This window comes from Streptomyces sp. NPDC057486 (genome assembly GCF_042802415.1).
GTDB lineage: Bacteria > Actinomycetota > Actinomycetes > Streptomycetales > Streptomycetaceae > Streptomyces > Streptomyces yanii.
Genome location: NZ_JBHVEE010000074.1, coordinates 1 through 48,503, shown reverse-complemented (window position 1 = coordinate 48,503; position 48,503 = coordinate 1). Strand labels below are relative to the sequence as shown.

At 71.0% G+C, this 48,503-nt stretch carries 50 protein-coding genes and 1 riboswitch; of the genes, 20 read left to right on the top strand and 30 right to left on the bottom strand.

The features are described from left to right. Window positions 1–41: 41 nt before the first annotated feature. The 3 genes from ACFU6I_RS29470 to ACFU6I_RS29460 all read right to left on the bottom strand — a co-directional run bounded on the left by ACFU6I_RS29470 (window position 42) and on the right by ACFU6I_RS29460 (window position 2,122). A complete protein-coding gene (locus ACFU6I_RS29470) occupies window positions 42–434 on the bottom strand; it encodes a DUF3040 domain-containing protein (RefSeq protein ID WP_327246885.1) in 393 nt (130 codons plus the stop codon). Window positions 435–685: 251 nt separating this feature from the next. Further along, window positions 686–1,465, bottom strand: a complete 780-nt coding sequence (locus ACFU6I_RS29465) for a class I SAM-dependent methyltransferase (RefSeq protein ID WP_384372147.1) — start codon at window positions 1,463–1,465, stop codon at window positions 686–688. A gap of 102 nt (window positions 1,466–1,567) precedes the next feature. Continuing rightward, the gene (locus ACFU6I_RS29460; RefSeq protein WP_384372145.1) at window positions 1,568–2,122 is read right to left on the bottom strand and encodes an SAV_6107 family HEPN domain-containing protein; all 555 of its coding nucleotides are present in this window, start codon (window positions 2,120–2,122) and stop codon (window positions 1,568–1,570) included. Between the two features lie 164 nt (window positions 2,123–2,286). On the opposite strand from ACFU6I_RS29460, the gene ACFU6I_RS29455 reads away from it, so the two are divergent. The 5 genes from ACFU6I_RS29455 (at window position 2,287) to ACFU6I_RS29435 (ending at window position 8,354) form a co-directional block, all read left to right on the top strand. After that, entirely contained in the window at window positions 2,287–3,087 is an 801-nt protein-coding gene (locus ACFU6I_RS29455; RefSeq protein ID WP_384372143.1) for an ATP-binding cassette domain-containing protein, read from the top strand. Next, window positions 3,059–5,146: a YhgE/Pip family protein gene (locus tag ACFU6I_RS29450; RefSeq protein ID WP_384372141.1), complete on the top strand. Its 2,088-nt coding sequence runs from the start codon at window positions 3,059–3,061 to the stop codon at window positions 5,144–5,146. Before ACFU6I_RS29455 ends, ACFU6I_RS29450 begins: the two co-directional genes overlap by 29 nt. 29 nt (window positions 5,147–5,175) lie before the next feature. Next, window positions 5,176–5,787, top strand: a complete 612-nt coding sequence (locus tag ACFU6I_RS29445) for a TetR/AcrR family transcriptional regulator (RefSeq protein ID WP_384372139.1) — start codon at window positions 5,176–5,178, stop codon at window positions 5,785–5,787. 376 nt (window positions 5,788–6,163) lie between these two features. Beyond that, complete coding sequence (locus ACFU6I_RS29440) at window positions 6,164–6,802, top strand: DUF4126 domain-containing protein (RefSeq protein WP_384372137.1); 639 nt, start codon at window positions 6,164–6,166, stop codon at window positions 6,800–6,802. A gap of 31 nt (window positions 6,803–6,833) precedes the next feature. Further along, window positions 6,834–8,354, top strand: coding sequence for a phytoene desaturase family protein (locus tag ACFU6I_RS29435; protein WP_384372135.1), 1,521 nt, complete (start codon window positions 6,834–6,836; stop codon window positions 8,352–8,354). Window positions 8,355–8,459: 105 nt separating this feature from the next. On the opposite strand, the gene ACFU6I_RS29430 is transcribed toward ACFU6I_RS29435, so the two are convergent. From ACFU6I_RS29430 to ACFU6I_RS29400, 7 genes are all read right to left on the bottom strand, one after another. Next, on the bottom strand, window positions 8,460–9,374 hold the full coding sequence (locus tag ACFU6I_RS29430) for a hypothetical protein (protein ID WP_384372133.1): 915 nt from the start codon (window positions 9,372–9,374) through the stop codon (window positions 8,460–8,462). A 51-nt stretch (window positions 9,375–9,425) separates the two neighbouring features. After that, on the bottom strand, window positions 9,426–10,343 hold the full coding sequence (metF, locus tag ACFU6I_RS29425; protein WP_384372155.1) for a methylenetetrahydrofolate reductase [NAD(P)H]: 918 nt from the start codon (window positions 10,341–10,343) through the stop codon (window positions 9,426–9,428). A gap of 155 nt (window positions 10,344–10,498) precedes the next feature. Beyond that, window positions 10,499–11,152, bottom strand: a complete 654-nt coding sequence (thiE, locus tag ACFU6I_RS29420; protein ID WP_384033720.1) for a thiamine phosphate synthase — start codon at window positions 11,150–11,152, stop codon at window positions 10,499–10,501. 126 nt (window positions 11,153–11,278) lie between these two features. Beyond that, window positions 11,279–11,644: an Rv2175c family DNA-binding protein gene (locus ACFU6I_RS29415; protein WP_345515685.1), complete on the bottom strand. Its 366-nt coding sequence runs from the start codon at window positions 11,642–11,644 to the stop codon at window positions 11,279–11,281. A gap of 50 nt (window positions 11,645–11,694) precedes the next feature. Further along, a complete protein-coding gene (locus tag ACFU6I_RS29410) occupies window positions 11,695–12,375 on the bottom strand; it encodes a peptide-N4-asparagine amidase (protein ID WP_384372131.1) in 681 nt (226 codons plus the stop codon). 15 nt (window positions 12,376–12,390) lie between these two features. Next, entirely contained in the window at window positions 12,391–13,575 is a 1,185-nt protein-coding gene (locus tag ACFU6I_RS29405) for an NAD(P)/FAD-dependent oxidoreductase (RefSeq protein ID WP_384372153.1), read from the bottom strand. Between the two features lie 97 nt (window positions 13,576–13,672). Beyond that, entirely contained in the window at window positions 13,673–14,014 is a 342-nt protein-coding gene (locus tag ACFU6I_RS29400; RefSeq protein WP_384372129.1) for a hypothetical protein, read from the bottom strand. 51 nt (window positions 14,015–14,065) lie between these two features. After that, a riboswitch (TPP riboswitch) is annotated at window positions 14,066–14,178 on the top strand. On the opposite strand from ACFU6I_RS29400, the gene thiO reads away from it, so the two are divergent. From thiO to ACFU6I_RS29370, 6 genes are all read left to right on the top strand, one after another. Further along, window positions 14,176–15,384, top strand: a complete 1,209-nt coding sequence (thiO, locus tag ACFU6I_RS29395) for a glycine oxidase ThiO (RefSeq protein WP_384372127.1) — start codon at window positions 14,176–14,178, stop codon at window positions 15,382–15,384. It overlaps the preceding riboswitch by 3 nt. Next, on the top strand, window positions 15,381–15,599 hold the full coding sequence (gene thiS / locus ACFU6I_RS29390; protein WP_384372125.1) for a sulfur carrier protein ThiS: 219 nt from the start codon (window positions 15,381–15,383) through the stop codon (window positions 15,597–15,599). Before thiO ends, thiS begins: the two co-directional genes overlap by 4 nt. Before the next feature lie 2 nt (window positions 15,600–15,601). After that, window positions 15,602–16,396: a thiazole synthase gene (locus ACFU6I_RS29385; RefSeq protein WP_384372123.1), complete on the top strand. Its 795-nt coding sequence runs from the start codon at window positions 15,602–15,604 to the stop codon at window positions 16,394–16,396. A gap of 123 nt (window positions 16,397–16,519) precedes the next feature. Next, entirely contained in the window at window positions 16,520–18,421 is a 1,902-nt protein-coding gene (pknB, locus tag ACFU6I_RS29380) for a Stk1 family PASTA domain-containing Ser/Thr kinase (protein ID WP_384372121.1), read from the top strand. 6 nt (window positions 18,422–18,427) lie between these two features. Then, the gene (locus ACFU6I_RS29375) at window positions 18,428–19,285 is read left to right on the top strand and encodes a deoxyribonuclease IV (protein ID WP_384372119.1); all 858 of its coding nucleotides are present in this window, start codon (window positions 18,428–18,430) and stop codon (window positions 19,283–19,285) included. An 84-nt stretch (window positions 19,286–19,369) separates the two neighbouring features. After that, window positions 19,370–19,936: a DUF4396 domain-containing protein gene (locus ACFU6I_RS29370; protein WP_384372117.1), complete on the top strand. Its 567-nt coding sequence runs from the start codon at window positions 19,370–19,372 to the stop codon at window positions 19,934–19,936. A gap of 27 nt (window positions 19,937–19,963) precedes the next feature. On the opposite strand, the gene ACFU6I_RS29365 is transcribed toward ACFU6I_RS29370, so the two are convergent. After that, window positions 19,964–20,596, bottom strand: a complete 633-nt coding sequence (locus ACFU6I_RS29365; protein WP_345515675.1) for a sulfite oxidase-like oxidoreductase — start codon at window positions 20,594–20,596, stop codon at window positions 19,964–19,966. 154 nt (window positions 20,597–20,750) lie between these two features. Here ACFU6I_RS29365 and bfr point away from each other — a divergent pair, with 154 nt between their 5' ends. After that, window positions 20,751–21,230, top strand: coding sequence for a bacterioferritin (gene bfr, locus ACFU6I_RS29360; protein ID WP_266986592.1), 480 nt, complete (start codon window positions 20,751–20,753; stop codon window positions 21,228–21,230). A gap of 32 nt (window positions 21,231–21,262) precedes the next feature. Here bfr and ACFU6I_RS29355 read toward each other — a convergent pair whose 3' ends face one another. Together ACFU6I_RS29355 and ACFU6I_RS29350 are read right to left on the bottom strand one after the other, a co-directional pair. Then, window positions 21,263–21,595 carry a bacterioferritin-associated ferredoxin gene (locus ACFU6I_RS29355; RefSeq protein WP_384372115.1) on the bottom strand — a complete coding sequence of 111 codons (333 nt, stop codon included), beginning with the start codon at window positions 21,593–21,595 and terminating at the stop codon, window positions 21,263–21,265. A 168-nt stretch (window positions 21,596–21,763) separates the two neighbouring features. Further along, window positions 21,764–23,110, bottom strand: coding sequence for a class II 3-deoxy-7-phosphoheptulonate synthase (locus ACFU6I_RS29350; RefSeq protein ID WP_384372113.1), 1,347 nt, complete (start codon window positions 23,108–23,110; stop codon window positions 21,764–21,766). Between the two features lie 102 nt (window positions 23,111–23,212). Between ACFU6I_RS29350 and ACFU6I_RS29345 the strand changes: the two genes are divergently transcribed. Beyond that, window positions 23,213–23,269, top strand: coding sequence for a trp operon leader peptide (locus tag ACFU6I_RS29345; protein ID WP_107063558.1), 57 nt, complete (start codon window positions 23,213–23,215; stop codon window positions 23,267–23,269). 94 nt (window positions 23,270–23,363) lie between these two features. Continuing rightward, window positions 23,364–25,250 carry an anthranilate synthase family protein gene (locus ACFU6I_RS29340; protein ID WP_384372112.1) on the top strand — a complete coding sequence of 629 codons (1,887 nt, stop codon included), beginning with the start codon at window positions 23,364–23,366 and terminating at the stop codon, window positions 25,248–25,250. Between the two features lie 43 nt (window positions 25,251–25,293). Here ACFU6I_RS29340 and ACFU6I_RS29335 read toward each other — a convergent pair whose 3' ends face one another. From ACFU6I_RS29335 to ACFU6I_RS29315, 5 genes are all read right to left on the bottom strand, one after another. Continuing rightward, window positions 25,294–26,346 (bottom strand): 2-hydroxyacid dehydrogenase, encoded by a 1,053-nt coding sequence (locus tag ACFU6I_RS29335; RefSeq protein WP_384372110.1) that lies wholly within the window; start codon window positions 26,344–26,346, stop codon window positions 25,294–25,296. A gap of 77 nt (window positions 26,347–26,423) precedes the next feature. Beyond that, window positions 26,424–27,452 carry a 6-phosphofructokinase gene (locus ACFU6I_RS29330; RefSeq protein WP_384372108.1) on the bottom strand — a complete coding sequence of 343 codons (1,029 nt, stop codon included), beginning with the start codon at window positions 27,450–27,452 and terminating at the stop codon, window positions 26,424–26,426. Window positions 27,453–27,627: 175 nt separating this feature from the next. Further along, window positions 27,628–28,338, bottom strand: coding sequence for a response regulator (locus ACFU6I_RS29325; RefSeq protein ID WP_384372106.1), 711 nt, complete (start codon window positions 28,336–28,338; stop codon window positions 27,628–27,630). Then, window positions 28,335–29,567, bottom strand: coding sequence for a MacS family sensor histidine kinase (macS, locus tag ACFU6I_RS29320; RefSeq protein ID WP_384372104.1), 1,233 nt, complete (start codon window positions 29,565–29,567; stop codon window positions 28,335–28,337). Before macS ends, ACFU6I_RS29325 begins: the two co-directional genes overlap by 4 nt. A 51-nt stretch (window positions 29,568–29,618) precedes the next feature. Further along, entirely contained in the window at window positions 29,619–30,362 is a 744-nt protein-coding gene (locus tag ACFU6I_RS29315) for a lysophospholipid acyltransferase family protein (RefSeq protein WP_384372102.1), read from the bottom strand. Window positions 30,363–30,557: 195 nt separating this feature from the next. Between ACFU6I_RS29315 and ACFU6I_RS29310 the strand changes: the two genes are divergently transcribed. Then, the gene (locus tag ACFU6I_RS29310; protein ID WP_384372100.1) at window positions 30,558–31,337 is read left to right on the top strand and encodes an alpha/beta hydrolase; all 780 of its coding nucleotides are present in this window, start codon (window positions 30,558–30,560) and stop codon (window positions 31,335–31,337) included. After that, window positions 31,330–31,977, top strand: a complete 648-nt coding sequence (locus ACFU6I_RS29305) for a hypothetical protein (protein WP_384372098.1) — start codon at window positions 31,330–31,332, stop codon at window positions 31,975–31,977. Before ACFU6I_RS29310 ends, ACFU6I_RS29305 begins: the two co-directional genes overlap by 8 nt. Before the next feature lie 42 nt (window positions 31,978–32,019). Here ACFU6I_RS29305 and ACFU6I_RS29300 read toward each other — a convergent pair whose 3' ends face one another. From ACFU6I_RS29300 to ACFU6I_RS29275, 6 genes are all read right to left on the bottom strand, one after another. Beyond that, window positions 32,020–32,784: an endonuclease/exonuclease/phosphatase family protein gene (locus ACFU6I_RS29300; protein ID WP_384372096.1), complete on the bottom strand. Its 765-nt coding sequence runs from the start codon at window positions 32,782–32,784 to the stop codon at window positions 32,020–32,022. 80 nt (window positions 32,785–32,864) lie between these two features. Beyond that, on the bottom strand, window positions 32,865–33,806 hold the full coding sequence (locus ACFU6I_RS29295; protein WP_384372094.1) for an ROK family glucokinase: 942 nt from the start codon (window positions 33,804–33,806) through the stop codon (window positions 32,865–32,867). A gap of 75 nt (window positions 33,807–33,881) precedes the next feature. Then, entirely contained in the window at window positions 33,882–34,340 is a 459-nt protein-coding gene (locus ACFU6I_RS29290; RefSeq protein WP_384372092.1) for a DUF5304 domain-containing protein, read from the bottom strand. Window positions 34,341–34,446: 106 nt separating this feature from the next. Then, entirely contained in the window at window positions 34,447–35,784 is a 1,338-nt protein-coding gene (locus ACFU6I_RS29285) for an ArsA family ATPase (protein ID WP_384372090.1), read from the bottom strand. 4 nt (window positions 35,785–35,788) lie between these two features. Then, window positions 35,789–36,238 (bottom strand): SRPBCC family protein, encoded by a 450-nt coding sequence (locus ACFU6I_RS29280; RefSeq protein ID WP_266986565.1) that lies wholly within the window; start codon window positions 36,236–36,238, stop codon window positions 35,789–35,791. 105 nt (window positions 36,239–36,343) lie between these two features. Further along, entirely contained in the window at window positions 36,344–37,150 is an 807-nt protein-coding gene (locus ACFU6I_RS29275; protein ID WP_384372088.1) for a metallophosphoesterase, read from the bottom strand. A gap of 282 nt (window positions 37,151–37,432) precedes the next feature. Here ACFU6I_RS29275 and ACFU6I_RS29270 point away from each other — a divergent pair, with 282 nt between their 5' ends. Next, window positions 37,433–39,229, top strand: coding sequence for an AMP-dependent synthetase/ligase (locus ACFU6I_RS29270; RefSeq protein ID WP_384372086.1), 1,797 nt, complete (start codon window positions 37,433–37,435; stop codon window positions 39,227–39,229). Between the two features lie 65 nt (window positions 39,230–39,294). Here the strand turns inward: ACFU6I_RS29270 and ACFU6I_RS29265 are convergent, their stop codons facing one another. Next, window positions 39,295–40,437 (bottom strand): glycosyltransferase family 4 protein, encoded by a 1,143-nt coding sequence (locus ACFU6I_RS29265; protein ID WP_384372084.1) that lies wholly within the window; start codon window positions 40,435–40,437, stop codon window positions 39,295–39,297. 86 nt (window positions 40,438–40,523) lie between these two features. Between ACFU6I_RS29265 and ACFU6I_RS29260 the strand changes: the two genes are divergently transcribed. After that, a complete protein-coding gene (locus ACFU6I_RS29260; protein ID WP_384372151.1) occupies window positions 40,524–41,822 on the top strand; it encodes a glycosyltransferase 87 family protein in 1,299 nt (432 codons plus the stop codon). On the opposite strand, the gene ACFU6I_RS29255 is transcribed toward ACFU6I_RS29260, so the two are convergent. The 5 genes from ACFU6I_RS29255 to ACFU6I_RS29235 all read right to left on the bottom strand — a co-directional run bounded on the left by ACFU6I_RS29255 (window position 41,779) and on the right by ACFU6I_RS29235 (window position 47,267). Further along, complete coding sequence (locus tag ACFU6I_RS29255; protein ID WP_384372082.1) at window positions 41,779–43,026, bottom strand: hypothetical protein; 1,248 nt, start codon at window positions 43,024–43,026, stop codon at window positions 41,779–41,781. The two genes, ACFU6I_RS29260 and ACFU6I_RS29255, sit on opposite strands and share 44 nt — an antisense overlap. Before the next feature lie 17 nt (window positions 43,027–43,043). Next, window positions 43,044–44,075: an NlpC/P60 family protein gene (locus ACFU6I_RS29250; RefSeq protein WP_384372080.1), complete on the bottom strand. Its 1,032-nt coding sequence runs from the start codon at window positions 44,073–44,075 to the stop codon at window positions 43,044–43,046. 240 nt (window positions 44,076–44,315) lie between these two features. Continuing rightward, window positions 44,316–45,341, bottom strand: coding sequence for an NlpC/P60 family protein (locus tag ACFU6I_RS29245; RefSeq protein ID WP_384372149.1), 1,026 nt, complete (start codon window positions 45,339–45,341; stop codon window positions 44,316–44,318). A 284-nt stretch (window positions 45,342–45,625) separates the two neighbouring features. After that, the gene (locus ACFU6I_RS29240; protein WP_384372078.1) at window positions 45,626–46,987 is read right to left on the bottom strand and encodes an NYN domain-containing protein; all 1,362 of its coding nucleotides are present in this window, start codon (window positions 46,985–46,987) and stop codon (window positions 45,626–45,628) included. A 37-nt stretch (window positions 46,988–47,024) separates the two neighbouring features. Next, window positions 47,025–47,267 (bottom strand): hypothetical protein, encoded by a 243-nt coding sequence (locus ACFU6I_RS29235; RefSeq protein ID WP_266986548.1) that lies wholly within the window; start codon window positions 47,265–47,267, stop codon window positions 47,025–47,027. A 163-nt stretch (window positions 47,268–47,430) separates the two neighbouring features. Here ACFU6I_RS29235 and ACFU6I_RS29230 point away from each other — a divergent pair, with 163 nt between their 5' ends. Together ACFU6I_RS29230 and ACFU6I_RS29225 are read left to right on the top strand one after the other, a co-directional pair. After that, window positions 47,431–48,180 carry a rhomboid family intramembrane serine protease gene (locus ACFU6I_RS29230; protein WP_384372076.1) on the top strand — a complete coding sequence of 250 codons (750 nt, stop codon included), beginning with the start codon at window positions 47,431–47,433 and terminating at the stop codon, window positions 48,178–48,180. Next, entirely contained in the window at window positions 48,177–48,458 is a 282-nt protein-coding gene (locus ACFU6I_RS29225; RefSeq protein ID WP_345515647.1) for an Lrp/AsnC ligand binding domain-containing protein, read from the top strand. Before ACFU6I_RS29230 ends, ACFU6I_RS29225 begins: the two co-directional genes overlap by 4 nt. Window positions 48,459–48,503: the final 45 nt, after the last annotated feature.

Below are 48,503 nucleotides of genomic sequence, written 5' to 3'. Positions count from 1 at the left end.
CATTTCTGCGGCCGCCCCTCACCCATCGTTTTTCCGAAGCGTTACTGGCCCTGCTCGTCGCGGCGTCGCTGCCACCGCTGCTCGATCCGGTTCATCACCGTTCGGCGTGGCTTGGACTGTCGGCGCTCGCTCCCGCCGCCGGCTGCCTGCTGCTCGCCGGGCTTGGGCGCCTTGCGCCAACCAGTGACCGCAAGGACCGCACAGCCCAGCATGACGAGGAATCCCACCACGCTGATCCAGATCTGCTGGGCGACCATTCCGGCCATGAGGAGCGCGATACCCACCAGGAAGCCTGCGACCGCCTGGTAGACCCGTCGTCGGGTGTACGTACGCAGCCCGCTTCCCTCGAGCGCTGTCGCGAACTTGGGATCTTCGGCGTACAGCGCTCGCTCCATCTGCTCGAGCATTCGCTGCTCGTGCTCCGAGAGCGGCACGGAGTCCTCCTCGTCGTCGGCCGCGGGGGGGCGGCCGGTATGCGGCCCTTCCAGGATAGGCAGGGATTCGCCCCCGTGAAACCCGCCCTCATCGCCAATCAGCCAGTCCGGGCCGCCACGACGGCTCAGCTGCTGAGGCGTAGATTCCCCAACCTCCGATCCGTCATGCCGGATGGTGTCCCCCGATCATACGTGGCGCGGCCCCCGATCGGGCGTCCTGGGGCGTACTCCGTCTGCTGCTTCGTTGCTGATCAGCCGCGCTGCGGCCGCCCCTCGGCGCCCTTGGTGCCCAGAACGTGCAGCTGGGTCGCGACCGAGTGGAAGGCCGGCAGTTCCGCGACGGCGCTCTCCAGCTTGAGCAGTGCGTCCATCGCACCGGGTTCGGTGTCCACCAGGACGCCCGGTACGAGGTCGGCGAAGACCCGTACCCCGTGGACCGCACCGACCTCGACGCCCGCTGCGGAGACCAGCTCGGTGAGCTGCTCCGCGGTGTAACGCCGGGGCACCGGATCGCCTTCGCCCCAGCGGCCCGCCGGGTCGGTGAGCGCCCGCCGGGCCTCGGTGAAGTGCCCGGCGAGCGCCCGGGCCAGGACGGCGCCGCCGAGTCCGGCGGCGAGCAGGCTGAGTTCACCGGACGGGCGGAGTGCGTCGACCGCGTTCCGTACGCCCTCGGCGGGGTCGTCGACGTACTCCAGGACGCCGTGGCAGAGCACCGCGTCGTACCCACCGCGGCCGACCACCTCGAACAGACCGAGGATGTCGCCCTGGACGCCTCGGACACGGTCGGCGACCCCGGCCTCGGCGGCGCGGCGCTCCAGCGCGAAGAGCGCGTTGGGGCTGGGGTCGACGACGGTGACCCTGTGGCCGAGCCGGGCGACCGGCACCGCGAAGTTGCCGGTGCCGCCACCGGTGTCCAGGACGTCCAGGGCGTCCCGGCCGGTCGCCTTGACCTGGCGGTCGAGGGCGTCCTTCAGGACGTCCCAGACCACGGCGGTACGGAGGGAGGCGCGGGGGCGCAGCTGGTCCGACACGGCAGATGACTCCTCGGCACGGTGCCGCCGCTGACGGCGGAGCGTGAACAGTGCAGGTGATGCGGGTACTGTCCACCCTATTGCCTCGGGCCACCGCCGCCGTCATCCCGCGTCGGGCCGCTCCTTCCGGGTCTGTGGAAGTGTCGGCTGGAGGACCAGCAGCCTCTCGACGAGGCGCAGGAACATGGCCACGTCGCGCAGCAGATCGTCGGCGTCACGACTGCTGGCCGCCCCCGGTATACCCGCTTCCGCGCGGGCCCGGCGGAGAGCTCCGGAGGCGAACAGGGCGCTCCATTCGGTGAGCTCCGGGGCGATCTCCGGAAGGACTTCCCAGGCGCTGCGGATCCTTTCCCGCCGCCGCCTGGTGGTCTCGGGCCGTCCGCGTGCGGCGAGCACGGCGGCGGCGGTGCGCAGGGCCGCGAGGTGGGCGGTGGCATAGCGCTCGTTCGGCACGGTGAGCACGGCGGCTTCGTCGAGGCCGATGCGGGCCTGAGCGAGCAGGTCGAGGGCTGCGGGCGGCGCCGTGGCGCGGCGCAGCACGGGGTGGACGTCGTTCGCCGGACCGCTCGACGGAGAGGACGGGGCGGGGCCGGTCGGTGAGGGGGCAGGGCCGCCTGCGCGGCGCCGAGAGGCGGCTGCTGCGGACGAGTTGGCCATGACGAACCTCCTGTCGTCGTGTGACGGCTCCGTGGCCGTATGTATCCATCGTGGGGGACACCACTGACAATCGGCGCCAATCAGCCGCTGACCTGCACTTTTGCTTCGATCGCGAGTTCGGGTTACCTTTTGCACTGACTGGTCAGTTCAAAAAGGGAGGACCTGTGGACAGCCCGCACGGGGCAGCTGTCACCGCCGAGGACTTCGGGCTCAAAGGACCGCGCGGCTGGGCCTTCCGGAGCGTGCGGATCGACGCCGGGCCCGGCGCACTGGTCGCGATCGAGGGCCCGTCCGGCTCCGGCCGCACCTGTCTGCTGCTCGCTCTGACCGGCCGGATGCGTCCCTCCGAGGGCCGTGCGGAGATCGGCGGTCTGCGCCTGCCGCGCCAGATGGCCGCCGTACGCAGGATCAGCGCCCTCGGCCCGGTCCCCGGCGTCAGCGAACTCGACCCGGCCCTCACCGTCTCCGAGCACCTGCGCGAGCGGGCCCTCCTGCAGCACCGCTTCGACGGCTCGCTGCGTGCCCTGCTCCGCCCGCGCGCGGAGCGCGCCGCCACGGCCCGGGCCCGGATCGACGCCGCACTGGACGCCGCCGGACTCGACCCCACGACCCTGCCCAAGGCCGAGCGGACCTCCGTACGCGATCTGGAACGGCTGGAGGCGCTGCGGCTGTCCGTCGCCCTCGCGCTGATCGGCCGCCCGCGGCTGCTCGCCGTGGACGACACCGATCTCAAGCTCTCCGACGCCGAGCGCGCCGAGGCCTGGGAGATGCTGCGCTCCGTCGCCGCCGACGGAACGACCGTGATCGCCGTCTGCAGCCAGGCCCCCGAGGGCGCGATCACCGTGCGTACGGGCAGCGCCGGAACCACGGACACCACCGACACCGCAGAGACCACCGACGCACCTGGGGCGACGGCGACCGAGGAGGGGACGGCCGATGCGATCGCCGAGACTGGCCGCGCTTGAGCTGAAGCGTTTCGGCAGGGGGAAGCTGCCCCGCGCCGCACTGGTCGCGCTCCTGCTGCTGCCCCTGCTCTACGGCGCCCTGTACCTGTGGTCCTTCTGGGACCCGTACAGCCGCCTCGACAAGATCCCCGTCGCGCTGGTCAACGACGACAAGGGCGCCACCGCGGCCGGCAAGCGCGTCGAGGCGGGTGACGAGATCACCGCCAAGCTGCTCGACTCCAAGGTCTTCGAGTGGCACGAGGTGAGCTCCGCCGAGGCCGGCCGGGGCGTCGAGGACGGTACCTACTACCTCTCGCTGACCATGCCGTCGGACTTCAGCAAGCAGATCGCGTCCAGTTCGGGCGACTCCCCCGAGACCGGCGCTCTCCAGGTCCGGACGAACGACGCCAACAACTACATCGTCGGGCAGATCTCCCGGACGGTGTTCTCCGAGGTCCGCACCGCCGCCTCGACCAACGCCTCGCGCGGCTTCCTGGACCGGATCTTCATCTCCTTCTCCGACCTCCACGACGCGACGGCCGAGGCGGCCAAGGGCGCCGACGACCTCAAGGACGGGATCGGCAAGGCCAAGAAGGGCTCGAAGGACCTCGCGGACGGCTTGAAGGACGCCAAGGCGGGCAGCGGGCGCCTGGAGAGCGGGATCACCAAGCTGAACAAGGGCGCGGGAGACCTCGAAACCGGCTCCCGGCAGGTCGCCGACGGCACCCAGCTCCTCGCCGACAAGGTCAACGGCGTGGCCGCCGACGTCCGCCCGTTCCTGAAGGACAACGGCAAGTCGATCGGTGACACCGCCCGGCTGGTCGCCGATTCCTCGCAGACCGTGCGGGACAACCTCGACGTGCTGGTGAAGGCGGCGCCCACCGCGGCGACCGCCGCCCACGGGGCCTCCGACGATCTGGCCGACGTCTACCGCACCCGCTGCACGGAGCAGCCGCTCCCCGACCCCGCCGTCTGTCCCCCGCTGAAGCGCGCCACGACCGCGGCCGCCGATGTCGCCAAGGTCGCCGACGATGTGAACGTCCTGGTGAAGGACCAGAACGGGGACCTGAAGAAGCTGCGCGGGCAGCTCACCACTCTGCAGAAGCAGGCCGACGCCCTCGCCGAGCACTCCCCGCACCTGGACGAGGACCTGAAGTCCGCCGTCGCGAAGATCAACGCGCTCAACACCGGTGCCCACAAGGTCGCCAGGGGCGCGGACGAACTGCACACGGGTCTCGCCACGGCCAAGACCGGATCCGCCGATCTGAACACCGGCGTCGGCAGGCTGAAGACGGGCGCAACCGACCTGGACGGCGGGCTGATCCGGCTGAACGACGGTTCCGTCACGCTCGCCCAGGGACTGAACGACGGCGTCGGCAAGATCCCGGACTACGACAAGGAGGCCCGCGACCGGCGCACCGATGTCATGGCCGATCCGGTCAAGCTCGCCTCCCAGTCGCTGCACCGGGCCCCCAACTACGGCACCGGATTCGCGCCCTACTTCATCCCGCTCTCCCTCTGGGTCGGCGCGATGGTGGCGTACATGCTGATCCAGCCGCTCAATCGGCGGGCGCTCGCCGCGGGGGCCTCCGCGTGGCGCATCGCCTTCGCCGGGTGGCTGCCGGTGGCCGCGATCGGTCTGCTCCAGGTGGCGGCCCTGATGTCCGTACTGCACTGGGGGCTGGGGCTGCAGATGGCCCATGCCGCCGGGACGATCGGCTTCCTCGCCCTCGTGACCTGCTGCTTCGGTGCGATCGTGCAGTGGCTGAACGCCCGGTTCGGTGCGGCGGGACGGATCCTCGTGCTCGCGGTGCTGATGCTGCAGCTGACCTCGGCCGGGGGCACATATCCCGTCCAGACCAGCCCCGGCTTCTTCGGTGCGATCCACCCGTACCTGCCGATGAGCTACATCGTCGAGAGCCTGCGCCGGCTGATCACGGGCGGCGGGCTGGGCCCGGTCTGGCAGGGCTGCGCGGTGCTGCTGGCGTTCACCGCGGGGGCGTTGGCCCTGACCGCGGTATCGGCCCGGCGCAAGCAGGTGTGGACGCTGGACCGGCTGCATCCGGAGCTGAGCCTGTGAGCGCGCCCGGACCTGTGAGAATCGAGCGCATGGAAAGCAGTAGCACCACGCGCCGCCAGGCCACCCGGCAGAAGCTCTACGAGGCGGCCGTCACTCTCATCGCCGAGAAGGGTTTCTCGGCGACCACGGTCGACGAGATCGCCGAGCGCGCCGGGGTCGCCAAGGGCACGGTCTACTACAACTTCAAGAGCAAGACCGAGCTCTTCGAGGAACTGCTGCGGCACGGTGTCGGGCTGCTGACCGCTTCGCTGCGGTCAGCGGCCGAGGAGACGGCGAAGCACGGCGGTACCCGGGTCGAGGCCCTGGACGCGATGATCAGGGCCGGTCTGGCCTTCATCGACCGCTATCCGGCCTTCACCCAGCTGTACGTCGCCGAGCTGTGGCGCACCAACCGCGCCTGGCAGTCGACCCTCCTGGTGGTACGTCAGGAGGCCGTCGCCGTGGTCGAGGACGTGTTGCGCGAGGGCGTCGGCAACGGTGAGCTCAGCGAGGAGATCGACATCCCGCTGACGGCGGCCGCGCTGGTCGGCATGGTCCTGGTGGCGGCCCTGGACTGGAAAGCGTTCCAGCCGGAGCGGTCCATGGACGATGTGCACTCGGCACTGTCCCTGCTGCTGCACGGCCGGGTCAGCGGGCACTGACACACCCGCCCCGGGGCGACGTCCGCACACGCGGAAGCGCCGGTCCTGCGAGGCTCGATCCCCCCGAGCCTCGCCCGACCGGCGCTTCCTGCACTGCCGGAAAGCCTTCCCCCGTGACCCCCGTGTGTTCCCCCGTGGTCCGCGGCTCTCCGTTGCGCACCCCCGTGCGCCCCCGTTCCGGAAGGAGTGCGGCACCCGTTCCGCCGCCCCGTGTCGGCGGTACCGGCGCTGCGCCCCTTCCGTGCCCTCCACTCTTCCGTCTGCGCAGGTGGGAACCCATCCGCGCACCTACTCATCTCGCCGACTAGGTACGGATACTCAGAGATGCGCACCGGACCCCACCCGGAGCGGCACGCTCCTGGTTACGATCGCGTCCGTGTCCGTACTCCCCCTGGTGTTCACAAGTGGCTGGGCGAGCGGGATCAACGCCTACGCGGTGGTCCTGTTGCTCGGCATCTTCGGCGCGACCGGAATCAGCGACGAGGTGCCCGCGTCGCTGCAGCGCACCGATGTGCTCGTGGTGGCCGCCGTTCTCTTCCTGTGCGAGACGGTCGCGGACAAGATCCCTTACGTGGACTCGGTCTGGGACTCGGTGCACACCGTCATCAGGCCGGTCGCCGGGGCTGTCGTGGCGGCGCTGCTGGCCGGAGAGAGCGGTTCGCTGCCGGAGCTCGCGGCCGGGGCCGTCGGCGGTTCCACGGCGCTGATGAGCCATCTGGTGAAGACGGGCACCAGGATGGCGGTGAACACCTCCCCCGAGCCGTTCAGCAACATCGCGGTGAGCGCGGCCGAGGACCTCGGCGTCGCCGGGATCATCACGTTCGCGATATTCCATCCGCTGGCGGCGGCGGTCATCGCCGCGACCCTGCTCCTCCTCGGCCTGGTGGTAGTGATCTTCCTGGCCTCCCGCATCCGCCGGTTCCTGCGCCGCAGAGCGCAGCGGCGGGGGGAGAAACACCTGGCCGGAGCGGGGTCGGGGCCTTCGGCGCCTCGTTCGCACTGGCCTTCCGGCTGAGCTGTCGGTGCCGGCCGCTAAGGTCACTGACATGGCACGTATTGCGGTGATCGGCGCCGGGATGGGCGCGATGGCAGCGGCCGCCCGGCTGGCCGTGGCAGGGCACCGGGTGACGGTGTACGAGCGGTCGGAGACCTTCGGCGGCTCGGTCGGCCGGTATGCCCGCGACGGCTTCGCCTTCGACACCGGCCCCTCGCTGCTGCATCTGCCCGCCGTCTACCGCGACCTGTTCGTGAAGACCGGCAAGGAGCCGCTGGAGCGGTGCGTCACGATGACGCAGGTCGACCCGGCGAGCCACCATATCTTCGCCGACGGCACGGCGGTCTCGCTGCCGAACGCCTCGCGCGCCGGGGTGGTCGCCGCCCTGGACAGTGCGCTGGGGGCCGGTGCGGGCGGCAGCTGGGGCGGGTTCCTGGACCGGGCCCGCGATGCCTGGGACCGGTCCCGGCGGCCACTGCTCGAGGAGCCGTTGCGCGCCGACTGGGAGGTGCTGGGCCGCGATCCGTACCCCGCTCTCCGGCAGCGCCGGCTGCTGCGCTCAGCACGCCTGGCGGGCACGGTCGCGGAGGTCGGCGCCTGGGAGCTGACGGACCCCCGGCTGGCCGCTCTCCTCGACGGATACGCGCTGGCGTACGGCCTCGATCCGCTGCGCGCACCGGCGAGCGCGGCCCTCCTGCCGTACATGGAGGAGACGTTCGGCAGCTGGTACGTGGCGGGCGGAATCCGGGCGCTGGCGCAGGCGGTGTACGAGCGCTGCCTGGCCCGGAAGGTGGAGTTCGTCTTCGGCGCCGAGGTGGCCCGGGTCGTGGAGAAGGACGGCCGGGCAGCGGGCGTCGAGCTCGCCGCGGGCACGGTCGCGGAGGCCGACCACGTGGTGCTGGGGGCCTGGCCGCACCCGGATCTGGTGCCGGGTCAGGGGCTCTGGCAGAGCGGTGATGTGACGGCCCAGCCGCGACCGGGCGGCGGGACGCCGGTGCCGGGCCGGTTCCAGGTCCTGCTGTCGCTGCGCGGCGCCCTGCCCGCGGACGCGGCGCACCGGACGGTGGTGCACGGCGCGGACGGCGCGGCGGAGCGCGAGGCGGTGTTCGGCGGTCGGCTCGCCGCAGGCCCCACGGTGACGGTGATCCGCCCCGACGATCCCGCAACCCGCCCCGACGACGCCCACGAGGCCGTGACGCTGACGGCGACGGTCGCCCCGCACGGCGCGGTGGACTGGACGGACGGTGCGCTGCGCGAGCGGTACGCAGCCACGCTGATCGAGGCGGCCGACGCGGCCGTTCCCGGGATACGGGAGCGGGTGCTCCACGCCGAGGTGCGGACGCCCCTGGAGAGCGCGGCCGACACCGGCGCCGAGGGCGGCTCGGTGCCCGCGCCCGCGCTCGCCGGGGCCGGGGGCGCGTATCTGCATCCGGGCAACCGCACCCGGCTGCCCGGGCTCTACCTCGCGGGTGGCTGGTCGCACCCGGGCGGCGGGCTCGCGCACGCCGGGATGTCGGGAGCGCTCGTCGCCGGGCTCATCGTGGAGGGGGACGGCTTCCGCGGCTCCCAGTGAGGGGCCCGGTGCCCCTGAGGGGCGGATGCCGGGCACGTCCGGTCACCGCTCCGTCGTCCGGCGGCCGACGAGCTCGGCCTTCGCCCGACGGCGCGGCCTGTCCCGTCAGTAGCGGTACTGGTCGTTGTGTCCGGTGTCGTAGCCGTTCGGGAACGGCGCGGGCTGTGCGGGCTGCTCCGGTGGCAGCGGCGCGTAATGCTCGCCCTCGCGCTGCTGCGGCACCCAGACGCCGCCCGGCGGCGTCTCGGAGGCGTACTGCTGGGCGTAGGGGTCTGCTGTGAACTGCTGCTGACCGCCGTAGCTGTCATGGCTCGCGTACGGGTCCTGCGCCCCGTACTGCGGGGAGCCGGTGGTGGTGCCGATGTACGGGTCGGAGTACGCGGCGTACTGCTGCCGGTCCGTGCCGTAGTCGTACTGCCCGGCGTAGGAGTCCTGGCCCGCGTACGTGCCCTGCCCGCCGTAGCTGTCCTGGCCGGCGTACGAGTCCTGGGCGGGCGCGGTGTACGTGGAGTAGTCCGGGTACGGGTCGTAGGAGGCGTACGGGGACTGCTGCGCGCGCTGGGGGTCGGTGTAGATGCCGTACTGCCCGGTGTCGTCGGGCAGCGGCTCCGGCTCGTAGACCGCGGCCCCGCTCGCGGGAGCGGGCTTCTTCGCCTCGTCCTGGTCCGAGTGGTCGTACTCCATCTCCAGGTCCGACACCTCCAGCGTGGGCTCCCGGTGGATGTCCCGGGCGCCCCCCGACCGGCGGCGACGGCTCTCGCCCGGACTGCCGCCGATGGCCCAGCCGGTCGAGAAACCGCGCCGGAACGAGAGCGTGACGTACGTCTGGCCGGTGGCGAACGCGATCGCGCCGACGGCGATGACGAACACGGACGGCATCAGCACGCCGACGACCACACAGGCGAAGCCGGCGAAGGCGAGCAGTCGCCAGCGAAGGCGCGCCTTGTACTGCAGCAGTACCTCGCCGAGCAGCCACAACGCCACGATGCCGAACGCGATGTAGAGGACCGTCCAGCCCATGCCCGCCCCCTTCTACGGCCACCGCCCCCGGATCGTGGCGGGTACGGCCGGTCACGACTGCTTGTGCAGTCCGAGATTCTCGTAGATTTCGAGCGTCGCCGTCGAGTTGTTGAGCGTGATGAAGTGCAGTCCGGGTACACCCTCGGAACGCAGCCTCGCGCAGAACTCCGTCGCGAACTCAATCCCAATGGAGCGTACAGCGGCGGGATCGTCCTTGACGGCGAGGATGCGTTCTTTCAGCGACGACGGCAGCGACGCGTTGCTGAGCTGCGGAAACCGCTCCAACTGCTTGACACTGGTGAGCGGCATGACCTCGGGGATGATCGGCGTGTCGCAACCCGCAGCAACCACTCGGTCACGCATACGCAAATAGTCGTCCGGATTGAAGAACATCTGCGTGATCGCATAGTCGGCGCCGGCACGGCACTTGTCCACGAAATGCTGGATGTCGGTGTCCCAGTCGGTCGAGCGCGGGTGCATCTCGGGAAATGCGGCGACGCCGACACAGAAATCGCCGGATTCCTTGATGAGCCGGACGAGATCGGCCGCGTACCGCACACCCTGCGGGTGCTCGACCCACTCACCCATCGGGTCGCCCGGCGGGTCGCCGCGCACGGCGAGGATGTTCCTGATTCCGGCGTCCGCGTACTGCCCGATCATGTTGCGGAGTTCGGCGACGGAGTGGTTGACGGCGGTCAGATGGGCGACCGGGGTGAGCGTGGAATCGGCCGCGATCTGCTGGGTGGCCCGCACCGTTCCGGCCCGGGTGGAGCCGCCGGCACCGTACGTGACGGAGACGAAGCTCGGCCTCACCGCCTCGACACGGCGCAGCGCATTCCAGAGATTCCGCTCGCCCTTCTCGGTTTTGGGCGCCCAGAACTCGAACGAATACGACGTCTTGCCGGTCGCCAGAAGGTCACGCACGGTGCGTGCGTGATCTGTCCTGGTAGAAGGAGTGCCAAGGGCCATACTGAAGGTTAACCAGGGCTCGACGGTGCCCCAACCAGACCAGCGGCAATTGCCCGAATTGACTGGTGGTTTGTCCACCCCTCGGACACCCTTCGCGCAGCCCCGGGGCGGACCCGGTCGTTCATGGCTGCTCCGCGTCTTTCCCGACGTGTTTGTCAGACGTCGGCGCGTGCCCTGATCCGCTTCGCGAGCCCGGCGGCGGCCGCAGCCGGATCGTCGGCCTCGGTGATGGCCCGTACGACCACGATCCTGCGCGCCCCCGCGTCCAGCACCTCGTCGAGGTTGTCCGCGTCGATCCCGCCGATGGCGAACCACGGGCGCGTCCGGCCGAGCGAGGCGGCGTACCGCACGAGGTCGAGGCCCGGGGCGTGCCGGCCGGGCTTGGTCGGGGTGGGCCAGCAGGGTCCGGTGCAGAAGTAGTCCACGCCGGGCTCGGCGACGGCCGCGTCGACCTCGGACTCGGCGTGTGTGGAGCGGCCGATCACCACGTCCTCGCCGATGATGGCCCGGGCCGCGGGCACGGGCAGGTCCCCCTGGCCGAGGTGGAGCACATCGGAGCCGATGGCATGAGCGACATCGGCCCGGTCGTTCACCGCGAGCAGCGCGCCGTGGCGCCTGCAGGCGTCGGCGAAGACCGCGAGGTGCTCGAGCTCCTCGGCCGCTTCCATGCCCTTGTCGCGCAGCTGGACGATGTCGACGCCGGAGGAGAGCACGGCGTCGAGGAACTCGGGGAGGTCGCCCTCGCGCCTGCGGGCGTCCGTGCACAGATAGAGCCGGGCGTCGGACAGCAGCGCGCGAGGCGTGGGCATGGTGCGGTTCCCCCTTGGGACGGAGCGGTGCGGCCGGTGGTGCGGAGCGGTACGACGGGGCGGCTCGACGCGGCGGTGCGGGCCGTGCGCAGGCGCACGGCCCGTACCCTCGTGCGGTCGTCCCGGTCAGACGGCGAGCGCCTGGGCGCGGCGCTTCACCTCCGTGCCGCGATTCTCGCTCAGTGCCTGTGCGGGGGTACCCGGCAGGGTCGGGTCAGGGGTGAAGAGCCATTCCAGCATCTCTTCGTCGGAGAAGCCGTCGTCCCTCAGGAGCGTCAGGGTGCCGGAGAGGCCCTTGACCACCTTGTTGCCGTCGATGAAGGCAGCAGGCACCTGGAGCGCCCGGTTCTCACCACGTCGTACGGCGATGAGCTGGCCTTCCTTGACCAGCTGCCGCACCCGTGTCACCTCGACATCGAACATTTCTGCGATGTCGGGGAGGTGGAGCCAGGCAGGGACGAGAGCATCGATCTTTGCGTCAATCTCGGTCACAGGACAAGCCTGCCATCCCGCACCGACAGCCGATACCCGGACTCATCCCTTCAGGGCCCCGCGAACCACCTCCGCGACGCGGCAACGGGACTGCTTGTCGCCGGTGACCCAGCCGTGGGCCGACTCCAGGAGAGGCGAGCAACAGGCTCCGGTGTCGGTGGTGCCCCGGTACTTCTCGGCCGAGGCTCCGTCCGCGGCGGTGACCACGCCGCCCGTGCGGGCCAGGTCGCACGGGCAGCGTGGTGTCGTCCGTGCACCACGGGCCCGCGGAGCCCGTCCGGGAGGTGTCGATCAGCACACGGCGCAGGGTGACGGAGGCCCTCAGGTCGTAGTTGTCGTAGTCGCCGTAGAACGGGATGTCCATGTCGGCGTCGACGGGGTAGGACCAGGCGTACCGCTGTGCGCTGGTACGCCCGCCCGTCATGGTTCGGCACGATGCCGCCGGAGTGGACGACCGGATACGGCTGGGCGAGGCTCGCAGGGCGCCCGTCCGCCGTGATCTGCACCTCTCGGCAGGGGCCGCCGCCGCAGAGGCAGTCGGGGGCGGTGGCCGAGAGGTCGCTGGGGACCGCGTCGAACCACTGCTCGTCGCAGCCGCCGCGTGCGCAGACCTGCAGGCGCCCGCCGGTCGGACTGCGCGGGAAGGTGACGTCGGTGCTGGTGGAGCCCCCCTGCCGACGCCCAGCCAAGAGGCGTCCGCACGAAGGGGATTGGACACCGGCACCCGTCACGGATCCGTCGGCTTCCTACTGACGCACCGTCGATTTCAGCGGTACGGAGGGATCGGCCGCCCGCACCGGATCGAGCCGCGCCCCCGCCTCGATGAGCTTGCGCCCCTGGGCCAGGTCGCGTGGCCGGCCGACGGCGAGGACGGCGACCAGCGCGCCGTCCCGCAGCCACAGCACCGACCAGGCGGCACCGTCCGGGTCGCCGCGCCACAGCAGCGTGTCGGCACCCCCGTGATGGCCCGCGTACTGCACGAACCGGTCGAACTGCTCGGACCAGAAGTACGGCACGGGGTCGTACGTGAGCGGCTGCGGCGCCCCGCCGGATCCGGCGCCGATGATGTTGGCGGCGGCGGTCCGCGGCCCCTGGACGGCGTTGTCCCAGTGGTGGACGAGGAGGCGCGCGCCGTACCGCGCGGAGGGGAAGGAGGCGCAGTCCCCGACGGCGTACACATCGGGCAGCGAGGTGCGCAGCGCTTCGTCGGCGGTCACCGATCCGTCCGGTCCGAGCGCGATGCCGGAGCCGGCCAGCCAGGCGGTGGCGGGCCGGGCACCGATCCCGACGACCACCGCTCCGGCCTCGAGTGCGCGGCCGTCGGCGAGGACCACGCGGCCGGGCTCGATGCGGGCCACCGGGGCACCGGTGAGGAGTTCGGCGCCGCTCTCCCCGTACCAGCGGGCCATCGGGGCGGCGACCTCGGCGGGCAGGACGCCCGCGAGCGGCCGGTCGGCGGCCTCGACGACGGTGACCTCGCAGCCCGCGGCGCGGGCCGCGGTGGCGAACTCCGCGCCGATCCATCCGGCACCGACCACCACGACGGTGTGCTGCTCACCGAGGACCGGCCGCAGCCGTGCGGCGTCGTCGAGAGTGCGCAGCAGATGGACGCCGCGCACACCCTCCGAGCCCGGGAGCTCGACCGGTTCGGCGCCGGTGGCGATGACCAGGACGTCGTACGGGACGGGGCCCGTCGGGGTGTCCAGTTCGTGCGCCGCGGACCGCACGCCGGTCACGTCGCGGCCCAGTTGCAGCTCGATGTCGAGCGCCTCGAAGTCGATGTCGAAGGCGGAGTCCTCGGCCTTGCCGAGCAGCACCGCCTTGGACAGCGGCGGCCGGTCGTAGGGCTGGTGGGGTTCGGCTCCGATCAGGGTGACCGGGCCGGTGAAGCCCTGTTCCCGCAGGGCCACGGCGGTCTGCACACCGGCCATGCCCGCACCGACGATGACGATGCGGCGCTCGGTCCGCCGGTCCGGCTGCTCAGTCTGCTGCTCGCTCACCTGTCCACCTTAAGCATCTGACGATCCGTCAGCCAGACAGTTCCTCGACCACACTCGTCCCGCTGCCCTCCTGCGACTCCCACTCCCACCGCTCGTCCAGCCGCACCCGGCCGTCCGCGAGGTCGACGACGGTGGAGATGCAGTGTCCGGAAGATGTCGTTCCGTCCTGCTTCAACTGGACGTACCGGAAGTCGAGTCGATCGGCGGTCCTGGTGCCGACGAGATGGCCCCGGACCACGTCGCCGCCCGCGTACTCGGCCCAGATCCGGCCGTCCGCCTCGTGGTACGTGAAGCGGGTACGGGTGCCGACCTGGCCCGGCGCCTGGTCGGCGACCGGCGAGAGGACGAGTCCGTCGAGCGAACGGGCCACGGTGACTGCTCCCTTACAGGGTCCGGGGAACGGGGTCTAGGGTGGCCACCGTAAGGCACTCGCGGGAGCCCGGACGCACCGGGCTGAGAGGGAGGCTGGGCGGCCTCCGACCGTACGAACCTGATCCGGGTCATGCCGGCGAAGGGAGGGGCTGGACGCCCATGCGTTCTTCCGGGAACACATCCGTATCCGCACAAGGATCCGACGTCCTCGTCATCGGGGGCGGGATCATCGGTCTGGTGACCGCCTGGCGGGCTGCGCAGCACGGTCTGCGCACCGCGGTCGTCGACCCCGAACCGGGCGGCGGGGCCGCCCAGGTCGCGGCCGGGATGCTCGCCGCCGTCACCGAACTCCACTACGGCGAGCAGATGCTGCTCGGCCTCAATGTCGCGTCCGCCGCGCGCTACCCGGCCTTCGCGGCCGAACTGGAGGCGGCGAGCGGCCAGGGCATCGGCTTCCGCACCTGTGGCACCCTGGCGGTCGCCCTGGACTCCGACGACCGCGCCCATCTGCGGGAGCTGCACGCGCTGCAGCAGCGTTCGGGGCTGGAGTCGGAGTGGCTCACCGGCCGTGAGTGCCGCCGACTGGAGCCCATGCTGGCGCCGGGCGTACGCGGCGGTCTGCGGGTCGACGGCGACCACCAGGTCGATCCCCGCCGGCTGGCCGCCGCACTGCTGACGGCCTGCGAGCGGGCCGGTGTGGTCTTCCACCGCGACTGGGTGGAACGCCTCGGCGTGAGACGGGGCCGGGCCGCCGGAGCCGTACTCGCGGCCGGTACGGAGCTGGTCGCCGACCAGGTCGTACTCGCCGCGGGCAGCCGCAGCGGGCGGCTCGCCGGGCTGCCGGACGAGGTCGTCCCCCCGGTGCGGCCCGTAAAGGGACAGGTGCTCCGGCTGACGGTGCCCGCCGCGTACGCGCCGTTCCTCACCCGCACCGTGCGGGCCGTGGTCCGGGGCAGCCACGTCTATCTCGTCCCGCGCGAGAACGGCGAGCTCGTCGTCGGCGCGACCAGCGAGGAGATGGGCTGGGACACCACCGTCACGGCGGGCGGGGTGTACGAGCTGCTGCGCGACGCCCACGAGCTGGTGCCCGGCATCACCGAACTGCCGCTCACCGAGACCCGGGCCGGCCTTCGCCCCGCCTCCCCCGACAACGCCCCGCTGCTCGGCCCCACCGCCCTGCCCGGCCTCCACCTCGCCACCGGCCACCACCGCAACGGCGTCCTGCTGACCCCCGTCACCGGTGACGCCATGGCCGAGCTGTTGACCACCGGCGAGCTGCCGGCCGTGGCCCGCCCCTTCGCCCCCGGACGGTTCGCACCCGCCCCGGTACCGCCTTCCTCCTCCGTACGTCAGGAGCAGCCCGCATGACCGACTCCCTTCCGCTCACCGTCTCCGTGAACGGCGATCCCCGTTCGATCGCCGCGGGCACCACCCTGGAGACCCTTGTCGCGACTCTGACGGCGGCGCCCTCCGGGGTTGCCGCGGCTCTCAACGAGACCGTCGTCCCGCGCAGCCGCTGGGCGGACGCCGCCCTCGCCGACGGCGACCGGATCGAAGTCCTCACCGCCGTCCAGGGAGGCTGACCATGTCCGACGATCTCTTCGCCCTCGGCGGCACCACGTTCGGCTCCCGCCTGATCATGGGAACGGGCGGGGCGCCCAGCCTCGACGTACTCGAACGCTCCCTGACAGCATCCGGCACCGAGCTGACCACCGTCGCGATGCGCCGCCTCGACCCGACCGTGCAGGGCTCGGTCCTCTCCGTCCTCGAACGTCTCTCGATCCGCGTCCTGCCGAACACGGCGGGCTGCTTCACCGCGGGCGAGGCCGTGCTGACCGCCCGGCTGGCCCGCGAGGCGCTGGGCACCGACTGGATCAAGCTGGAGGTCGTGGCCGACGAGCGGACTCTGCTGCCCGACCCGATCGAGCTGCTGGACGCCGCGGAGACCCTGGTGGACGACGGGTTCACCGTCCTGCCGTACACCAGCGACGACCCGGTGCTCGCCCGGAAGCTGGAGGACGTGGGATGCGCGGCGATCATGCCCCTCGGCTCCCCCATCGGCTCCGGGCTCGGCATCCGCAACCCGCACAACTTCCGGCTGATCGTCGAGCAGGCCCGGGTTCCGGTCATTCTCGACGCGGGCGCCGGGACCGCCTCGGACGCGGCGCTCGCGATGGAGCTGGGGTGCGCGGCGGTGATGCTGGCGTCGGCTGTGACCCGGGCGCAGGAGCCCGAGCTGATGGCGGCCGCGATGCGGCACGCGGTGGACGGCGGGCGCCTGGCGTACCGCGCGGGCCGGATCCCGCGGCGCCACTTCGCCGAGGCCTCCTCACCGGTGGAGGGGCGGGCGGTGCTGGACCCGGAGCGGCCGGCGTTCTGAGCGCGCGCTCCCGGGTCCGTACGGTACTGAAGTGCATGTCCCTGTCACGGCTCGGCTGCAGTACGGCCCCGGGATCGCCCCGGCCCGCCAGTCGTGTCCGCGCCGGCTCGTAGACTCGACTGCGTGGATATGACCCTCCAGGACCCGCTTGTCGGGCAGCTGCTCGACGGCCGTTACCGCGTCGATGCCCGCATCGCCGTGGGCGGGATGGCCACGGTCTACCGGGCCATGGACACCCGGCTCGACCGGGTGCTCGCCCTCAAGGTGATGCATCCGGCGCTCGCGACCGACGTCTCGTTCGTCGAGCGTTTCATCCGCGAGGCCAAGTCGGTGGCCAGGCTCGCGCACCCCAATGTGGTCGCCGTCTTCGACCAGGGCGCCCAGGGGGCGTACGTCTACCTGGCGATGGAGTACGTCGCGGGCTGCACGCTGCGCGACGTCCTGCGCGAGCGCGGCGCCCTGCAGCCGCGCGCCGCCCTGGACATCCTGGAGCCGGTCCTCGCAGCGCTCGGAGCCGCACACCGGGCGGGGTTCGTGCACCGCGACATGAAGCCGGAGAACGTCCTGATAGGGGACGACGGCCGGGTGAAGGTCGCGGATTTCGGCCTCGTGCGGGCTGTGGGCTCCGACACCAACACCACCGGATCCGTCCTGGGCACCGTCTCCTACCTCGCCCCCGAGCAGATCGAGCACGGCACGGCGGACACCCGCGCCGATGTGTACGCCTGCGGTGTCGTGCTGTACGAGATGCTGACGGGTGCCAAGCCGCACACCGGGGACTCCCCCGCCCAGGTCATCTACCAGCACCTCAACGAGGACGTCCCGGCCCCCTCGGCAGTCGTCCCCGGGCTCCCGGTCGAGCTGGACCACCTGGTCGCGAGCGCCACCGCCCGTGACCCCGAGGTCCGCCCGCTCGACGCGGTGGCCCTGCTGGCCGAGGCCCGCACCGCGCGCGCCGCGCTCACCGACGAACAACTGGACGCCGTACCGCCGCAGGCCCTCGCCGAGGTGCACGACGCCGCCGAGGACCGCACGAGCGTGATCCCACGGGTGCTCCCGGCCGGTCAGGGCACCGCCCACCACACCAGCCGGCTGGAGATGCCCCCGCCGCTGCCGCCCGAGCAGGCCCGACGCGGGCCGCGGCGCGGAATGCTCGCCGCGATCGTCGCCGTGCTGCTGGTGCTCGGGGTCGGTTCCGGCGTCTGGTACATCAACTCGGGGCAGTTCACCCGGGTCCCCTCCCTGCTCGGCCAGACCGAGAAGGCGGCCGAGCAGCGGCTCTCGGCCTCCGGGCTGGAGCTGAAGGGCGTCAAGCGGGCCTACAGCGACAGCGTCGAGCGTGGCAAGGTCATCGGCAGCGATCCGAAGTCCGGCGCCCGGATCCGGGGCAACGGCTCGGTGACGATCACCGTCTCCCGCGGCCCGGAGATCGTGAAGGTGCCCCACGTCGAGGGCATCGCGCTGGCCGAGGCCCGGCAGACGCTGAAGAAGAGCGGGCTGGTGCCCGGCATGGTCACCAGGGAGTTCAGCGGGGAATTCGACCGGGGCGACGTGATCCGTACGGATCCCGGAGCGGGCACCGAGCGCCACCCCGACTCCGCGGTCGCCCTGGTCGTCAGCAAGGGCAGCCCGGTCGATGTCCCCGATGTCACCGGACTGTCGGTCCAGGACGCCACCGCCGCACTGGACGAGGAGGGGCTGAAGGCCGAGGTGCTGCCCGGCCGCGTCAACTCTCCCGAGGCCGAGGGCGACATCGCGCGCCAGTCCCCGGGTCAGGGTGCCCAGGTCGCCGAGGGCGACACCATCACGCTCACGGTCTCCAAGGGCCCGCGGATGATCGACGTACCGGACGTCACCGGCAAGGACGTCGACCAGGCGACGAGCCTGCTGAAGGCGGCGGGCTTCGAGGTCAAGGTCGACCGTCCGTTCCTCTCCTTCAGCGACAAGATCGCCAGCCAGTCCGTGGACGGCGGCGAACAGGCCCCCGAGGGCAGCACCATCACCATCAAGACCAAGGGGCTCTAGATCCATATGCGCAACCCCGTCGGCGGCCACATCCCCGTGGCCGGCGGCCTCGCCAGAGTCGGCCTGCCCTACGCCCGCGAGATGGGGGCGGAGGCCGTCCAGGTCTTCGTCGCCAATCCACGCGGCTGGGCCACGCCCACCGGGAACCCCGCGCAGGACGAACAGTTCCGCGCCGAATGTGCAGCCGAGTCGATACCGGCGTACGTCCACGCCCCGTACCTGATCAATTTCGGCTCGCACACCGAGGCCACCGTGGAGAAGTCCGTGGACTCGCTGCGCCACTCCCTGCGCCGGGCCCGCGAGATCGGCGCCCTGGGCGTCGTGGTGCACACCGGCTCGGCGACCGGCGGCCGGCCGCGCGCGGAGGCCCTGGCGCAGGTACGGGCGCACATGAGGCCGCTCCTCGACGAGCTGACCCATGACGACGACCCGTATCTGCTGCTGGAGTCGACGGCCGGACAGGGGTTCTCGCTCTGCTCCCGGACCTGGGACTTCGGCCCGTATTTCGACGCACTCGACGCCCACCCCAAGCTCGGTGTCTGTCTCGACACCTGCCACATCTACGCGGCGGGCCACGATCTGGCGGGTCCCGCGGGCATGAAGCAGACGCTGGACCTGCTGGTGGACACGGTCGGCGAGGGGCGGCTGAAGCTGATCCACGCCAATGACTCCAAGGACGTGGTGGGAGCCCACAAGGACCGGCACGAGAACATCGGCGCCGGGCACATCGGCGAGGAGCCGTTCCGGGAGCTGTTCTCGCATCCGGCGACGGCGGGGGTGCCGCTGATCATCGAGACGCCGGGCGGCAAGGAAGGTCATGCGGCCGATGTGGCACGACTGAAGGGGCTGCGCGACTGCGGCTGACCGCGAAACCCATTGAGGAATACCCCTAGGGGGTATACGGTTCCTGTTGTCGACAGGAACCGCTACCGGCACTGGGGGACCGCCATGCAGCACGACACGCGCGACGAAGAGCACCAGCAGCACCAGCAGCACGAGCACCACGGGCAGGGTCACGGCGGCAGCAGTCACGCCGACCACTCGGCTCACGCCGGCCACGCGGCACACTCCCCCGGCCGGGTCGGCTGGGCCATGGCCGCGCGCGCCACACTGCACTGCCTCACCGGATGCGCCATCGGCGAGATCCTCGGCATGGTGATCGGCACGGCTCTCGGCTGGGGCAACGCGGAGACGATGGTCCTCGCGATCGTCCTGGCGTTCTTCTTCGGCTACACGCTGACGCTGCGCTCGATCCTGAAGGCCGGCGTCGACTTCCGTACGGCGTTCCGGGTCGCCCTGGCTGCCGACACCCTCTCCATCGCGGTGATGGAACTGATCGACAACGGCGTGATCGTCCTGTGGCCGGGCGCCATGGACGCACAGCTCGCCGACGCGCTGTTCTGGGGGGCGCTCGCACTGTCGCTGGCCGTGGCCTTCGTCGTCACCACACCGGTCAACAAGTGGATGATCGGCCGCGGCAAGGGCCACGCGGTGGTGCACCAGTACCACCACTGAGGACGGTCCCGCACCGGGACCATCAGGTCAGAGCTCGGGGCCTTCCCCGGGCTCCTCCTGGTAGGAGTAGCGCTGCTCGCGCCACGGGTCGCCGATGTTGTGGTAGCCGCGCTCCTCCCAGAACCCGCGGCGATCGGCCGTCATGTACTCGACGCCCCGGACCCACTTGGGCCCCTTCCAGGCGTACAGGTGCGGCACGACAAGGCGCAGCGGGAAGCCGTGCTCCGCCGTGAGCAGCTCACCGCCCTTGTGGGTGGCGAAAAGCGTGCGTTCCGAGGTGAAGTCGGCGAGCCGCAGGTTCGAGCTGAATCCGTACTCGGCCCAGACCATCACATGCGTGACCTGGGGCGCGGGTGGTGCGAGTTCCAGGATCGTACGGGCGAGGACCCCGCCCCATTCGGCCCCGAGCATGCTGAATTTCGTGACGCAGTGCAGATCGGCGACGACCGAGGAGAACGGCAGGGCCGAGAACTCCTGGTGGTTCCAGCAGTGCTTCTCGCCGTCCGCGGTGGCTCCGAAGACCCGGAACTCCCAGCGGTCGGGCTTGAACTTGGGAACCGGCCCATAGTGGGTAACCGGCCAACCGCGCTGCAGTCGCTGACCCGGCGGAAGCTCGGACTGCTCTGATTCGCGGTATTCCCGGCTTTCCGGCTGACCCATGCCTCCATGGTGACAGACAGGCAGGGGTGGTCATGACCAGGGCAGCGACCATTCGGGCAACTCGTACTAAGCATGTACTTACTGGACGGCCGAGGGGTGCGGTGCGAGGATGCGGCCAACCTGCCCAGTTCACCGGTTGGAAGGAGCCTCTGCGATGCAGGGCGACCCCGAGGTCCTCGAGTTCCTGAACGAACAGCTGACCGCCGAATTGACTGCCATCAATCAGTACTTCCTGCATGCAAAGATGCAGGACAACTTCGGCTGGACGAAGCTCGCGAAGTACACCCGGTCCGAGTCGTTCGACGAGATGAAGCACGCGGAGACCCTGACGGACCGCATCCTTTTCCTCGATGGACTCCCCAACTACCAGCGGCTCTTCCACGTACGCGTGGGGCAGACGGTCACCGAGATGTTCCAGGCCGACCGCCAGGTCGAGGTGGAGGCGATCGACCGGCTCAAGCGTGGCATCGAGTTGATGCGGGGGAAGGGCGACATCACGTCCGCAAATATCTTTGAATCGATCCTGGAGGACGAGGAGCACCACATCGACTACCTCGACACTCAGCTGGAACTGATCGAGAAGCTCGGCGAGCCGCTCTACATCGCGCAGCAGATCGAGCAGCCGGACAGCTGAGTCCGTGACGGCTGAGTCCGGGACAGCCCGGTTCAGGCCGCGTCGGGGAGCCGGATGCCCGGGACCGGGCCGGGACCGATGCCCGGGGTCCGTCCGTGGGCGATGCCCGGGCCGATGAGGGGCGCCGCACCTGGTGTGGTCGAGGGGGCCCGCTCGGGGACGTCACCGGTGACCTGCTTCTGGTCGAGCAGCTCCCGGCGCGCGCACGCGCCGCGGCCGAGCATCGCCTGGATCCGGCGGACACAGCCACCGCAGTCGGTGCCCGCCTTGCAGGCATTGGCTATCTGGCGGGGGGTGCACGCCCCGGCGTCCGCATGCTCCTTGACCTGCTGCTCCGTAATGCCGAAACACGAGCAGACGTACATGCGGTTCACCTCCCGGCAGGATGGTCATGGATGCCACCCCGTTCAACGGTGAGGCTAACCTAACCTTACCCGGCACCCGGGGCCGGCAAAAGTCCCGGAACGCCCTGTGGGGCACGGATCACATCGATCCGTGCCCCACAGTCGTACGTGCGCTACCTGCGGTGATGGCTACTGGTCCCGGTACATCTCGGCAACCAGGAACGCCAGGTCCAGCGACTGGCTGCGGTTGAGCCGCGGGTCGCAGGCCGTCTCGTAACGCTGGTGCAGGTCGTCCACGAAGATCTCGTGGCCGCCGCCGACGCACTCGGTGACGTCGTCACCGGTGAGCTCGACGTGGATGCCGCCCGGGTGCGTACCGAGGCCCTTGTGCACCTCGAAGAAGCCCTTGACCTCGTCCAGGACGTCGTCGAAGCGACGGGTCTTGTGGCCGGAGGCCGCCTCGAAGGTGTTGCCGTGCATCGGGTCGGTGACCCAGGCGACGACCGCACCGGATGCGGTGACCTTCTCGACCAGCGCGGGAAGCTTGTCACGGACCTTGTCGGCGCCCATCCGGACGATGAAGGTCAGCCGGCCGGGCTCGCGGGCCGGGTCGAGGCGGTCGATGTAGCCGAGTGCCTCGTCGACGGTGGTCGTCGGGCCGAGCTTGATGCCGATGGGGTTACGGATCTTCGAGGCGAACTCGATGTGCGCGCCGTCCATCTGGCGGGTGCGCTCACCGATCCAGACCATGTGACCGGAGGTGTCGTACAGCTCACCGGTGCGCGAGTCGGTGCGGGTCAGCGCCGACTCGTAGTCCAGCAGCAGCCCCTCGTGCGAGGAGTAGAACTCGACGGCCTTGAACTCGGCCGGGTCCGTGCCGCACGCCTTCATGAAGTTCAGCGCGTTGTCGATCTCGCGGGCCAGCGCCTCGTAACGCTGCCCGGACGGGGACGACTTCACGAAGTCCTGGTTCCAGGCGTGGACCTGGCGCAGGTCGGCGTAACCGCCGGTGGTGAAGGCGCGGACCAGGTTCAGCGTGGAAGCGGATGCGTGGTACATCTGCTTCAGCCGGTCCGGGTCCGGGACGCGGGCCTTCTCGGTGAAGGCGAAGCCGTTGACGGAGTCGCCGCGGTAGGTCGGCAGGGTCACGCCGTCGCGGGTCTCGGTCGACTTGGAGCGCGGCTTGGAGTACTGGCCTGCGATCCGGCCCACCTTGACGACGGGCACGGAGGCCGCGTAGGTCAGGACGGCGCTCATCTGGAGCAGCGTCTTCAGCTTGGCCCGGATGTGGTCGGCCGACACGGCGTCGAAGGCCTCGGCGCAGTCGCCGCCCTGCAGCAGGAACGCCTCGCCCTTGGCGACGGCTCCCATGCGGGCGCGCAGCTGGTCGCACTCGCCCGCGAAGACGAGCGGCGGATACGACGCGAGGTCCGCGAGTACATCGCGCAGAGCCTCGGCATCGGGGTACTCGGGCTGCTGCGCCGCGGGAAGGTCTCGCCAGGTGTTGCCACCGGCGACGGAGGTATTGGCGTTCACGGTCACAACCACAACATTACGGGGTCCAGGGGGGCGTCCATCCGAACGCTCAACAGTTGAGACGCGCGCTCGGATGAACCGGGCGTCCGATAAGGTTCGGACATGTTCGCGCAGACGCACCAGAACTGGTGGTGGACCGCTCATCCGGCGGCCCACTGATTCATCGCGCGCGACAGACCACGCGAAGGCCGCCCGAGGGGCGGCCTTCTCTGCGTTTCGGGGCCGTTCCTCCATCCGGAAGGAACATCACCCCATGCCTCATCGCACCGCATCCGTCCTCGCCCGACTGGTCCGGGAGGACTGCCCGCCGTTCGCGCTGCTGCGCAGGCGCACCCCCGGCCACGACCACGACCTCGTCGAGGTGCTGATCGGCCGGGTCCGGCAGGCGGACCGGCTCGCCGGTCTCCCGGTCGGACCGCAGCCCTCGCTCGCCCTGGTGCCGTTCCGGCAGATCGCCGAGCGCGGATTCGATGTGCGCGACGACGGGACGCCGCTGTCCGTACTGGTCGCGGAGGAGACGTACGGGCTTCCGCTGGACGAGGTGCTCGCCGAGCTGCCCACCCATGACGTACGGGTCGAGGGCGGCGCCTTCGACGTCCCCGACGAGGACTACGCCGACATCGTCCGGCGGGTCGTCGAGGACGAGATCGGGCAGGGCGAAGGCGCGAACTTCGTCATCCGACGGACCTTCCAGGGCGACATCCCGGGGTTCGGGCGGACCGACGCGCTGGCCCTGTTCCGTCGGCTGCTGGCCGGTGAGCGGGGTGCGTACTGGACGTTCGTCGTGCACACCGGGGAGAGGACGCTGGTCGGCGCCAGCCCGGAGGTGCATGTGCGGATGTCCGGGGGAACGGTCGTGATGAACCCGATCAGCGGAACGTACCGCTACCCCGCCGAAGGACCGACCGCCGAGAGCCTGCTGGCCTTCCTCGGCGACCGCAAGGAGACCGAGGAGCTCTCCATGGTGGTCGACGAGGAACTGAAGATGATGTGCACCGTCGGCGACATGGGCGGCGTGGTGATCGGCCCGCGGCTCAAGGAGATGGCGCATCTCGCGCACACCGAGTACGAGCTGCGCGGGCGCTCCTCGCTGGATGTGCGGGAGGTGCTGAGGGAGACCATGTTCGCCGCGACCGTCACCGGCTCGCCCGTGCAGAACGCGTGCCGGGTGATCGAGCGGTACGAGCCCGGCGGCCGCGGCTACTACGCGGGCGCGCTGGCCCTGCTGCGGCAGGAGCCGTGCGGGGCACAGACCCTGGACTCGCCGATCCTGATCCGGACCGCCGACATCGCGGCCGACGGACGGCTGCGGGTGCCGGTCGGGGCCACGCTCGTACGCCACTCCGATCCGGACAGCGAGGTCGCCGAGACCCACGCGAAGGCGGCGGGGGTACTGACCGCACTCGGCGTGCGGCCGGGACGGCCTCGGGCGGAGGAGGCGCGTCCGCAACTGGCCGACGACCCCCGGGTGCGGGCCGCCCTGGACGCCCGGCGGGACGGTCTCGCGCCGTTCTGGCTGCGGATGCAGGAGCGCACGCAGGAGCTCTCCGGCCATGCGCTGGTGATCGACGGGGAGGACACCTTCACCGCGATGCTGGCGCATCTGCTGCGCGCCTCGGGTCTTGAGGTGTCGGTGCACCGCTACGACGAGCCGGAGCTGCGCGAAACCGTGCGGGCGCACACGGGCCCGGTCGTGCTGGGTCCCGGGCCCGGGGATCCGGCCGACACCGGCGATCGGAAGATGCGGCTGCTGCGCGAGTTCGCCGCGGAGCTGGTGCGGGAGCACCGGCACGGGCTGCTGGGAGTGTGTCTGGGCCATGAACTGATCGCGGCGGAGCTGGGTCTGGAAATCGTCCGCAAGATCGTGCCGTACCAGGGCGCGCAGACCAGGATCGAGCTGTTCGGGCGCCCGGAGACGGTCGGCTTCTACAACAGCTTCACCGCACGCTGCGACGACGAGACGGCCGCCGAGCTGGCCGCGCACTCCATCGAGGTGAGCCGGGACGCGGCCACCGGGGAGCTGCACGCGCTGCGCGGGGGCGGGTTCGCGTCGGTGCAGTTCCACCCGGAGTCGGTGCTGACGCTGCGCGGCGCGTCGATCGTCGCCGAGCTGCTGGCGGGGCTGCCCGTGCCCGGCTGACCGCGGACGGGGGCTCCGGAATCCGCCGAGGCGGTCCGGGGCCTCAGGGCTTTTCCTTCGGATCATGCCGGGCTGATCCGAAGGAAGGGCCCGGGTTCCGGGGAGGCCTGGGGACGAGGACGTTGTCGCTGCGGCGGCGGGCCAGGTAGTCGGCGACGTTCTGCACGGTGGCGTCGATGATCTGCGCCACCGCGTCCTCCGTGTAGTACGCCTGGTGCGAGGTGACGATGACGTTCGGGAAGGTGACGAGCCGGGCCAGGGTGTCGTCGTCGACGACCTCCAGGGACTTGTCGAGGAAGAACAGCCCGGCCTCCGCCTCGTACACATCGAGTCCGACGCCGGTGAAGCGACCCGCCCGCAATGCGGTGACCAGGGCCGAGGTGTCCACCAGCCCGCCACGGCTGGAGTTGATCAGGATCGCGTCGTCCTTCATCACGGCCAGGGCCTCCTCGCCGATGATGTGATGGGTCGCCGGCAGCAGCGGGACATGGAGGCTGATCAGGTCGGACTCGGCGAGGAGCCGTTCCTTCTCGACGTAGGTCATGCCGAGTTCGGTGCAGGCGGGGTTCTCGGCCACGTCCCAGCCGAGCAGCTTCATCCCGAAGCCATGGGCGATACGGGTGAAGGCCTCGCCGATCTTGCCCGTGCCGATCACACCGACCGTGCGGCCGCGCATGTCCCGGCCGAGGAGACCGTCGAGCCGGAAGTCGAAATCGCGGGTGCGGCTCGCGGCGCGGATGATGCGGCGGTTGACCGCCATGGCGAGCGTCCAGGCGAATTCGGCGACCGAGTACGGCGAGTAGTACGAGACCCGGGCGACCCGCAGGGCGAGACGTTCGGCGACATCGAGGTCGATGTTGTTGAAGCCCGTGGAGCGCTGGGCGATCATCTGCGTGCCGCCCGCGGCGAGTGTCTGCAGAACGCCGCTGCCCAGGTCGGCGTTGACACTGGTGGAGATGATCTCGTAGCCCGCCGCGATGGGTGCGGTGTCCTTGTTGAGGAATACGTCCAGGCAGCGGACCTCGTGCTGTCCGGCGAAGGCTTTCTCGATCAGCGGCTTCTCGTCGGACTGCACACCGAACGCCAGGATCTCCACGATTTCTCCAGACAAGCAGAGTTACGGGCCGGACAGCCGCGAATATACGGCCCGTATCCCTGGTGCGCCGCTCACCGTCAGCCGAAGAAGACGCCGACCTCCGCGTAGAGCGTCGGATCGACCGTCTTGAGCCTGGCGGTCGCATCGGCGATCGGCACCCGCACGATGTCCGTGCCGCGCAGGGCGACCATCACGCCGTAGTCGCCGTCCCGGACGGCTTCGATGGCGTGCAGCCCGAAGCGGGTGGCCAGCCACCGGTCGAAGGCGCTGGGCGTGCCGCCGCGCTGGACATGCCCCAGGACCGTGGTCCTGGCCTCCTTCCCGGTCCGCCGCTCGATCTCCTTGGCCAACCATTCGCCGACCCCGGAGAGCCGGACATGGCCGAAGGAGTCGTGCGATTCGTCCTTGAGGATCATCTTCCCCTCGGCGGGCATGGCGCCCTCGGCGACCACGACGATCGGGGCATAGCTGGCTCTGAAGCGGGAGGTGACCCAGGCGCAGACCTGGTCGATGTCGAAGCGCTGCTCCGGGATGAGGATGACGTTCGCGCCGCCGGCCAGCCCGGAATGGAGCGCGATCCAGCCCGCGTGGCGGCCCATCACCTCGACGACGAGGACCCGCATATGGGATTCGGCGGTGGTGTGCAGCCGGTCGATGGCCTCGGTGGCGATGCCGACCGCCGTGTCGAAGCCGAAGGTGTAGTCGGTGGCGGAGAGGTCGTTGTCGATGGTCTTGGGCACGCCGACGCATGGGATGCCGTACTCGTCGGACAGGGTCGCCGCCACACCGAGGGTGTCCTCGCCGCCGATGGTGACGAGCGCGTCGACCTCGTACTTGGCGAGGTTGTCCTTGATCCGGCGGACGCCGTGCTCGGCGGCGAGGGGGTTGGTCCGCGAGGAACCGAGGATCGTGCCGCCGCGCGGCAGGATGCCGCGCACCGCCGGAATGGAGAGCGGAACGGTCTCGCCCTCCAGCGGGCCGCGCCAGCCGTCCCGGAAGCCGATGAAGTCGTAGCCGTACTCCTGCACGCCCTTGCGGACGATGGCGCGGATGACCGCGTTGAGTCCGGGGCAGTCGCCGCCCCCGGTCAGTACTCCGACCCGCATGGAAGCATCCCTTCGCCGAAGTGAGCTCGCTGGCGACCACGCTAATGGTGATCCAGGTCACTCCGGGATGGGCCGGATGGTCAATTCCCCTGCAACAAAGCGCAGTTGATCACAGTCGTCGTCCATCTCGGGCGTCGTTGAGACCGGGCGTCGCTGAGATCGGACTCCGTTGAGATCACGCGTCGTCGAGGCCACGCTCGATCGCATACCGCACGAGCTCCACCCGGTTGTGCAACTGGAGCTTGCCCAGGGTGTTCTGGACGTGGTTCTGGACGGTGCGGTGCGAGATGACCAGCCGCTCGGCGATCTGCTTGTACGAGAGTCCCTTGGCGACCAGCCGCAGCACCTCGGTCTCCCGGTCCGTCAGTTGCGGTGCCTTCGGCTCGTCCGGCGCGACGGACGCGGGCTCGGATGCCAGCCTGCGGTACTCGCCGAGCACCAGTCCGGCGAGGCCCGGGGTGAAGACCGGGTCGCCGACAGCGGTGCTCCGCACGGCCTCGGTCAACTCCTGCGTACTGGCCGACTTGAGCAGATAGCCGGTGGCGCCGGACTTCACCGCTTCCAGTACGTCGGCGTGCTCACCGCTCGCCGAGAGCACCAGGACCCGCAGGCTCGGGTGGGAGCCGACGAGTTCCTTGCAGACCTGGACGCCGGGCATCCCCGGCAGGTTCAGGTCGAGGACCAGGACGTCGGGGGTGACGGCCCTCGCCCGGCGCACGGCCTGCGGTCCGTCACCCGCGGTCGCCACCACGTCGAAGCCGGACTCGGCGAGGTCGCGGGCGACGGCGTCGCGCCACATCGGATGGTCGTCGACGACCATCACCCTGATGGTCCGCTGCTCGGTGTCCTGCGCGCTCTCGGCGCTCGCGGTGTTCTCCGTACTCATCGGCCGGATCCTGCCTTCCCCCGTGAAACCTTCGGAACCTTCAACTCGACCTCGGTGCCCTGGCCGGGCACCGAGATCAACTCTGCTGTGCCACCCAGGTCGCGCAGCCGCCCCCGGATCGACAGGGCGACCCCCATCCGGCCTTCCCCCTCGGCCTGGGCCAGCCGCCCCTCCGGGATGCCGGGACCGTCGTCCCGGACCGTGACGATCACCTCGTCCGGCCAGTCCTCGACGAGTATCCACGCCTGGGCGTCCTGGCCGGCGTGCACCCTGACATTGTCCAGGGCAGCACTGACAGCGGCCGCGAGTTCCTTCGCCGCCGCCGGGGCGAGCAGGACCGGAGCGCCGGGCTCCGCGAAGCTGACCCGGGAGCCGGCGTGCGGGGCCAGCAGGGCGCGCAGATCGCAGTCGGCCGGACCGGAAGGGCCGTCCTCCCGGTCGTCGACCTCGACGCTGCGGACCACGGCGCCCTCGGCGGCGTCCTCGGAGACCCGGGTGGTGGGCACCAGGCCGCTGGAGACCAGGGTGCGCAGGGCGACTTCCTGCTCCCCTGCCATCCGGCCCAGCTCGGCGGCCTCGCCGCCCAGTGCCGTGCCGCGGCGCTGCACCATGGCGAGGACCTGGAGCACGCTGTCGTGGATGTCGCGGGCCAGCCGCTCCCTCTCCCGGGTCGCCGCCTCGATCTCCAGGGCGCGGGCGAGGGTGCGCTCACTGGCGCGGGCGACCTCGACGACGTACCCGATGGCGATGGAGGCGACCCAGACCAGCAGCACGTTGTGGAAGGTGTCCCGGCTGGGTTCGCCGCGCTCGATGATGTTGGCGACGGCGACGAAGGTGGAGGCCAGCGCCGCCCACCGCCAGCCACCCTTGATCGCGAAGGCCAGCACGGAGCCCGCGGTCCAGATGGACGGCAGCGTCGGACCGTCGACGTGCTGGGCCTCGAAGTCGGCGAGAGGGGTGAGGAGGATGCCGACGAGGGCGATGGCCAGGTCGGCGCCGAGGAAACGCTTGGTGCAGGCGACGGCGCCCGCGACCTTCGGGAGGGTGCCGAGCGTCCAGGCCGCCATCACCACCAGGAAGGCGATGGCCACCCACGGCCGGTCGTACCGCGCCCGGCCGAAGACTGCGAGCAGGATCGCGTAGACCATCGTCAGAAGCCGGTACGCGGTCAGCGCGCGCCACAGCGGCTGTTCGACCGACATCCGTACGACCCGCTCGCGCCTGGCCATGTCCCCCACCCCCCGGACGGACACCGACGCGGTGACGCGCCGGCTGTTCCGTCACCCTTCCGTGCCGGTCTTTCTGCCCGCGTGCTTCTCTTCCTCCGCGCGGCGCTTCGCCTCGTCCGCGATCTGGCGCTTGGCCGCGGTCGCGTAGATGTCGACGTACTCCTGCCCGGAGAGCTTCATGATCTCGTACATCACCTCGTCGGTGACCGAGCGGAGGATGAAGCGGTCTCCCTCCATGCCGTGGTAGCGGCTGAAGTCGAGCGGCTTGCCGATCCTGATGCCCGGGCGCATCAGCTTGGGAATCACCTGACCGGGCGGCTGGATCTTCTCCGTGTCGATCATCGCCACGGGGATGACGGGTGCGCCGGTGGCCAGCGCCACCCGGGCCAGACCGCCGGGCTTGCCGCGGTAGAGGCGGCCGTCGGGCGACCGGGTGCCCTCCGGGTAGATCCCGAAGAGCCCGCCGCTCTCGATGACCTCGATGCCGGCCTTGATCGCCGCCTCACCGGCACCGCGGGCACCGGACCGGTCCACCGGGAGCTGGCCGACGCCCTTGAAGAAGGCGGCGGTCAGCTTGCCCTTCACGCCGGGCGCGGTGAAGTACTCCGACTTGGCGATGAAGGTGACCTTGCGGTCCAGCACGGCCGGCAGGAAGAAGGAGTCGGAGAACGAGAGATGGTTGCTCGCGAGGATCGCCGGCCCCTGAGCGGGGATGTTCTCCAGGCCCTCCACCCACGGCCTGAAGGCGAGCTTCAATGACCCGCCGATGGAGAACTTCATCGCGCCGTAGATCAACTCGGGTGCCTCCTGTGTGCTGTCGCCTTGACCTTAACCCGTGGTGGTGCCGCCGTTCCTGCCCGGCACCGGACCGAAGCACGGCTGTGACCGGTGACGGCCCTGGTCGGTGTCAGTCCGGTCGCGTACGGTGAAGTAATCCTTCTTGCACTCCCCCTTTCGCTCCCTTTCGAGCCTCACGAACAGGAGACCCCGGTGCCGGTCCTTCCTGGAGCCGAGCCGTTCCGCCACGAGGGCGGAGAGGTCGGCGTCCTCCTCTGTCACGGATTCACCGGTTCCCCTCAGTCGCTGCGCCCCTGGGCCGAATATCTCGCGGAGCGCGGACTCACGGTCGCGCTGCCGCTGCTGCCCGGGCACGGCACCCGCTGGGAGGACATGCAGGTCACGGGCTGGCAGGACTGGTACGCGGAGGTGGACCGGGAGCTGCGGGCCCTGTCGGAGCGGTGCCGTCAGGTCTTCGTCTTCGGGCTGTCCATGGGCGGCGCGCTGTCGCTGCGGCTGGCGGCGAAGCACGGGGACGCGATCAGCGGTCTGGTGCTCGTCAATCCGGGCAACAAGGTGCACGGCCTGGCGGCGTACGCACTGCCGGTCGTCCGCCATCTGCTGCCGTCCACGAAGGGCGTGGCGAACGACATCGCCCGGGAAGGCTCCGTCGAGATCGGGTACGACCGGGTGCCGCTGCACGCGGCGCACTCCCTGCGGAACTTCTTCCGGCTGGTCGACGCGGAGCTGCCGCAGGTCACCCAGCCGCTCCTGCTGTTGCACAGCCCGCAGGACCATGTGGTGCCGCCGGCGGACTCGGCGCGGATCCTCAGCCGGGTGTCGTCCACGGACGTCGAGGAGATCCTGCTGGAACAGAGCTACCACGTGGCGACGTTGGACCACGATGCGGAGCGGATCTTCGACGAGAGCTACTCGTTCATCGGCCGCCTCGCTCCGAGCGTCGGGAAGAAGGGGAGCACGTCAGGTGGCTGAGCACGACGCGGAGCGCGCGGGCAGCGAGGAGGAGCGCGAACCGCGCCCCACCGAGGGAACAGCCGTGCCCGAGAAGGGCGCGGGTGCGCCACACGTCCCCGGGGATCCCGGCCAGGGTGACGCCCTCGACGAGGACGCCGCCTGGGAGGCGATCGTCGCGGGCTACGGCGAGGAGCCGCCGGACCCGCCGGGCGCCAAGCCGTTCAAGTCGATCGACGACCTCGCGCTCCTGGAGGACGGCGAGCGCAACGTCCTGGAGCCGGACAAGGGCATCAAGAAGAAACCGCCGGAGAAGCCGCTCGGCAGCTCGGTCGTCTTCGCCCCCGGTGTCGGTGGTCCCCGCGACTACGAGTTGGCGGAGCCGACGGACGACGACGCGGACGACAGCGACGAGGGACACTTCGTCCCGCCGGAGCCGCCTCCGCTGCCGGAGGCCGATGTCACGGCGAAGTTCGCCTGGCTCGCGGTCGTCGGCGGACCGGTGCTGATGCTGCTCGCCGTCCTGTTGCAGTGGGAGATGACGTGGTGGCTCACCACGGTCTGCATCGGCGGTTTCCTGGGGGGCTTCGTCGCCCTGGTCGCGCGGATGCAGCACGACGACGAGGATGACGACGACCCCGGGCGCGGCGCGGTGGTCTGAGCCGGCTCCCCCGGATCAGGCCGGCTGGGGGACGAGCAGCCCTCAGGCGAGCGAGGACAGGGCGGGAACCCTGAGCGCGGCCAGTACCGGCAGATGGTCGGTGGCCGCGCGCAGGTCCTGCTCCGTGACGCCGGGCAGTCCCGACGGGACTCCGCAGCCGAGGACCTCGATGCCTCTGCTCGCGAAGACCGCGTCGATGCGCAGCCGCGGATCGTGTGCCGGGAAGGTGAGCTCGCCACCCCACGGCCGGACGGACCTGCTGTCCTGGAGCCTCCCGGCAAGCATCTGGAAGGCTTTCCCCTCCGGTGCGTCGTTGAGGTCGCCGGCCACGATGACATGCTCGACCTGCATGGCGTCCAGCCGGTCGAGCAGCAGGTCCGCCTGGACCACGCGCTCCTCGTGGCGCAGGCTCAGATGGCAGCTCAGCAGGCCGATCCGGGTGCCCGCGATCCGTACCACCGCCGTGGCGAAGCCTCTGCGGTGCAGCCCGGGGGTACGCGGCAGCAGCAGGTCCTCCGTGCGTTCCACGGTGGCGCGCAGCGAGCACAGGAGCAGCGGCCCGGCGGCGGTGGCGCCGCCGGAGAGGACCACCAGGTCGGTGTGGGCGGCGAGCCAGGCGGCGCGCTTGCGCCAGCGGAAGAAGCGCGGGGCCTCCTGGATGAAGACCAGATCGGGTGCGCAGGCGCGGATGACGCGGGCCAGCGCCTCACGGTCGTCGCGCATCGACCGGATGTTGTAGCTGAGCACTCTGATGACGGCCGAACCGTCCGGCTCGGTACGGGAGTCGGGCAGCTCCGTCATGACCATACGACTCACCATACGCCGGACGCCCGCCGCTCCCGGTGAGGGCGCGACGGGCGTCCGGCGTTGTCCGTGACGGGGCGGGCTCAGCCCTGGCGGGCCAGGTCCGCCGCGCCCACCAGGCCTGCCTTGCCACCCAGTTGGGCCGCGAGCACCTGTGCGTGCGGCCGCCACTCGCCGCCGATCAGCCAGCGCCGGAACGACTTGCGGATCGGGTCGAGGACGAGTTCGCCCTCGTCCGAGACGCCGCCGCCGACGATGAACGCGGACGGGTCGAAGAGGGAGGCGAGGTCGGCGAGTCCGGCGCCGGCCCAACGGGCCAGCTCGCGGAACGAGTCGATCGCCACCGGGTCGCCCTGCCGGGCGGCCGCGCTGATGTGCTTGCCCTCGATGCCGTCCACCGTGCCGTCGCCCAGGGCGAGAAGGACCGCGGCGTTCTCCGGGGTGGCGTTGGCACGCTGCTTCGCGTACCGGACGAGCGCGCGCCCTGATGCGTACTGCTCCCAGCAGCCCTGGCTGCCGCAACCGCAGAGCAGTCCGTCCGGGACGACCCGGATGTGACCGAACTCGGCGGCCACACCGAAGCGTCCGCGGCGCAGTTTGTTGCCGATGATGATGCCGCCGCCGAGGCCGGTGCCGAGCGTGATGCAGATGACGTCGTCGTGGCCCTGGCCCGCGCCGAAGCGGTATTCGCCCCAGGCCGCCGCGTTGGCGTCGTTCTCGACGACGACGGGGAGGCCGACGCGCTGCTCGACCTTGTCCTTCAGCGGCTCGTGCCGCCAGTTGATGTTCGGCGCGAACAGCACCGTGGCGCGCTTGTCGTCGACATATCCGGCAGCGCCGATGCCGACCGCTTCGATCTCGTGGCCCTCGCTGGCGCCGGACACTGCCGCCGCGATCGCGTCCACGATGCCTTCAGCCGTCGGCGGGGTCGGCACCTTGAACATCGAGAGGATCCGGCCCTCTTCGTCGACCACTCCAGCCGCGATCTTCGTGCCGCCGATATCGACGCCGATGGTGAGTCCCATGAATCCCTCAGTTTCGGTCGAGCCCCGCTATGGCCAACCGTACCCGAGCGCCGCTCCCCGCCCTATCGGTGCCGGTCAGTCCAGGTCGATGTGTTCGCCCGGCCCGCTGTCGTCGTCGCGCGGGTCGGTGGGGTCACCGGCCTTCTTCGAGGCACCACCGGGGTCGGTGGCGTCCCGGGTCCAGCGGCGTTCCTGGCCCTCGACGGCGGAGCGGTAGGCCGCGAGGAGTTCGCTGCCGGCCGCGGCGATGTGGTCGAAGACGTCCGGATTGCGTTCGATGACCGGCTCGACGGCGGCCTTCGCCTGCTTGATCACCTGCTGTACGGCACCCTGGGCGGCGACGCCGAACAGCGGTGACTGGAGGGAGGCGACCTTGTCGGCCACGGCGTCGACCAGCTTGCGCAGCTCCTCGGCCGCGGAACCGGCGGGCGGCCCGTACTCGGCGCGGCGACGCGCCTTCTCTGCTTCCAGGTCCTCGGCGCAGGCCTTGGCCCACGCGTCGTCGTCGACGGGACGATCGGTGGCTTCGCTCATGGCGGACTCCTGCGACGTGGTTGCGGACGTCACGCGTGCGGGGGTGTGGTCCACCGCCGCATACGGGACGCGTACTACCGACGTTACCCGAACGGTGGTACGCCGTTCAGGAGCTCCGCGGCCACAGTGCGGGGTCCGGCGTGAACCGGACCCGCAGCACCCCGTCCGTCAGTGCGGCGCCGGAGACGGTGCAGCGGCGCAGCCCGGACTCCAGCGGCACGATCCGGCGGAACGGGCCGACGGTCAGGAGCAGTTCGTCGCCGCGCCGGACCAGCTGCAGGTCCTCCTTGACGGCTCCGGGCAGTGGCAGGCACCAGACCAGGACCCCGTCGCCGTCCTCACCGGCGGCCGGCCGCGGCGAGACGGTGGCGTCCGGTCCGCCACGGAGCAGTTCCCGCAGCTCGTCGTGGCCGTCCGGGGCGTTCGGGTCCTCGATCCACCAGGGGTCCTGGGCGCGTCCGGCCGACCGGTCGTCCAGCTCGACGGCGAGACCGTCCCCCGCGAAGAGCCCGCCACCGGTGCCCGCCGCCTCGAAGGTGGTGCAGTTCGACGAAGTGTCGAGGAGGCCGAGGTCGTCGAGCCCCTGCGGGTCCCGGCCGAGATGGGGCACCTCGCACAGGGACGCGGCCGGCACCCACTCCTCGTACCAGTGGTCGATGCACTTCTCCTGCTGGGCGGCGAGATCGGCGAACCAGGGGTCGGAGGAGTGCCTGGGCAGGACCCGGTTGACGGTGAGCGTGTCGACGCGCAGTCCGTGCAGGGCGAGTCCGGTGCGCGCGGTGCGCAGGGCGTCCTCGGCGGCGGGTCCCGGTTCGGCGACGAGGCGGACCGTGGTGCTGCGGTCCTCGACCAGGGCCTGGACGGAGGCGAGCTCGGCGTCCCGGCGGGCCGCGGTCTCGTACAGCCACTGGGCGGGCATCGGGACGCCGGCGAGCTGGGCGAGCATCGGGCGCAGGGCACGGGCGGCCTGACGCTCCGGGGGCAGCAGGCGGCGCAGATAGCGGCGCAGCTGTTCGGGCAGGGCGAGCACGGCGAGGGCTTCGCGCAGCGGGGGCAGGTCGACGACGAGGGTGTCGTAGCCGTCGCGCGACCAGTCGCCCCGGGCCGCCCGGCGCAGGGTGTGCAGCAGGGCGAGCTGGGCGCTGCCGGGGAGTTCGGTCAGCTCCTCGCCGTCGAGCCGGTTCCCGCCGAGCAGGTCGAGTACGGAGGACGCCTGGTCCTGGAGGGAGAGAAGTTCGGTACGGAAGTGCTCGCCGGAGTCGATGCGGGCGAACCGGAGTCCCTCGGTGACCTCGGTGGGTTCCGTGCCGGTGGGGAAACCGGGTATGGCGTCGGCGGAGAGCAGCAGCGTGCGGCGGCCGCGGCGGGCCGCGGCCAGTGCGGTCGCCGCCGCGACGGTGGTACGGCCGGCGCCGCCGGGGCCGGTGACGAGGACCGTACGCATCCGGTCAGCCCCGCGGGACGGACTCGACGCGCTTCTTCAGACCGGCCAGCGCGCGGTCGATGATGACCTTCTCCGCCTTGCGCTTGATCATGCCGAGCATCGGGATCTTGACGTCGACGGTCAGCCGGTAGGTGACCTCGGTGCGGCTGCCGTCGCCGAGCGGGGCCAGCGCGTAGGAGCCGTCGATGGCACGCAGCATCTGGGACTTGACCAGGGTCCAGCTGACCTCGTGGTCGCCGGTCCAGGTGTAGGCGAGCGTGTGGTCGTCCTTGATCGCACCGGCGTCGAGGACCAGCCGGACCTTCTCGGCGCGGCCCTGCTCGTCCTTGGCGAGGACCTCGGCCTCCTTGACCTCACCGGTCCACTCCGGGTACCGGTCGAAGTCGGCGATGACGCCCATGACGTCGGCCGGTGCCGCCTCGATCGTGATGGTCGAGCTGGTGTGTTCAGCCATCGCTGTGGCTCCTCCAGTGCGGTGTACCGGTCGGTCGGCAGATGCCTGCCGCCAAAAGGCTATCGCGTGCGCGGGGCGCGTCGTCCCAGGGTCGGGGCCGTGTGGTCACCACTCCAGGGCCCAGGGCCGGCCGGTCGAGGCGAAGTGCCCGACGTTGACGCATTCGGTGGCCCCGATCCGCATCCGGCGGACCAGTGGCTGGTGGACATGGCCGAAGACGGCATAGCGGGGGCGGGTCCGGCGGATCGCGTCGAGGAGCGCCCTGCTGCCGCGCTCGAACCGGCGCGCCACGGTGTCGTAGGTCAGCTCCGGCACGTCGGGCGGGATGTGCGTGCACAGGACGTCCACCTCGCCGACCGCCTCGATCTTGGCGGCGTACTCCTCGTCGCTGATCTCGTACGGGGTGCGCATCGGGGTGCGGAGCCCGCCGCCGACGAAGCCGAAGACACGTCCGCCTATCTCGACGCGCTCGCCGTCCAGGACGGTGGTGCCGGGGCGGGCGTATTCGGGCCAGAGGTCGGGGATGTCGACATTGCCGTACGTGGCGTACGTCGGTGTGGGGAGGACCGCGAACATCTCGGCGTACTGATGGCGCACCGCACCGACGATGGCGGCATTGCGGTCCAGGCCCGCCCAGAGCCCGCGGCCGAAGTCACGGGCCTCCTCGTAGCGGCGGGCGGTGCGCAGTTCGACGATCCGGTCGGCGTTCTCCACGCCGAAGAGGTCGGGGAAGATGCCGCGCGAGTGGTCGGCGTAGTCGAGAAAGAGCACCAGGTCACCCAGGCAGACCAGGGCGTCGGCGCCGTCCCCGGCCCGGGCCAGGGCTTCGGTGTTCCCGTGCACGTCACTGACCACGTGGATCCGCGTACGACGTGCGGTGTCACCCTCGCGGCTGTTCGATCCGGCTGGCATGACGATCACCCTAGGGCGCCGCCGACGGCCTGGGTAGAGCCCCTCGGACCTGCGGATACTTCATGCATGTCACCTCGGTGCACTACTGTGCGCGCGAGGACCACCGATATGTGTGACGCATAAAACATCTGGCCGGAACCCTCTATCCCGAACCGAGTACTGGTGGGTAACGTCCGGGCAGTCCAGTCGTGCTCACCCCACTGAGCCACCCTGCCAGTCTTGGACCGCAGCCGGTGCGTCACACAGAGCCGTGGCATCGGAGCCCGATGAGGAGCAGCAGTCTTGCGCGAGTTCAGCCTTCCGGCCCTGTACGAGGTCCCTTCGGACGGCAACCTGACGGATCTCATCCGCCGCAATGCCGCTCAGCATCCCGATGTGGTGGTGATGAGCCGCAAGGTGGCCGGCGCGTGGACCGATGTCACCGCCACCCAGTTCCTGGCCGAGGTCAGAGCCGCGGCCAAGGGCCTGATCGCCGCAGGCGTGCAGCCCGGTGACCGGGTCGGTCTGATGTCCCGCACCCGCTTCGAATGGGTGCAGCTGGACTTCGCGATCTGGAGCGCGGGCGCGGTCACCGTCCCGGTGTACGAGACCAGCTCCGCCGAGCAGGTCCAGTGGATCCTCGGCGACTCCGGCGCGGTCGCGGTGATCGTGGAGAGCGACGGGCATGCCGAGTCCGTCGCCGCCATGCGCGACCGGCTGCCGGAGCTGCGCAACGTATGGCAGATCGACAAGGGCGCGGTCGACGAGCTGACCGCGTCGGGTGCGGAGATCTCGGACGAGACCGTCGACCTGCGCAGCGCCCGCGCCAAGGCCGACGACCCGGCCACCATCGTCTACACCTCGGGCACCACCGGACGCCCCAAGGGCTGTGTGCTCACGCACCGCAGCTTCTTCGCCGAGTGCGGCAACGTGGTGGAGCGGCTGAAGCCCCTCTTCCGTACCGGCGAGTGCTCCGTACTGCTCTTCCTGCCCGCGGCCCACGTCTTCGGCCGGCTGGTCGAGGTGGCCGCGGTGATGGCCCCGATCCGGCTCGGCTGCGTACCGGACATCAAGAACCTCACCGATGAGCTGGCCACGTTCCGGCCGACGCTGATCCTCGGTGTGCCGCGGGTCTTCGAGAAGGTCTACAACTCGGCACGCGCCAAGGCGCAGGCCGACGGCAAGGGCAAGATCTTCGACAGGGCCGCGAACGTCGCGATCGCCTACAGCCGTGCGCTCGGCACCCCTCAGGGTCCGTCCATCGGCCTCAAGTTCAAGCACAAGGTCTTCGACCGGCTGGTCTACAGCAAGCTGCGCGCCGTGCTCGGCGGCCGCGGCGAGTACGCGATCTCGGGCGGCGCACCGCTGGGCGAGCGGCTCGGGCACTTCTACCGCGGCATCGGCTTCACGGTGCTGGAGGGCTACGGCCTCACGGAGACGTGCGCGGCCACCGCGTTCAACCCGTGGGACCGGCAGAAGATCGGTACGGTCGGCCAGCCGCTGCCCGGCTCGGTCGTCCGGATCGCCGACGACGGCGAGGTGCTGCTGCACGGCGAGCATCTGTTCGCGGGCTACTGGAACAACGAGGCGGCGACGGCCGACGCACTGGCCGACGGCTGGTTCCACACGGGCGACATCGGCACCCTCGACGAGGACGGCTATCTGACGATCACCGGCCGCAAGAAGGAGATCATTGTCACGGCGGGCGGCAAGAACGTCGCTCCCGCAGTGATCGAGGACCGGATCCGCGGGCACGCCCTGGTCGCGGAGTGCATGGTGGTCGGCGACGGGCGGCCGTTCGTCGGTGCGCTGATCACGCTGGACGAGGAGTTCCTGGGCCACTGGGCCGAGGAGCACGGCAAGCCGGCCGGCTCGACGGCGGTGTCGCTGCGCGAGGACCCGGAGCTGCTGGCCGAGGTGCAGCGCGCGGTGGACGACGGCAACGCGGCGGTGTCCAAGGCGGAGTCCGTACGCAAGTTCCGCATCCTGGCCTCGCAGTTCACCGAGGAGGCCGGCCACATCACGCCCTCGCTGAAGCTGAAGCGGAATGTGGTGGCGAAGGACTTCGCGGACGAGGTGGAGTCGATCTACCGCGGCTGATCCCGCGGCCGCAGGTGCGCGGGGAGGGGCCCGCACGACTGGTCATGCGGGCCCCTCCCCGTATCTCAGAGCAGCGTCTTGAGGCGCTCCGCGAGCAGGTCCCAGCGCCACTTCTCCTCGACCCAGGCCCGGCCCCGCTCCCCCATCCGCCGGCACAGTTCGGGGTCGCCGAGCAGGGTGGCGATGCGGTCGGCGGTCTCCTCCACGGAGCCGCCACGCACCACCCAGCCGGTCTCGCCGTCGAGTACGGCGTCGGGGGCGCCGCCCGAGTCGCCCGCCACCACCGGCAGTCCGGTCGCGGACGCCTCCAGGTAGACGATGCCGAGCCCCTCGACGTCGAGGCCGCCGCGACGGGTGCGGCACGGCATGGCGAAGACGTCGCCCGCGCCGAAGTGGGCGGGCAGCTCCTCCCAGGCCACCGGTCCGGTGAACCGCACCGAGTCGGTGACGCCGGTCTCCGCGGCCAGCTTCTCCAGCTCCTTGGCGTACGGTCCGCCGCCGACGATCAGCAGGACGGCGTCCGGCTCCCGCGCCAGGATCGCGGGCATCGCGAGGATCAGGGTGTCCTGGCCCTTGCGGGGCACCAACCGCGACACACAGACGACGACGGGGCGGTCCGAGAGTCCGAGCCGGGCCCGGATCCGGTCCCCGCCGGAGCCCGGGTGGAAGGTCTTCTCGTCGACGCCGGGCGGCAGTTGGACCATGCGGCCGGCGGCCTCGGGGGTGAGCGCGCCGGCGATCCGGGAGCGGGTGTACTCGCCGAGGTAGGTGATCGTGTCCGTGCCCTCGCCAATCCGGCGCAACAGCTGGCGGGACGCGGGAAGTTGGGCCCAGCCGGCCTCGTGCCCGTGGGTGGTGGCGACCAGTCGCCGGGCACCCGCCCTCCGCAGTGCCGGCGCCATCAGACCGAGGGGGGCGGCGGCCCCGAACCAGACGGAGGTGCAGTCGTGTTCGCGCAGCAGCCGGACCGCGCGCCGGGTCACCCGCGGGGTCGGCAGCAGCATCGTCGTGGGGTCACGGACGACGGTGAACGGCTGCTCGGCGTCGAAGGCGGCGGTGGCCGCGACGCCCTCGGGGCTCCGCTTCCAGGTGGAGGCGTAGACGACGAGCCGACCGGGGTCCAGGCGGAGTGCCATATTGTGCAGAAATGCCTGGATACCGCCGGGTCGGGGCGGAAAGTCGTTGGTCACGATCAGGGTCTTGTCCATCGCCGCCGACAGTACCGAACGGCCCGGCTTGATGGCTCGCCCACAGATGCGCCGTGCATCATGGCTCGGAGCCACCGGCGAAGGGGATGGGCGCGGGCATGACACCAACAGGCGGCACCGGCAGATTTCTCGTACCCGTCGCGGTGTGGGCGCTCACCAGGGCCGCGTTGCTGCTCTGCGTCTTCAAGGTCGTCACGTTGCCGGGCCCGGACGTGACGAGCGACGTCTCGGTGATCTACCACGGCTGGTCCGAGGTGCTGAGGACCGGCACGTATCCGCTGGGCGATGTCACCTGGCAGTACCCGCCCGTCGCGGCGCTCGCCGTCCTCTCCCCCGCCCTGCTGCCGTTCCTGGACTACGCCTCGGCCTTCTTCGTCCTCGCCTGCCTCTGCGACGCGCTGGTGCTCGGCCTGCTGCTGTACGCGGGCCGCGGTACCGGCAGGCGGACCGCGGGCGGCTGGGTGTGGGTGGCGGGGGTGCCCCTGCTCGGCACGACCGCGTACGCGCGGTACGACGTGATGGTCACGGCGGTGGCGGTCGCGGCGCTGCTGGCGGGGGTACGGCATCCGCGGGTGCTGGGGGCGCTGGCCGCCTTCGGCGCGCTGCTGAAGGTGTGGCCGGTGCTGCTGCTGGCCGGGACCACGCGCGGGGAGTCGACCCGCCGCTCATGGACGGCGGCGGTGGTGACGGCAGCCGGGCTGCTGGTGGTGTGCACGGCCGCGATGCCGGGAGCGCTGGCCTTTCTCGGGTTCCAGCGCGACCGTGGCACCGAGGTCGAGTCGCTGGGGGCGCTGGTCTTCCATGTGGCGCGGCAGTTCGGCTGGCAGGGCCGGGTGGAGCTGAACTACGGGTCGCTGGAGTTCCTGGGGCCGCATGTGCAGCTGGTGAGCACACTGGCGCTGGGGTTGAGCCTCGTCGCGTTCGGCTGGCTGGTGATGTGGCGGCTGCTGGCCCGCGACTTCGGGGTGAGCACGCCGGCCGACGCGGCGTTCACGGCGGTGCTGCTGTTCACGACCACGAGCCGGGTGATCAGCCCCCAGTACATGCTGTGGCTGGTCGGTCTCGCGGCGGTCTGTCTGGCCTTCCGGTCCAGCCGGATGGGGCTGCCGGCCGTTCTGGTGCTGGTCGCGACGGGCGTCACCCAGCTGGAGTTCCCGCTCGGGTTCGTCCACGTGGTGACCAGCGACGCGCAGGGCGTGACGCTGATGTTCGTACGCAACGGTCTGCTCGTCGCGGCGACCCTGGTCGCGTCCCGGCGGCTGTGGAAGGAGACGGTGCCCGCGCCGGTCCGCCGGGACCGGCACCGGCTGCCGGTCCGGCCGTCCGGTCCGGCGGGGCAGGTCAGCCGAGACGGGACCGCAGATACTCCCGCCAGCGCACCGTGAACTCCTGCGGGGTCGTGCCGAGCACGTCCTGCATCGCCTGCTCCACCGCTCCGTCCCGTCCTGAGTGCCCCCCGACGGCCCGGTAGAAGGCGAGGAGCTTCCTCTCGCCCCAGTGGTCGGCGATGAGTGCGCAAGCCAGCCAGCCGCCCTCGTACGCCCTCGCGAGGCGCCCGGAGTCTCCCGTGAACCCGAACTCCTCGTCGGTGGGCAGTTCGGCGGGCAGCTCAGCGCGCCGGACCGCATCGGCCAGTTCGGGCGCGGCCTGCTCGGCCGTCCGGTGCTCGGCGCGATAGGCCGCCCAGTCGGCGAAGCCCTCGGAGAGCCAGGTCGGGGTGGACGCGGAGGTGCGGGCGCGGGTGGCGACATGGGCGGTCTCGTGGGTGAGGACGATCCGCTGCCCGAACGTGCCGAGCGTCGCGTACGCCTGAGGGTTGACGATCACCCGGTCCGCGGGCGCCCGGCCGCCGGTCTCACCGGTGGTGACGGCCGCTATGCCCCGGTAGTTCGCCGCCGGTGACCCCAGCAGCCCGGCCATGTCCTCGGTCGTCTCCGGTACGAGGACCACCACACGGCCGGCCCAGCGCTCCGGCCAGGCGGCGGAGACGGCGGGCACCGCACGGTCCGTGGTGTCCGCGATCGCGCGGAGCTCCGTCGTCGTCCGCCCCACACCGAGGACGAGACTTCGCCTGCCCCGTACGACCTGGACGTCGCCCTGCTGCCACAGCTGCGAGCCGCCGTCCCGGCCGGCCCGGTCCGCGGTGATGTACCAGCGGCCGTCCGCCGGGTCCCGCTCCAGGTCGAGCACCCGGTCCGCGGTGACCGGAGCGCTGTCGTAGCCCGCGATCCGGTAGCGCAACTCGACGTCGGCGGTGGCCCGGTCGGCTCCGCGCCTGCGCACGTCCGTCACCTTGTACGCCCATGAACTCAGCGGCACATCGGCGAGATGGGCCAGCTCGCGGCGCTGGGCTGCCCGCAGTCCGGTGGCCCCGGGAGCGAGTGCGGCGAGGAAGCCGTCCGGGTCGTGTTCCAGGACAGCGGCGGCGCGGCGGTCCAGGGTGGCGGCGACGGCCCGGACGGTGGGGTCGGGGGTGGCCGGGGCTGGGGCGGTGCAGGCGGACGCGAGCAGCAGCCCGGCGAGCGCCGCTCCCGCCGCACGCCTCCGTCCGTCGCGTCCCCGCCCTGCGGTGCACCCCTGATCAGCCACCTGACCGAGGGTACGGGTCAGACGCGGGTCACCGAGGAGACGGGCATCATGCCGACCGGGTCGTAGCGGACCGGAGCGCCCGGGTGCGGGGCGTGGATCACCTGCCCGTTGCCCACGTACATCCCGATGTGGCCGGCGTCCGAGCGGTAGGCGACCAGATCGCCTGGGCGGGCCTGGGAGAGCGGCACCATGTGGCCGGCGTACCGCTGCGCCTGCGAGGTGCGCGGCAGGCTGACACCGGCCTGGGCGTACGCCCACTGCATCAGCCCGGAGCAGTCGAATCCGGCGGGTCCGTTGGCGCCCCAGATATAAGGGAGCCCGACGGCCCGGCGGACGGCCATGACGGCGGCCGCCGCCCGGGACGAGCCGGCCGGCAGATCGGTCAGGGCGGAGAACGAGGCGTCGCGGCCGGAGCGCGAGGCGCGGTCGAAGGCCGCACGGTCCGCGGCAGGCAGCGCGGCCAGCAGTTGCCGGGCCTGCCTGAGCTTGCCCTCGACGGTTCGTTTGTGCCGGATGGCGGCCGCCTTGTTGCGCTCCAGGCCGGCGAGCGAGCGGGCGGCCTCCGCACGGACCTGCGCGAGGCCGCGCCGAGCGAGCTGGAGTTCGTGCAGGGCGATGGCCTGACGGGCGTTCAGCCGGTCCAGGGTGGCTGCCCTGTCGAGGTAGCTGTCCGGATCGGCGGAGAGCAGCAGGGCGAGCGAGGGGTCGATGCCACCGGAGCGGTACTGCGCGGCGGCGGCCGAACCGAGCGCCATGCGCATCCGGTTGATCCGTTCCTGACCGCGGGCCGCCCGTTCCTGGACCCGGTTCAGCTCGCCACGCAGCCGGTCGGCGTTCTCCCCCGCCTTGTTGTACTGCTCGGTGGCGTGCTCGGCCTCGGTGTACAGCCGGTCGATCTCGGCCCTGGCGGTCCGGGGCGTGACCTTCGGGTCGGCGTGCGCGGCTGCCGCCCCGAGCGTGGCCGCGGCGGTCGCCGCGGCCGCGGACAGGGCTGTGACCCGGACACTCCGGTTGACGCCGGGCTGTGTGGAACGGCGATGGGACACCACAGGACGCCGCACTCCCTTCCGCTGCACGCAGACGTACGCGGCTCCGTGCCGCCCGGGACGGGCGGACCGACGGACGGGAGCCGCACAGCAGGCAGACAGTAGTCGGGCGACTACGGAGCGCACGAACGTACGCGCCGGACGGGTGCGGGTCACGAACGACGGCGCCCCGCCGGTGACCTGTGGTCTCCGGCGGGGCGGGCTGTCTGCACGGGGCGCGGTAATTCGCCCGTTCGGGCGTCGTCAGATACGCACGCCGACCTGGAAGCTGCCGATGGTGTTCATCGATTCGTAGCGGACCACCGCGCCCGGCTTCGGGGCGTGCAGAACAGTGTTGTTGCCCGCGTACAGAGCCACGTGCGAGGTGTTGTTGAAGAAGACGAGGTCGCCCGGCTTGAGGGCGCTGCGGCCTATCTGCGTGCCCTCGTTGATCTGGGTGTACGTGGTGCGGGTGATGTGGGCACCGGCCTGGGCGTAGGCCCACTGGGTCAGGCCCGAGCAGTCGTAGGAGTTGGGGCCGGTGCCGCCGGAGACGTACGGCTTGCCGAGCTGGGTGGCGCCGGCCCTCAGGGCGGCGGCGCCGAGGGCGGAGGCGGGGGCCTCGTTGCCGAGGTCGACCCGGTCGCCGGCGGCGCGGCTGGCGCGCTGGTCGTCCTCGGCCATCTTGGCGCGCTCGGCGGCGGTCAGGGTGTTGAGCAGGCGCTGCGCCTCGGCGAGCTTGCCCTGGAACTTCTTCTTGTTCTCGCCGAGCGTCTTGCGGACGTCCGCGAGGTCGCCCAGCTTGTCCTGGGCCTCCTTGCGCTGCTGCGCGAGGGCCCGCTGCTTCTCCTGGATCTTCTCCAGCGACTCGGTCTGCTTGGCCGTCAACTGGTCGAGGGCCGAGGCCTCGTCGAGGAAGGTGTCCGGGTCCGAGGCGAGGAAGAGCTGCACGGACGGGTCGATGCCACCGGAGCGGTACTGCGCGGCGGCGAGCGAACCGAGGCCGCTGCGGAGCGTGTTGAGCTCCTCCTGGCCGCGGGCCACCTTGTCCTGCAGCGCACCGACCTGCTTCTCGAGCTTCTGCTGCTGCTCCTTGGCCCCGTTGTACTTCTCGGTGGCCTTCTCCGCCTCGTGGTAGAGCTTGTCGACCTTCGCCTTGACCTCACTCTTGGTCGGCTTGGGGTCGGCGTGGGCGGCCTGGGAGGTCAGGGCCACGGCCGCGGCGGCGGTAGCGGTGAGCACGGTCACACGGGCGCGGCTCGGCTGCTTGGGACGACGGTGGGACGCCACGAAGGCGAGCTCCTTCTTCCTCGAGCCGCCTACCGGGCTGTGGGGGGACTGCATCCCCGGCTCCGTGCACGTCACGGACTCGGCGGTTCCTTCGCCGTCACCCCGGATGGGTGATCAACCGTGCGAAGGTTCGAAGCCCGACCCTAGTGACCATCTTGTAATCAGTTCAAATCCTGGCAAGAAAAATCTCACCACAGCAGCCACTTCTTTACTCTCATCACACAGGGTGTAGCGACGACTTGACGGTACGTTCCCTGATTTCCGACAAGTCGCCACAAGGTGCGTCAGACGCGCGAAAGCCGCTTCAGGAGCAAGGCGGACGCAACGGGCCTGGCCCCCGCCTTCGCCACACCGTCCGCCACTTCACGGTCGGTGGAGACCACGACGACGGGCCTGCCCGGCGGTTCGGCGCGGGCGAGCTGGCGGATGAGTTCGTCGGCGGTCACGCCCGGCTTGCTGAACAGCACGCGCACCCCGCGCGGCGGTGCGAGCAGTACCGGAGCGGCCAGTTCGGCCCCGTCGAAGACACAGGTCATCTCGGCGCCGGACTGCGCGGCGAGCACCGCGAGACCGCCCAGCAGCCGCAACCGCTGCTTCTCCAGCGGCAGCTGCGGATAGCCGGTCTTGGTGACGTTGTAGCCGTCCACGATCAGATGCGCCTGCGGCAGCGCGAGCAACTGGTCGAGCAGGGCCGGATCGGTCTCCGAAAGAGCCCTGGCGGCAATGTCCTTGGGTGACATCGCGCCGGGCTCGACCGCGTCGACACTGTCCGCGGGGCGGATCGAGGAGGGTGGCAGGGCCAGTTCGCGGCGCAGCCCGCGGGCCGCGTCGAGCACCGTGTCGAGGAGCAGCCGCAGCCGCATGTCCTCGACCGAACGCCCCTCCCTGGCGGCTCTGCGGCTCGCCTCGACGGACGCCTCCGCCTCACCGAGCCGGGCCCGCAGCCGCCGGGCCTCGCTCTCGGCGGCGGAGATCTGGGCGGCCGCCTCGGCCCGCAGGGTGTCGGCCTCGGCCTTGCCGCGGCGCACCGCGGCCTCGCCGCGCTTGACCTCGTTGAGGGCGGAGCGGAGTTTGCGCTGCAGCGAATCGGCTTCCTTGCGGGCCGCGTCGAGTTCGGTACGGAGCCGTTCGGTCTCGCTCTTCGTCTGGGTCCGGGCCTGGGCGAGTTCCTCGCGCAGCCGTTCCAGCTCGCGCCGGCTCTCCTCGTCGGCCCGCTCGGCGTCGGCGCGCTGGACCTCCTCACCGGCGGCGGCGACCAGTTTCACCCAGCCGGCCGGGCGCAGCACATAGGCGGCCGCGGCCACATCGACGGGATCGGCGGCGGCCGGCGGTGACCCGGCCTCCACGGCAGCAGCCAGCTCCGGCTGGGCCTCCCGGAGCCGTTCGCCGATGCGCTGACGGAACAGGGTGTCGTTCTCCAGGGCGGCCGCCATCGCGTTCCCGGCGAACTTGGCGCGCCGGGTCGGGGTGAAGCGGGCGTACTGCCTGAGCTGGGCCGGGAGTTCGGTGACCGTCAGGCCGCCGAACGCGTCCGAGACCAGCGCGACGACCCGTCGCCGTACGCCTTCGGGCAGCGGGCGGTCGAGCGCCTCGACGGCGTCGCCGGCTCCATCGGCCGGCTCGGCGCCGCTATCGGGCTGCTCCACGATCCGTCACCCCAAAATGTCTGTCCGCACGGCCCCGTCAGGAGTCGGCACCCGGCCTGTCGACGAGTTCGATCTGGTCCACCGCATTGCACCAGCGGCAGCGGACCGACTCGATGGTCTCACTGACCACCTCGCGTTCCTCGACCGTCGACTCACCGGCCAGGTCGAGATGGACGTATTCGACGACCTTGGAGGTGCGGGTCACGTCGAAGCGGGTGAGATTTCCGCAGAGCGTGCAGCGCCAGCGGGTCCCGTCGGTCGGCTGGGGAACCGTCGTCATCGTTGCGTCCTCTTTCGTCGAGCGTGATGCTGCCGTCTGCCCAGGATCTCGCGGTGCGCCGTCGAACTGCGGATGTCCTGCTGTAACCCTACGGCCTTGCACATACCCATAGACACGGCGAGGCGGTCTGTCCCGTTCCGTCACCTTGCGTCATGCTCTGTGCATGATCGATCGGCGAGCCGCGAGAGGCGGAGTGACCGGCAGGCTCCTGCGCGCCGCCACGGCGGCCGGTGCGCAGGTGACGTATGTCCTCATCGCCCTGTGCTGCGCCGTCTTCCTGATCAGCCCGCTCTCCGGCTTCAACCCCACGTACGGCACCGCCGACACCCTGCTCGCCGCCCAGGCCGGGTACTTCGAGCGCTGGGGGGTGATCCCGAGCGAGCTGTGGGCGGGCTCCGCGCAGGCCCTGCTCACCCCACTGACCGCACTGTTCGTGCACGGCAGCTGGCTGCATCTGCTCGGCAACATGCTCTTCCTGTACGTGTTCGGGGCCATGGCCGAGGAGCGGATGGGCCGTGCCGAATTCACCTTCTTCTACCTCGGCTGCGGTTATCTCGCACTGCTGGCGTACGCGGCGGCCCACGCGAGCTCCGACCAGACCCTCGTCGGCGCGTCAGGGGCGATCTCCGCGGTGCTCGGGGCGTTCCTCTACCTGTTCCCCAGGGCGCGGGTGACCAGCCTCTTCCCGTTCCTGCTCTTCCTTCCGCTGCGCTTTCCCGCCTGGATCGTGCTGATCTTCTGGTTCGTGCTGCAGTGGATGGCGGCGCAGGGCGCGGGCAGCGGCCCCGGGGTGGCGTATCTCGCCCATGTGGTCGGATTCGTCTGCGGCTTCGCCTACGCCTGGGGACGCTACGGCCGTGGGGCTAAAGTGAAGGCTCCAGCCACGGCCACCGAGGGAGAAAGCCAGCCGTGATCACCGCGATCGTGCTCATCAAAACCAGCGTGGACCGGATTCCGGAGATCGCCGAGGCCATCGCCGCGCTGGACAATGTCAGCGAGGTCTTCTCGGTCACCGGTACGTACGACCTGATCGCCATGGTCCGAGTGGCCAGGCACGACGACCTCGCGGACGTCATCCCCGGCCGGATCAGCAAGATCCAGGGTGTCGAGGGCACCGACACGCATGTCGCGTTCCGTACGTACTCGCAGCACGACCTGGAGGCGGCCTTCGCCATCGGTCTCGACGCCTAGGTTCGCGTCGTACTTAGGCCGGGGACGGGCAGCGCTGCCCGTCCC

Bases quoted from the DNA above. Each gene is read 5' to 3' on its own strand.
- ACFU6I_RS29460 (WP_384372145.1), bottom strand. From the start codon at position 2,122: ATGGCCAACTCGTCCGCAGCAGCCGCCTCTCGGCGCCGCGCAGGCGGC.
- ACFU6I_RS29450 (WP_384372141.1), top strand. From the start codon at position 3,059: ATGCGATCGCCGAGACTGGCCGCGCTTGAGCTGAAGCGTTTCGGCAGG.
- ACFU6I_RS29445 (WP_384372139.1), top strand. From the start codon at position 5,176: ATGGAAAGCAGTAGCACCACGCGCCGCCAGGCCACCCGGCAGAAGCTC.
- ACFU6I_RS29435 (WP_384372135.1), top strand. From the start codon at position 6,834: ATGGCACGTATTGCGGTGATCGGCGCCGGGATGGGCGCGATGGCAGCG.
- ACFU6I_RS29430 (WP_384372133.1), bottom strand. From the start codon at position 9,374: ATGGGCTGGACGGTCCTCTACATCGCGTTCGGCATCGTGGCGTTGTGG.
- metF (WP_384372155.1), bottom strand. From the start codon at position 10,343: ATGGCCCTTGGCACTCCTTCTACCAGGACAGATCACGCACGCACCGTG.
- thiE (WP_384033720.1), bottom strand. From the start codon at position 11,152: ATGCCCACGCCTCGCGCGCTGCTGTCCGACGCCCGGCTCTATCTGTGC.
- ACFU6I_RS29405 (WP_384372153.1), bottom strand. From the start codon at position 13,575: ATGGCCGGTGTGCAGACCGCCGTGGCCCTGCGGGAACAGGGCTTCACC.
- thiO (WP_384372127.1), top strand. From the start codon at position 14,176: ATGCGTTCTTCCGGGAACACATCCGTATCCGCACAAGGATCCGACGTC.
- thiS (WP_384372125.1), top strand. From the start codon at position 15,381: ATGACCGACTCCCTTCCGCTCACCGTCTCCGTGAACGGCGATCCCCGT.
- ACFU6I_RS29385 (WP_384372123.1), top strand. From the start codon at position 15,602: ATGTCCGACGATCTCTTCGCCCTCGGCGGCACCACGTTCGGCTCCCGC.
- ACFU6I_RS29375 (WP_384372119.1), top strand. From the start codon at position 18,428: ATGCGCAACCCCGTCGGCGGCCACATCCCCGTGGCCGGCGGCCTCGCC.
- ACFU6I_RS29370 (WP_384372117.1), top strand. From the start codon at position 19,370: ATGCAGCACGACACGCGCGACGAAGAGCACCAGCAGCACCAGCAGCAC.
- ACFU6I_RS29365 (WP_345515675.1), bottom strand. From the start codon at position 20,596: ATGGGTCAGCCGGAAAGCCGGGAATACCGCGAATCAGAGCAGTCCGAG.
- bfr (WP_266986592.1), top strand. From the start codon at position 20,751: ATGCAGGGCGACCCCGAGGTCCTCGAGTTCCTGAACGAACAGCTGACC.
- ACFU6I_RS29355 (WP_384372115.1), bottom strand. From the start codon at position 21,595: ATGTACGTCTGCTCGTGTTTCGGCATTACGGAGCAGCAGGTCAAGGAG.
- ACFU6I_RS29340 (WP_384372112.1), top strand. From the start codon at position 23,364: ATGCCTCATCGCACCGCATCCGTCCTCGCCCGACTGGTCCGGGAGGAC.
- ACFU6I_RS29330 (WP_384372108.1), bottom strand. From the start codon at position 27,452: ATGCGGGTCGGAGTACTGACCGGGGGCGGCGACTGCCCCGGACTCAAC.
- ACFU6I_RS29325 (WP_384372106.1), bottom strand. From the start codon at position 28,338: ATGAGTACGGAGAACACCGCGAGCGCCGAGAGCGCGCAGGACACCGAG.
- macS (WP_384372104.1), bottom strand. From the start codon at position 29,567: ATGGCCAGGCGCGAGCGGGTCGTACGGATGTCGGTCGAACAGCCGCTG.
- ACFU6I_RS29300 (WP_384372096.1), bottom strand. From the start codon at position 32,784: ATGGTCATGACGGAGCTGCCCGACTCCCGTACCGAGCCGGACGGTTCG.
- ACFU6I_RS29295 (WP_384372094.1), bottom strand. From the start codon at position 33,806: ATGGGACTCACCATCGGCGTCGATATCGGCGGCACGAAGATCGCGGCT.
- ACFU6I_RS29290 (WP_384372092.1), bottom strand. From the start codon at position 34,340: ATGAGCGAAGCCACCGATCGTCCCGTCGACGACGACGCGTGGGCCAAG.
- ACFU6I_RS29285 (WP_384372090.1), bottom strand. From the start codon at position 35,784: ATGCGTACGGTCCTCGTCACCGGCCCCGGCGGCGCCGGCCGTACCACC.
- ACFU6I_RS29280 (WP_266986565.1), bottom strand. From the start codon at position 36,238: ATGGCTGAACACACCAGCTCGACCATCACGATCGAGGCGGCACCGGCC.
- ACFU6I_RS29275 (WP_384372088.1), bottom strand. From the start codon at position 37,150: ATGCCAGCCGGATCGAACAGCCGCGAGGGTGACACCGCACGTCGTACG.
- ACFU6I_RS29265 (WP_384372084.1), bottom strand. From the start codon at position 40,437: ATGGACAAGACCCTGATCGTGACCAACGACTTTCCGCCCCGACCCGGC.
- ACFU6I_RS29260 (WP_384372151.1), top strand. From the start codon at position 40,524: ATGGGCGCGGGCATGACACCAACAGGCGGCACCGGCAGATTTCTCGTA.
- ACFU6I_RS29235 (WP_266986548.1), bottom strand. From the start codon at position 47,267: ATGACGACGGTTCCCCAGCCGACCGACGGGACCCGCTGGCGCTGCACG.
- ACFU6I_RS29230 (WP_384372076.1), top strand. From the start codon at position 47,431: ATGATCGATCGGCGAGCCGCGAGAGGCGGAGTGACCGGCAGGCTCCTG.